This window comes from Reinekea sp. G2M2-21 (assembly GCF_015687175.1).
Taxonomy (GTDB): domain Bacteria; phylum Pseudomonadota; class Gammaproteobacteria; order Pseudomonadales; family Natronospirillaceae; genus Reinekea.
The window spans coordinates 346,029-403,699 of record NZ_JADPQG010000003.1; the positions used below are offsets into that span (position 1 = coordinate 346,029).

Annotated in this window: 35 protein-coding genes and 2 pseudogenes (1 of these 37 only partly in view); 13 read left to right on the forward strand and 24 right to left on the reverse strand. The window is 42.3% G+C overall.

Features of this window, described 5'->3' with window-relative positions; genetic code table 11:
• Both IYN85_RS13820 and IYN85_RS13825 read right to left on the reverse strand, forming a co-directional pair.
• Nucleotides 1–327, reverse strand: the 5' portion of a protein-coding gene (locus IYN85_RS13820; RefSeq protein WP_196159493.1) for a hypothetical protein. 48 nt of this gene lie to the left of the window's left edge; the window shows 327 of its 375 coding nt (coding positions 1–327); it begins with the start codon at nucleotides 325–327; the stop codon falls past the left edge of the window.
• Nucleotides 324–7,556, reverse strand: a complete 7,233-nt coding sequence (locus IYN85_RS13825) for a hypothetical protein (RefSeq protein ID WP_196159494.1) — start codon at nucleotides 7,554–7,556, stop codon at nucleotides 324–326. The genes IYN85_RS13820 and IYN85_RS13825 overlap by 4 nt, the downstream gene beginning before the upstream one ends.
• A 199-nt stretch (nucleotides 7,557–7,755) precedes the next feature.
• Here IYN85_RS13825 and IYN85_RS13830 point away from each other — a divergent pair, with 199 nt between their 5' ends.
• Nucleotides 7,756–8,352, forward strand: coding sequence for a hypothetical protein (locus IYN85_RS13830; protein WP_196159495.1), 597 nt, complete (start codon nucleotides 7,756–7,758; stop codon nucleotides 8,350–8,352).
• A gap of 43 nt (nucleotides 8,353–8,395) precedes the next feature.
• Here the strand turns inward: IYN85_RS13830 and IYN85_RS13835 are convergent, their stop codons facing one another.
• The 6 genes and pseudogenes from IYN85_RS13835 to IYN85_RS13860 form a co-directional block, all read right to left on the reverse strand.
• Nucleotides 8,396–9,565 carry a hypothetical protein gene (locus IYN85_RS13835; protein ID WP_196159496.1) on the reverse strand — a complete coding sequence of 390 codons (1,170 nt, stop codon included), beginning with the start codon at nucleotides 9,563–9,565 and terminating at the stop codon, nucleotides 8,396–8,398.
• Between the two features lie 652 nt (nucleotides 9,566–10,217).
• Nucleotides 10,218–11,368: pseudogene (locus tag IYN85_RS13840) on the reverse strand (IS3 family transposase).
• 274 nt (nucleotides 11,369–11,642) lie between these two features.
• Nucleotides 11,643–12,002, reverse strand: a complete 360-nt coding sequence (locus tag IYN85_RS13845) for a hypothetical protein (RefSeq protein ID WP_196159497.1) — start codon at nucleotides 12,000–12,002, stop codon at nucleotides 11,643–11,645.
• A 375-nt stretch (nucleotides 12,003–12,377) separates the two neighbouring features.
• A pseudogene (locus IYN85_RS13850) lies at nucleotides 12,378–13,453 on the reverse strand (IS3 family transposase).
• Between the two features lie 349 nt (nucleotides 13,454–13,802).
• Nucleotides 13,803–14,534: a hypothetical protein gene (locus IYN85_RS13855; protein ID WP_196159498.1), complete on the reverse strand. Its 732-nt coding sequence runs from the start codon at nucleotides 14,532–14,534 to the stop codon at nucleotides 13,803–13,805.
• A gap of 21 nt (nucleotides 14,535–14,555) precedes the next feature.
• Nucleotides 14,556–17,744, reverse strand: a complete 3,189-nt coding sequence (locus tag IYN85_RS13860) for a M23 family metallopeptidase (RefSeq protein WP_196159499.1) — start codon at nucleotides 17,742–17,744, stop codon at nucleotides 14,556–14,558.
• A 1,014-nt stretch (nucleotides 17,745–18,758) separates the two neighbouring features.
• Here IYN85_RS13860 and IYN85_RS13865 point away from each other — a divergent pair.
• On the forward strand, nucleotides 18,759–19,346 hold the full coding sequence (locus IYN85_RS13865; RefSeq protein ID WP_196159500.1) for a hypothetical protein: 588 nt from the start codon (nucleotides 18,759–18,761) through the stop codon (nucleotides 19,344–19,346).
• Nucleotides 19,347–19,545: 199 nt separating this feature from the next.
• Here IYN85_RS13865 and IYN85_RS13870 read toward each other — a convergent pair whose 3' ends face one another.
• From IYN85_RS13870 to glmU, 7 genes are all read right to left on the reverse strand, one after another.
• A complete protein-coding gene (locus IYN85_RS13870; RefSeq protein ID WP_196159501.1) occupies nucleotides 19,546–21,132 on the reverse strand; it encodes a Tn7-like element transposition protein TnsE in 1,587 nt (528 codons plus the stop codon).
• Between the two features lie 72 nt (nucleotides 21,133–21,204).
• Nucleotides 21,205–22,725: a TnsD family Tn7-like transposition protein gene (locus IYN85_RS13875; RefSeq protein WP_196159502.1), complete on the reverse strand. Its 1,521-nt coding sequence runs from the start codon at nucleotides 22,723–22,725 to the stop codon at nucleotides 21,205–21,207.
• Entirely contained in the window at nucleotides 22,725–24,392 is a 1,668-nt protein-coding gene (locus tag IYN85_RS13880; RefSeq protein ID WP_196159503.1) for an AAA family ATPase, read from the reverse strand. Before IYN85_RS13880 ends, IYN85_RS13875 begins: the two co-directional genes overlap by 1 nt.
• Nucleotides 24,392–26,464, reverse strand: a complete 2,073-nt coding sequence (locus IYN85_RS26410; RefSeq protein WP_196159504.1) for a Mu transposase C-terminal domain-containing protein — start codon at nucleotides 26,462–26,464, stop codon at nucleotides 24,392–24,394. The genes IYN85_RS13880 and IYN85_RS26410 overlap by 1 nt, the downstream gene beginning before the upstream one ends.
• Nucleotides 26,451–27,275 carry a TnsA endonuclease C-terminal domain-containing protein gene (locus tag IYN85_RS13890; RefSeq protein WP_196159505.1) on the reverse strand — a complete coding sequence of 275 codons (825 nt, stop codon included), beginning with the start codon at nucleotides 27,273–27,275 and terminating at the stop codon, nucleotides 26,451–26,453. The genes IYN85_RS26410 and IYN85_RS13890 overlap by 14 nt, the downstream gene beginning before the upstream one ends.
• Before the next feature lie 124 nt (nucleotides 27,276–27,399).
• The gene (gene glmS / locus IYN85_RS13895) at nucleotides 27,400–29,226 is read right to left on the reverse strand and encodes a glutamine--fructose-6-phosphate transaminase (isomerizing) (protein WP_196159506.1); all 1,827 of its coding nucleotides are present in this window, start codon (nucleotides 29,224–29,226) and stop codon (nucleotides 27,400–27,402) included.
• 137 nt (nucleotides 29,227–29,363) lie between these two features.
• Complete coding sequence (glmU, locus tag IYN85_RS13900) at nucleotides 29,364–30,725, reverse strand: bifunctional UDP-N-acetylglucosamine diphosphorylase/glucosamine-1-phosphate N-acetyltransferase GlmU (protein WP_196159507.1); 1,362 nt, start codon at nucleotides 30,723–30,725, stop codon at nucleotides 29,364–29,366.
• Between the two features lie 414 nt (nucleotides 30,726–31,139).
• Here glmU and IYN85_RS13905 point away from each other — a divergent pair, with 414 nt between their 5' ends.
• The 4 genes from IYN85_RS13905 (at nucleotide 31,140) to IYN85_RS13920 (ending at nucleotide 38,267) form a co-directional block, all read left to right on the forward strand.
• Nucleotides 31,140–31,580 (forward strand): fibronectin type III domain-containing protein, encoded by a 441-nt coding sequence (locus tag IYN85_RS13905; protein ID WP_196159508.1) that lies wholly within the window; start codon nucleotides 31,140–31,142, stop codon nucleotides 31,578–31,580.
• Between the two features lie 678 nt (nucleotides 31,581–32,258).
• Nucleotides 32,259–34,274 (forward strand): XrtA/PEP-CTERM system histidine kinase PrsK, encoded by a 2,016-nt coding sequence (gene prsK, locus IYN85_RS13910; RefSeq protein WP_196159509.1) that lies wholly within the window; start codon nucleotides 32,259–32,261, stop codon nucleotides 34,272–34,274.
• Nucleotides 34,275–34,288: 14 nt separating this feature from the next.
• Nucleotides 34,289–35,656, forward strand: a complete 1,368-nt coding sequence (gene prsR, locus IYN85_RS13915) for a PEP-CTERM-box response regulator transcription factor (protein ID WP_196159510.1) — start codon at nucleotides 34,289–34,291, stop codon at nucleotides 35,654–35,656.
• Between the two features lie 10 nt (nucleotides 35,657–35,666).
• Entirely contained in the window at nucleotides 35,667–38,267 is a 2,601-nt protein-coding gene (locus IYN85_RS13920; RefSeq protein ID WP_196159511.1) for a tetratricopeptide repeat protein, read from the forward strand.
• Nucleotides 38,268–38,516: 249 nt separating this feature from the next.
• Here IYN85_RS13920 and IYN85_RS13925 read toward each other — a convergent pair whose 3' ends face one another.
• Nucleotides 38,517–39,671, reverse strand: a complete 1,155-nt coding sequence (locus IYN85_RS13925) for a DegT/DnrJ/EryC1/StrS family aminotransferase (RefSeq protein ID WP_196159512.1) — start codon at nucleotides 39,669–39,671, stop codon at nucleotides 38,517–38,519.
• Nucleotides 39,650–40,798, reverse strand: a complete 1,149-nt coding sequence (locus tag IYN85_RS13930) for a glycosyltransferase family 2 protein (RefSeq protein ID WP_196159513.1) — start codon at nucleotides 40,796–40,798, stop codon at nucleotides 39,650–39,652. The genes IYN85_RS13925 and IYN85_RS13930 overlap by 22 nt, the downstream gene beginning before the upstream one ends.
• A 107-nt stretch (nucleotides 40,799–40,905) precedes the next feature.
• Here IYN85_RS13930 and IYN85_RS13935 point away from each other — a divergent pair, with 107 nt between their 5' ends.
• The 5 genes from IYN85_RS13935 to IYN85_RS13955 all read left to right on the forward strand — a co-directional run bounded on the left by IYN85_RS13935 (nucleotide 40,906) and on the right by IYN85_RS13955 (nucleotide 46,927).
• Nucleotides 40,906–41,982, forward strand: coding sequence for a glycosyltransferase (locus IYN85_RS13935; protein ID WP_196159514.1), 1,077 nt, complete (start codon nucleotides 40,906–40,908; stop codon nucleotides 41,980–41,982).
• A 17-nt stretch (nucleotides 41,983–41,999) separates the two neighbouring features.
• Complete coding sequence (locus IYN85_RS13940; RefSeq protein ID WP_196159515.1) at nucleotides 42,000–43,487, forward strand: oligosaccharide flippase family protein; 1,488 nt, start codon at nucleotides 42,000–42,002, stop codon at nucleotides 43,485–43,487.
• Nucleotides 43,484–44,650 (forward strand): glycosyltransferase family 4 protein, encoded by a 1,167-nt coding sequence (locus IYN85_RS13945; RefSeq protein ID WP_196159516.1) that lies wholly within the window; start codon nucleotides 43,484–43,486, stop codon nucleotides 44,648–44,650. The genes IYN85_RS13940 and IYN85_RS13945 overlap by 4 nt, the downstream gene beginning before the upstream one ends.
• Nucleotides 44,634–45,947 carry an O-antigen ligase gene (locus IYN85_RS13950; protein ID WP_196159517.1) on the forward strand — a complete coding sequence of 438 codons (1,314 nt, stop codon included), beginning with the start codon at nucleotides 44,634–44,636 and terminating at the stop codon, nucleotides 45,945–45,947. The genes IYN85_RS13945 and IYN85_RS13950 overlap by 17 nt, the downstream gene beginning before the upstream one ends.
• A 146-nt stretch (nucleotides 45,948–46,093) precedes the next feature.
• Nucleotides 46,094–46,927: a hypothetical protein gene (locus tag IYN85_RS13955; RefSeq protein ID WP_196159518.1), complete on the forward strand. Its 834-nt coding sequence runs from the start codon at nucleotides 46,094–46,096 to the stop codon at nucleotides 46,925–46,927.
• Nucleotides 46,928–46,984: 57 nt separating this feature from the next.
• Here IYN85_RS13955 and IYN85_RS13960 read toward each other — a convergent pair whose 3' ends face one another.
• Nucleotides 46,985–48,241 carry a glycosyltransferase family 4 protein gene (locus IYN85_RS13960; RefSeq protein WP_196159519.1) on the reverse strand — a complete coding sequence of 419 codons (1,257 nt, stop codon included), beginning with the start codon at nucleotides 48,239–48,241 and terminating at the stop codon, nucleotides 46,985–46,987.
• Nucleotides 48,242–48,591: 350 nt separating this feature from the next.
• Here IYN85_RS13960 and asnB point away from each other — a divergent pair, with 350 nt between their 5' ends.
• Nucleotides 48,592–50,517: an asparagine synthase (glutamine-hydrolyzing) gene (gene asnB / locus IYN85_RS13965; RefSeq protein WP_196159520.1), complete on the forward strand. Its 1,926-nt coding sequence runs from the start codon at nucleotides 48,592–48,594 to the stop codon at nucleotides 50,515–50,517.
• A 667-nt stretch (nucleotides 50,518–51,184) separates the two neighbouring features.
• Complete coding sequence (locus tag IYN85_RS13970) at nucleotides 51,185–51,454, forward strand: hypothetical protein (RefSeq protein WP_196159521.1); 270 nt, start codon at nucleotides 51,185–51,187, stop codon at nucleotides 51,452–51,454.
• Between the two features lie 292 nt (nucleotides 51,455–51,746).
• On the opposite strand, the gene IYN85_RS13975 is transcribed toward IYN85_RS13970, so the two are convergent.
• The 6 genes from IYN85_RS13975 to IYN85_RS14000 are packed head-to-tail and all read right to left on the reverse strand — an operon-like array spanning nucleotide 51,747 to nucleotide 57,467.
• A complete protein-coding gene (locus tag IYN85_RS13975) occupies nucleotides 51,747–52,301 on the reverse strand; it encodes a low molecular weight phosphatase family protein (RefSeq protein ID WP_196159522.1) in 555 nt (184 codons plus the stop codon).
• A gap of 6 nt (nucleotides 52,302–52,307) precedes the next feature.
• Nucleotides 52,308–53,375 carry an acyltransferase gene (locus tag IYN85_RS13980; RefSeq protein ID WP_196159523.1) on the reverse strand — a complete coding sequence of 356 codons (1,068 nt, stop codon included), beginning with the start codon at nucleotides 53,373–53,375 and terminating at the stop codon, nucleotides 52,308–52,310.
• Nucleotides 53,362–54,450 carry a glycosyltransferase family 4 protein gene (locus IYN85_RS13985; RefSeq protein ID WP_196159524.1) on the reverse strand — a complete coding sequence of 363 codons (1,089 nt, stop codon included), beginning with the start codon at nucleotides 54,448–54,450 and terminating at the stop codon, nucleotides 53,362–53,364. The genes IYN85_RS13980 and IYN85_RS13985 overlap by 14 nt, the downstream gene beginning before the upstream one ends.
• Nucleotides 54,451–54,461: 11 nt before the next feature.
• Entirely contained in the window at nucleotides 54,462–55,607 is a 1,146-nt protein-coding gene (locus IYN85_RS13990) for a glycosyltransferase family 4 protein (RefSeq protein WP_196159525.1), read from the reverse strand.
• A gap of 50 nt (nucleotides 55,608–55,657) precedes the next feature.
• Nucleotides 55,658–56,785, reverse strand: a complete 1,128-nt coding sequence (locus IYN85_RS13995) for an acyltransferase (RefSeq protein WP_196159526.1) — start codon at nucleotides 56,783–56,785, stop codon at nucleotides 55,658–55,660.
• Nucleotides 56,775–57,467 carry a GDSL-type esterase/lipase family protein gene (locus tag IYN85_RS14000; protein WP_196159527.1) on the reverse strand — a complete coding sequence of 231 codons (693 nt, stop codon included), beginning with the start codon at nucleotides 57,465–57,467 and terminating at the stop codon, nucleotides 56,775–56,777. Before IYN85_RS14000 ends, IYN85_RS13995 begins: the two co-directional genes overlap by 11 nt.
• Between the last annotated feature and the right edge of the window lie 204 nt (nucleotides 57,468–57,671).

Consider the following 57,671-nt stretch of genomic DNA (forward strand, 5'->3'; position numbering starts at 1 on the left):
GCTGAAGTGAAGAATATCAGTTATATCTATATATCCCTGATAATGTGAGTTTGGGTACTTTTCAAAGTCTTCGGGTTCAACCACACCAGAGAACACAGCTAACACTTCACCATATTCATTTTTAGATAGAGCATGATATCTCTCCAATAAACCATCTGTAACAGGTGAAGATTTCAGTTGATAAACTTCACCTGTCTTACAAACAATCAAGGTTTGTTCATATTCCATACCTTCGTAATGAATAAACAAGCCTTGATATTTTTCCTCAGCACATGAACTTATCGGGGCAACAAAAACACTTAACAATATAACTGGTAATGATTTCATTGTGGTGGAACTCCAACATGAATATGATCTTTATGGTTTTTTACCAAAGCAGGAGAAGGCGTAGTCCCCCAAGTATTTTTGTTAAGTTGTGGCCCCAATACTTGGTTAGTATTCTCGTGATTATATAGTGCTTCCTGTAAAGTTTTTACATCTGCACCATTAGACGCATCGTCTACTTTTTTCCCATTTACAACATTTATATCTACAGCACGACCATCTGTATGAGGGCTTTTCGATGTTCTATTTCCACCTGTAGTACTGTTAATATTAATATTAAAACCTGTTTCTACTACGGAATCTTCTACGGCATCTGCAATTCGTGGATCTACGGAAAGGTCCGTACTTGGGCCGCCTCGAACATCATTATTAAATGTAATTGTCGGTCCAAGTGGTCCTGCAGGTTGAGGGTTTATTCTTCGGTCTTGGTTCAACTGGTTTTCTAAAGCTCTTTTAGTAGCCTTACCAGCGGAGCCGTCGACTCCATTTTTATTTGGTCCCCATTCACCCAAATAATGCCCATCATTAACCAGATCGCTCTGAATTAGTGCCGTTTCCCATGACTCGGGTTTTGCACCAGAATCTAACTTGACTTTGTAGTCTTTATATCTATCCAACTTTTTAAATGGATCTTGATCTGCAGCGGCTACATATCCAGCCTCACTGGGAATACAAAGTCCAAACGGGTCCACCCAGGAAAGGACATTTCCACTTACGTATCCATACTTCATCTGTTGAACAGGATCTCTTAAAAGATCACTTTGGCTACGGCCTATGTAACGCATCAGTTCACTTTGGGCACCGGCAGGCAACATCAGGTTTGCATGATTATATTGATCAGCTTGGATAAACCTTGCTTTCGTTGCATCATACCAGCGGGCATCCATATGGCTGAGGCCGGTTAGTGCTTCCGCGTATTTGCCCGTATACAAATTCTGAACATGATTACGGTTAGGACCATGAGTGACGTAGCTTCGCGTTAACTGTTCATGACTGTAACGATGCTTAAAGCCATAGGCCTCTCCGGTAGGTGTGTAAGCATAGCGATAGCTTGTCAGTTCACCCTCTGCCATATCCGAGGCTGTCACTTTGATCGTGCTGTTTTGGTAGTCACTGTGGAAGTACAGTTGTGGTGCTAGGTCTTCACCCCATCCGCTAACATCAAACTCGCTATTTTGCCATTGTGGCAGGATCTGCTTGAGTAATTGCCCATACAGTCCTGCAACTTGATTAGGCAGGTAAGTCAGCTGGCGATACAGGCTTCCACTTTGGTCAAACTGACTCAGTTCCTGACGACCGTCGTAGAGGCTGCTGTAGGCGTAATCGGCACTGGTTCTCTGCTGAGCTTGGTTAACCTGGTCACTCCAGCCAGTCTGGGCACTCTTGATACGCCGGTCACGGCTGTCGTAATCGAAGCGCACTTGGGCACCGTACTTGGTGTCGATACCGGTCAATCGGCCATAAACATCGTGTTGGTAGGTTTGCACCTCGGTGCCTTCGGCACTAGTGGTGGTTTCCGTTTCCAGGTTGCCATTGTCATCGTATTGATGGGTGGTGCTCAACTGCATCTGGCTCAAATTCACACTTGGGTCGAGCAAATATTCAAAGAAGTGGAACTGGTCATGGTGGTGCCAATCCCAATCTTCTTGGGTGCCATTACCCTTATGAGGACCATTACCACTGTTTCCTCGTGAGTTGCCGTTACCAGTATGCTCTAAACGCCAACTAGTGCTGGTGACCAACTGATTGGCTTCGTTGTAGCTAAAGTCGTAATAAAGGTCTCGTACCGTTTTGTTATCCAAGTTGCCGTTGGCATCCCAGTTGTAATCGGTGATTTGCCCTTCAGGTTCGTATGCCAGGTCAAGGCGATTAGCGTCATCGTATGTGTAGAAGAAACTGAACTTTTCATTGTACTGTTTAGCAATGAGGTTTCCGGCGGCATTCCACTGGTACACCAACAAGTCTTCTGTGATATAGCCATTTTCTGGGAACTGTTCTGCGGCCTGATCACTCACACCATTCAACAACGCTTCAAATGAATAGACATCAAACCCTACAGGAATGTTGTTACTGCGTTGATAGTTACGCACGAAGGCATCATCAAAACCATAGATTTGACCATTTTCATAAACCTCGTCAGTGGTTTGCCTACGCTGCAATACCACCGCAATGGTTTCACCGCGTTCGTTATAGAGCGTTAAATCTCGCGTACCATTCGGGCTGGTTTTGGAAGTAATGCGGTTATTGGCGTCATAACCAAACTCATACTCCTCGTCGCCTTCTGTTAGCTTCCAGATACGACCCAGCTCATCACGCTCGTAGGTAACGCTTTGGTTCGAACTAACCATGCCGGTACGGCGACCATTATCATCATTGTTGTAATCGATGGTTTGACCCAGTGTTGAATTGGTAACCAAATCCAATGCGCCCGTATCCGTATATTGGTAGCTTTCCTCGTAATTTGCATTACTGATACTGGTTAAGCGGCCGACACCATCGTAACCCCAGGATTCTCTCGTCTCTGAGCTGTAGTTGGCTTGGCGCTGCGTCATCTGACCAAGAGCATTATAGGTGTAGTCAATGCGATCTTGGCTTGGTAACGTCACGTATGACAGTCGTCCTGCATCGTCAAACTCATAATCGGTGATTTTGCCAATCTCATTCGTAACAGTATCAAGATAACCGTTGTTGTCGTAAGAATAGTGCTGCGTATACTCAGGATCGTTCGCTGCATTACCTTTAGCGCTGGTCACTGTTTTCAAGCGACCACCACCGTAATAGCCATACCAAGTGGTACCGATTTCAGGCTGAGACATACTAGTGAGATTACCGGCAGCGTCATACCCCATAGAAATATTTCGAGACAGTTTGTCCTGCATCAGAATGAGTTGACCACGAGTGTTGTGGGCATAATACTCAACGTTGTTTAACTGATCCCACTGCGCGATACGTTCTCCTCGTTCGTTATACGCAAATCCAACTTCATTTCCTTCGGCATCCACCAGTTTGATCAATTCGCCAAAAGCATTGTAGTGCATAGTCGTGGATTGCTGATGAGCGTTGGTAACAACAACCTTACGACCACCGTCAAAGTATTCTGTCTTAGTTTCCGGATAATCGTTGTTTACCATCACCGCTTCTTTACGGCTGGTAACTCGGCCTAGAGCATCTGAGGTGACATCGAAAAACACATTCAGGGCATTATAGTGACCGTCAGCAAAGCCGTTTGAATTGTAAGTGTACTCAGTAACTTCCATTTCAGGGTTTGTAATGGTTTCGACTGCGCCGAGTTTAGTATAGGTGTACTTGGTCGGGTTTATATCATCATCTGAAACTAATGCATAACCGTTATTTTGAGACTCTAACAATCGACCTGCACTGGTATACAACCAAGTAACTTCCAGATCGGTTGCACCCGTTTTCCGCTCGAGTTCACCTCGACTGTTATACTCTAGTACTTCTGTACTATTCCCGTCCGGCAGGGTAATTAATGTCGGTTGACCACGGAAATTGTATTGGTATTGCAGAGAGCGCAAATCTGGCTGTATTACTTTTCCTGCACGACCAAGTGCATCTAATTCCAAGTACTCTGTTACTTCTTCCCCAGGATTCGTCGTTTTCTCTAAATAACCAAAATTGTCATACTCATACTGCGTTGTTAGATAGCATTCGCTATCCAAACGCGCTTTTGGCGATGCGAATATCTTTGCTGAACAGCTCTCGGTAGAGTCTGATTTCAATTCTGGATAAACAATGGTTTCAAGCAAACCTTGGTCATTGTAAAAATAGTCCCAGACTAAGGTTTTAGCGTCTTGTAATTGCGTCGCTGAGACGTCCTGTGCGGTATATATCAAACGCCCCAGAAAATCGTAGCCGTTACGTTCGATGCGAGTACGTCCAATCTGCATGATTGGCAATAGTGTATCTACTTGCTCACGTGTAACCAAAAGATGATCCGCTAGCTGCTCGTAGACCCAAGTCGTTTCTAAGCCATTGGCATCTTTTCGGTAAGTCACTCGACCCATGGAATCGTAACGCAAAGACGTCTCGTCGCCTTCGGCGTTTTTCTCATAAGTCAGCTCACCGACACCATTATAAGTTCGCGTAATTAGTTCACCATTTGGCAGTTCGGTTTCGAGCGCCTGGCCGAGATGGTTAACTAGGTTATTCGTCCAAGTTGAGCTGTCGGTATTGTTGATACTGCGTGATAACTCTGCACCCGTAACACTGTAGTTATAGGTCCAGATATCACCATCGGCATTTTCTTCTGCAGCGATCCAACCACGGGTTGTTGGCTTGATAGTCTGCGATGCCGTTGAGTTACTAACGACAACGTGGTTGATGTCTTCATCTACATCTGTCAACCGGCCTGCGGCGTCGTAATAGTAGGTAACGACACCACCATCTGGATTAGTTTCTGTTTCTAACAAACCAGAATCATAGTATGTATAAATCCATTCATCGAACGCGTTTGCATTGGAAAAAACACGTTTCTTATACAACCAGCCATTATCGTAGTATTCGAATACTTCTTTGATATTTGTTTCAAGATCCGAGTCTATTCCCGCGGAAGCCATGACGACTTTCTTGGTCAGGCGTTGACGGTAGTCGTACTCGTATTTCGTTCTACGACCGACTCCATCAATTTCATCAATTGATTGCTTTTCGGTTACAAACTCAAGTTTACGTTCCGGTGTATAGGCGTATAACCAAGAACGCTTAATTTCGCCGGCAGGGTGAGGAATAGTTTCAGTCTTCGATTTAACATCATTATTGGGGAAATAGGTAAACTCTGTGACTATACCAGTGTAATCCGTCTTCTTTTCTAATCGATTGTACTGGTCATACTCAAAAGTGATGGCAAAGTTATCAACCAAAACAGTACCGTTTTTCAGCTCAGTTTCCACAGTCGGCAACTCAATACGAACGGGCTTATCAAGGCTGCGACTACTCGCTGGGCAGCCTGCTGTAAGTTCAACACCTCCGTCGACATGCGCCTCGCAGTAGTAATATTTAGTAGTACGACCCGCAGCATCAGTGACTGAACGTTTGCGTCCGATGGCATCATTCAAGATGGAAGTAACTGCCACGGGTTCTTCCGAATAAGGAGTGTATTCAGAGATGCTATTTACATATCCATAGGCATCGTACGTGTATGTCGTTTTATAGTCACCGGCACCATCTTCTTGGATTTTATCTTTTACAAGGTTTGTACCCTCGTAATAGACATACTCAATGGTTGACCCGTTTATGTTCGAATCCGTTGGGAAATGTGTGTATGTCAGTAAGCCATTGACATACTCATGATCTACCTTCTCAGATTCACCGTTCGTTGTATCTTCCAACAGGTTGTTTTGCCAATTCCAAGAAATGGATACAGGACTAACTACTCCATTTACTTTCGATGATTGTTTGTTTGAAGAGTCATAACCATAGCTGGTTAAGTTTTCTTCTTCGTCCCATTGGTATTCAAGCAGACCATCATCTGTATATGAAAAACTCTCAGTTGCAGAGAATCCTTGTTCGAGATCGTCATAAGTCTTAGAAGTCAACAGGCGTTCGTCGTTATAGAAGTAAGTGGTAGAACTTACACCATCACGATTCGTTACAACTGTCGAGCCTTGTTCATATTTGTAAGACCAAGTGTGGCCGATTTCATCTGTCTGTGTATCGACTACGAATTTACCCAGAGCATCAGACTCAACATAGGTTACACTGCGCTGACCTGCACCTTGTTTACGGGATTCGACCAGCCACTTGCCACCTTTCTTGACATATTCGAACTCGGTAACAAGTCCATCGAAACCAATTACTTTATCTAATAGTACGTTATCTGAGTCCTTCGTCTCGTATTCGTACGTCAGCGTCCGCCCAATTTCGTCTGTTATTGTGTCAAGACGATGATCACTGCCATAACTAAAGATAAACTTTCGACCATTTTGATCGGAAACTGATTGAATCTGTAAGTGGTCTAAATTGTTGGATTCCGAATGAGACAATCGCTCAATCGTCACTATGTTTTGTTGTGGGTCCTCAATCCGCGTTAGCAAACCCCAGGAATCATAAATATACGACTTGCCTGCAGTAGTCGTAACCTCGTACCCATCAGTTGATATTGAAATAGAGTTAAGGTGATTGCGAGGTTCGTAGGTGCCAGAATCATTTAATTCAAATAAATAAACACCACCATTCGGTGAAAACCAACGCAGGCGGCTGTTGCCCACTTCTGAAGTATCAGGCTTGGCACCTACCATCGAGTATCGGTTTTTGCCTATTAAGCCTTGCACAGTGGTAATTTCGGAATTTAAACCGGGTAGGATGGCGTTGTAATTGGAAATCAATGTCGCCGCGGGTTCTGAATAGGTTTGCTTCCAACCGGTAGAGCCAGTGTCACCTACTATTCCCGCAATATAGCTGTTGATTAAACTGTTTTGGTAAGGTGAATAGCTATTCTTAAGTGAAGTAGATTCTGAATTTACCTTATTAATCACCGCTTGCTGAGCGGCAATTAAATTATTTGTTTGAGTTCGTATATTTAATAAAGGCTGAACTGGGTCGTGCCCTACAACAATACGACTGTCTAAAGGAAAGGTGTGATATTTACCAAGACTAAAATCGTATTCAAAGGAAGATTTATACTGCCTTAGCAGCGAAATTACATCTGATTCGCCCCCACCAACATCATGAGTCGACCAAATCTTACAGCCATCTACGAAGTCGACGGGGTACGAAGTGTTCCGACAAGGCTTTCCGTCTGGGTTATCCCCACCTTGGGTTGTCGCGTCTTTATCTTCATCTGCTTTTTCGAGGCCATTTGCAGCGGCATCATCTGAGGCGCCATCAATCTGGTCAGCAACACCTGCGGGAGTTTGATGATCACCTAATGTCGGAACCGTACCTTCAATATCGGTCTGGGCCAGGTCTGCATCGCTGTCAATTAACGGTTTTTGATTATCGAACTGACTCTGTTCTGTGTTGTCATCATCATCGTCATCGTCATCGTCATCGTCATCGTCATCGTCATCGTCATCGTCATCGTCATCGTCATCGTCATCGTCATCGTCATCGTCATCGTCATCGTCATCGTCGTCGCCAAAGTAGTCTCCATCATTCAGGTCGCATTCCCAGCAGCGCTCCTGAATAGTATTGACACCGGCGGTATCTTCAGATCGACAGCTGCTCAAAATCCAAATAGCAACAAACATGAGTAAAAACGTAAGATTTCGTGACATGACTTGACTCCTTAACAAATCGCTAAATGACCTTTTAGTCATAGAAAGGCATAACGAACGGCATTATCTAGAAGGAATTGTTCTAAATTTGAGCAAATTCTATGATTTTGTATAGTTTCCGTCAATGCTGTAATCTCTAAAACCACTGGTCAGATCAATTCATTAATTCAATCACTTAATATGCAAGAGGTAATTTACCGTGAAAAAACCTGCAGTCTTGCTTGCCGCTGGCTTGCTTTCTAGTTCTTTGTTTGCGTCAGATACTAGATCTACTGGGGAAGTGGACTTAATTATTACACCGATTGGTGACACTTCTGCCGGAGTTCGCTATACCTTCAGCCCCGACATACAACTGTCCTTGGTAGTCGATAGCTTTGACAAAGAAGACAATGACCGAAAGTCTTATAATGCGACAACTGATTCACAGGAACCCGTTAGGGTTGAGGGTGAGCTAACGATTGACGTGCAGGCAGCTATACAGTATTTCTTTTCTGCTGAGCTTTACGCCTTAGCAGAGCTTGGCTATTACCGTTATTCTACTTACGAAGATTTCGACGATGACAGCCTGACAGATGAAACCTATTTGTGGTCGGGGTTTGACGGCGCCATTGGCATGGGATTAGAGCATCCACTTACAGATAAACTCAGCCTCTTCTCTAACGCAAAAATTGAGATTGGCGAACGTAAAGGTGCGACAGAATACACGCTTTCTTCCACTACCACGCCCGGGAATGAAAATAATCGCTCATTTGCTTCGACATCATTCTCGCTAGGACTTTCTTATAATTTATTCTAGTCGAGCTTTAGGCGAGTAAATAGAGTTAGACAAGTATACTCGCCTATTTCTTCAATTCCCTGAACCCCAACAATGCACTAAGCACATGCTGCACATAGTCGATTCGAATTTCATCCACGCGGCGATTATGATCGGTTGCCATCGGGTGATCTACGTCAAATTGAGCGATCGCTCTTTTGACACCTCCTTTAAGCTCATCTGAACGTATAATTCCACTTCGTATAAATTCGATACCTAATTCGATAGCTGTATAAAGGTCTTTTTTGTCGATATCACTGTTTTTAATAAAAGGGGAAATTGCGATAAGCCCTTCAAGGGTTGTTGCTGAAGGCGTGATGGCGCCATTGTTGGAGAACCCTCCAACTAAGAATCTATTTATCTTATCCTCCGTAATTTGTTGCAACAACATAGTCTTTGTTACCTCAACTGCATGCAAATAAATATCCCTGTGTTTTTGCTCATTACTGAGTTTAAAACCAAAGTATTTCGCTGTAGCAATCAAAGCCCAGTGATCTTTTATGTACTCTCCTGATTCTGAACGAGATACAGCTAAATAATGCAGGGCAGATTCCAAATGCTCAAGCCAAATCTCATCTTTGGTTAACTCAAATAAATAACCAAATGCTAATGCAGCTTCACCTGGGTAATACAAGGACTCCCATTCATCACTTCTACCAACAGTTTCTGGATAGTATTTCGAATAAAATGACCCATCTTCTTTCTGCATAAATGCGAGAAAGTTCCCACAACGGATTAACTCATTTTCATAGTCATGCCAATTAGGTAGATTTGAGAGAGCAACAACCGCCAGAGCCGTTCCTCCAAGTTTTGCTTGAAGTTTGGTTTTTGGTGAATTGAAATTGGGAATTGACCAAACAGCTAATGAGTTATCTAACCCTTCGACTGGACTAGAGCTTTCTTCAACTAAAAAATCTATCGCAGCTCCAACCGAATGTTCATCGGAATATTCGGAAGTAGCCATTGAATAAATAGAACCGGCATGACGAAGTATGTTGTAGTCAATTGAATCTGATTCTTTCCTTGGGATTTTATACACAAATCTACCGCTCTCTTGAACTGAGGCATTCAGATATTGTGTCAATATTCTTATATCGCTGCCTAAGCTAGAACTTGAATATTCTCGAGTTAACAAAAAAGTTATACCGAAAACTAATACAACAACACCGACAAGAATCTGTCTTTTTTCTATCATGATTAATGCTATCCCACTATAGGCGGCTTCCGAACTCCAAGCTAACTCCTAATTGATTTGCACCCAAATTTGATCCACAGTGTCACTCCTAAGTACAAATCAACACTCCATCTCCACATAGCCAAACACACTTACTTCACCGTTTATCAGGACTTCCAATGAGCCGATATGGAGTTTCTGCAGGACCTGGGCGCCTGTCTAATTCTAGATTCCCACGGGAACAGTACACCAAACTGCCATTGCTCTCGACAATATCGCCACATTCGAGACACTGGTACCGGCAATGGATCAACAAAGTTACACTGATCGAGGCTTGTGGATTACAGGTTTCATAAAAGTAACTTTGCTCACTAGATGTACCCATTTTAGCTTATATACGGCATTTGAAGGAAGTTAACCACACTACTTGTGTACGCCGAGCTATGGTGGCAGCAAGTTCTCGCTACATCCATTCGCATATTCTGCACTACTGTTGGTTCGACGGCCTGATACTTTCAATTACTGCTTGATATGCGTTAGCCAACAGTGCTAGAAGGTCGACACCAGAACGCCTTTCAATTTCGTCAATCGAGGTCAAGTACTTATCTAAATCGGCCGTTTTAAGGTCTTCGTGATGAATCAGAAAAGACATGGCTGGCAAGCCCCTAGCTTCTTAGACACTCATTAGCTTCTCAAAATACTGTTTCTCGTACTCGACCGGAAACAGCCCATCATTGTTTCCATGTCGTCGAACTGGGTTGTAGAAAAGCTCAATATAGTTAAAGACTTCTGCTCGCCCTTCGTTTCGAGTCTTGTAAATTTTCTTTCGGATGCGCTCCGTTTTTAGATTCGAGAAAAAGCTTTCAGCGACTGCATTGTCATGGCAATTGCCTCGCCGACTCATACTTGCCTCCAGATTGTGGCTTTTCAGGAACGTGCGCCAATCACTGCATGTGTACTGAACGCCCTGATCAGAGTGTATGAGTACCTTCTCATTAGGTTGGCGACGCCAGATCGCCATCATAAGGGCGTCAATAACTAGATCCGCCCTAGGGTTCGCTTTCATGCTCCAGCCGATGACTTGCCGGTTGAATAAGTCGAGTACCACCGCTAAGTACAACCAGCCTTCATGGGTTCTGTTGTACGTGAAGTCCGTAACCCAAGCCTGATTTGGCTCAATGACTTCAAACTCTCGATCTAAGGTGTTAGGTGCCACCTGACTCAAGTCGCCACCCTTAAACCTTTTGTGCTTTTTATAGCCACGATGAGAGAGGATGCCGTGTTGGTGTATAATGCGATACACCCGATTCTTACCAACGTGCTCATTGTCGTCCTTGAGGTCTTTGGTGATGTTACGATAGCCGTACACAAATCCGCTTTCCGTCCAGAACTGTTTAATCTTAGTCAGCAAGCGATCGTCTTCTAATTTTCGATTAGACTTTGGTTTCTGTAGCCAGGCATAAAAACCACTGGGATGTATCTCTAACACTCGGCACATAGCGGCCACGGAAAAACGTTCGAGCCGTGACTTTATGAACGCGTATTTTTCTTTGACTCGACTGAAAAATACGCGGCGGCTTCCTTTAGTATGTCTCTTTCTTCAGTGACCCGCCTGAGCTCTGCTTTGAGCTTCCTGAGTTCATCTTGCTGGTCAGCAATGGTGTGATGCTGAGAGCTGGAGTAACCTTATTTCTTTATCCAGTCGTGAAGGCTTTTAGTGGTCACACCTAATCGATCAGCAACCTCGCTAATCTTGTAGTTACGTTCTGTGACTTGCTTGACGGCTTCAATCTTAAATTCTTCGGTGTAGCGTTTACCGCTCATAATAAGACTACCTATCGTTTTGCGTTATTGTAACGCTAACAGGTGTCTACAATACCAGGGGCTTGCCAAGGTTAAAACGGAGAAATCTCTCAAGGTCTTTTTAGCGTAAAATTTAGAGAAGGAAAATGGAATATTGCCGTACCGGACCCTACCGAATATTAAGTGTTTGTGCGATTTTAAGGAAAAATGTTACTCAATTGGAGTATATTAAAAGGTTCACGTTTATATTGAGGGCAAACTTAGGTGTATATAGAAATGTAAAATTGGGAGGGTATTAAGCAAAACCACCTAATGAAATTGTAGCAAGGTATAATTTTAGTGCCTGGATTTTTCCCGATTTTACGACTGCTTCTGCGGTCTGGTTACCAAAGGCTGGGATCGGTTCCGACCTGTACCAGGCATACGCTTCAAATTGATCTTTAGTCCATGGTCTAACTTGATTGATGATCGCAATCGCAGTGTGCAGACGTTGTTGATTTGTATTAGATCGTTGAATAACTGGGTCTTCTGCTGCGGAGCTCGGGATGTCTGACATGTCCAGTATCTCTGCGACTGTTTTATCAAAGTACCTTGCGACTAAATTAGGTTGGATAAATCCGTCTTGATCAGAAACTGATTCTAGGAATTCTAGCATTTTCCATACTCATTCTATCAGAAATTGTACGATTAATAGTTGCCTAGGTTAGCCACTAAATCAAGGGCGGTAAGTCTTTAAATGACCCGACGATAGCAAACGCCTTCTACAATTAAATAAGAAGCGTATTATGGTTAAGTTGGCTATGTCACATATATATAGAAAGTCTGGATTGGTATGATTTGACTTATGGATAGACGAGATATTTATATAACGGATTAACATATCAATGTGATATTCATGGGTATTTCTCATAACCATGCTGTAAATTCAACTCTAAAGGGGTTTTCCAGTTCTTCGAGGTCTGCGTCTATTGTTGAAAAGACGATTCTTGTGGTAATCCCCCCATTTTTAATCTTAGTTAAAAGTAGAAGATTAGGCAGCACGCTCCAATTTCATTTTTGGAGTTATGCCGCCGAGCGCCATATTAGGCCGCTCATTGTTGTACGTCCATAACCATCGTGTGGCATGGTCTTGAACCTGCGCAATGCTCTCGAACAGATATTGCCCCAGCCAGTCATAACGTACGGTTCGATTGTAGCGCTCGATATAGGCATTTTGCTGTGGTTTACCCAGCTGGATGAAGCTCAGGTGGATACCTCGCTTTTCTGCCCAAATAGCCAAGGTGCCACTGATGTATTCCGGACCATTATCGCAACGCAATACTCGTGGCTTACCTCACCATTCAATCACTTGGTCTAGTGCCCTTGTAACCCGTTCAGCTGGCAAAGACAAATCCACTTCAATGGTCAGCCCCTCGCGATTAAAATCATCCAGCACATTGAACAGGCGATAAGTACGGCCGTCTTCGAGCTGATCATGCATAAAGTCCATTGACCAGCACTGATTGATGGCCTCGGGCACCGCTAGGGCCTCTGGCTTCTCTCGAACGATCCGTTTCTGCAGGTTAAGCTCCAACTCCCTGTAGATCCGATACACGCGCTTGTGGTTCCAGCCATAGCCTTTCACATTGCGCAGGAACAGAAAGCACAGACCAAAGCCCCAGTTCTTCAGGTTATGGGTCAACCTAATGAGCCAGTCAGCGATCTCGGCGTTTTCAGTCGATAACTTGGCTTGATAACGGAAACAGGTTTCACTGATGCCCAGAGCCCTGCACGCCTCTCGAATCGTCAAGCCATGTTGCTGAATCGCTGCACGCGCCATCTCTCGGCGATGAGATGGCTTTATAACTTTCCCTCAAGCGCTTCCTTGCGGATCTCAGACATGAGGCGTTCTTCGGCATACATCTTTTTCAAGCGACGGTTTTCGTCTTCAAGTTCTTTGAAGCGAGCCATCAGCGATGCGTCCATACCGCCATACATGGCGCGCCACTTATAGAATGAGGCATTACTCATGCCGTGCTCCCGGCACAGCTCTGGTACTGGCGTGCCCGCTTCAGCTTGTTTCAGAATGGCCAGGATCTGGCTGTCGGTAAAACGTGATTTTTTCATTGCAGAATCTCCTGCGTATAGGTTACGAGAAAACTCTACTTTTGACCCCTGTTAAATTCCGGGGGGGATTACCGTCCCTTTCGGGACATTATCAAAGCCAAGTCAGATTATTGACTTGGTTAGGAAATGAATTGAATTACTAAAAGCAGGCTTCATTCCGACTTCGGTTGCCAAGGCTAAGCCACTATTAACCCTAGTAATTTTCAGGTTGGCCATGTGCTTTAGGCAGCCCTCAAGTGGATACCTCAAACTTTCTCTACTGCCCAATATACTGAGGTCCGAACTTAGCTTCTATCCAAGCCAATTGAACCACAGTATTAAATTCATAATATTAGAGTAAGTGTTCAGATCATCTGCAGAACACTCCAAGTTCAAAGAATCCGTGATCTTGTGACATTTCTTTTATGTCCGCAGAGCTTCGACTCGTCCATTTCTGAGTGACGGATATTTTCAAAGACTTTGGGGTGCCGTTACTACAAATTTTGGATCTATATAATTGCACCGTGTTGCTGCCGCATGACATCTGTAGTCGTTTAAAAATATCTTCGACAGTATTACGGTCAAGTGCATCCTTTGATGCTATCTCAGGAATTATGTTCTGATATGCGGCTCTAACCGAATCAAAACAGCTTTGTGGAGAAGTGGTTCCAAGTTTTTTAGCCTCTATTTCTTTCCAAGTATAGTTAATCAGATACTTAGCAGGACATTTTCTGGACGCGTCATATTGGTCGCCACACTTTCGGTAATGAACATACAATTCGTCACTTTCTTTAACGAAACTACGATTTATAAATTCTTTAGAGAGAATGTCATCTAGTTTAATTTCCAAGGTTGGCCTGTAGTCAGTTGAATAGCTACTGTAAGTCGTCGATGCCACATTGATGCAGTTCTCGATTTCGTCGAAAAATAACTCTGTATTCACCCCGTAATTATAGTTCCTAAAAACCCCAGTCATCGCATAGTGAACAATCGCTGTTTTGCATAATTCGAATTCGCTTATGTCATATGTATAGGTTTGAGCATTCACCATATCTGAAAACCCGAAAAAAGCTATTACAATACTTCCAATGCTACCTTTCATATCTATCTCTGCTTCAACGTCTCAATTCAGTTGCATTGAAACATCAGTTTTCATCCATTTATCGAACGAGTCCAATTTCATCAATGCATTGAGCAGCATTCGTTGCTCTTGTGTCTGATAGTAACTATGTTTCATAGAATACTTAGGAACGGGCAAGCAAATATAACTACCATTGTCATTCGTGATCTCTTTTACGAAGAACAGATAGCCCGAAGTGTTCATTTCTCTAATGTCACTTGAGAACACACACCTCCTTACTGGAGTTTTATCAGCTGAAACAAACCTCCAGCCTAAACACCCTTTTCCCTCGCCGCAATAATTCAGTGCGTTCACTACAATCTTGGCGCAATTGCTATAGTGAATGTGATTAGCCTCTTCAAACTCGCAAGTAGTTAATAGTTCGAACAAACCAGGTCGTATTTGTTTTGACATATACTCACCCACATTCAATAAGGCAGTGAAAGAGTAGGAACTTAAGTCGTCATTCAAAATGGCGTTCATGTTTTTGTCATCAGCAGGGAATCCACCCGTTAAAAGCGCCTCTTGTACCAATGCCAATTTCAATAAGTAAATTAGACGCTGGCTATCATTGTTTATCGTCCATGTAGTTCGTTCATTCATAAACTCTTCGTCATTGCTGTCCAAACTCGGAACTACATAATAAGCATTAAGCGCTATGTGGAGAGATATTGCCTCCAATAGACGTTCTATATCGATGTGTGTTCCGACTGCTTTCGAGACTGTTTTAAAATATTCAGAACTCTTTGCTCGACTTAACGGCCAGCAAGATTCAACGCGTTGGCTATTTACTGAAATAGAATCCTGATCTGATAGGCCACCTGGTATGCCCAATGACATGAGATGATTAACATGTTTGTCGTTCTGAAGGTTATTGGGGAAAAGCTCTTTGATTCTCACCTTCAGCCTATCTTGTACAGCGACAGACGTTGAACTTAAAACACTTACCCCGCAGCCTACATCAGCTAAGTAACTATTTATGCCATCCGATATACACGCTTCGAATTCTTGTTTTTGACCTCTAGTCCTCTTTAATGTTTCAATACGAAAAACTTCATTTCTGTATGCGCCACTGAGCAAGAATTCGATCATCCATTGCTCCCCCTCATATAACGGGGCGAGTTTAAGTATGCTACCAAACGCGTTTGAGCAATTAGAGTCATCTCTGTCTAGATTAACAATTTGACTGAGTTTTATATCCGCTAATAAATCGATCTGCTTTTGATCATTTTGGTTCAGCGCGGAAAAAACATCATCAACTTTCAGTGCCAACTGATCTATCTTTGTCTCTATCCTTTTCTGATTTTCCAAAACAAGATCAGTTTTTTCATGGAGTTCTAAAACAGACTCTGCAACTGCTAGAAGCTTTGAGTCTATATCTCTCAACTGATTTGAAATCGTATTTAAGGTTTCAAGTACAACTGGGTCTGTTGGAGGAGTACTTGGCATTATAACGCCTGTTACAGTTAAAGCGCCGCCACCTGAAAACATACTGTAGAGTTGCATGCCGGTGTTGATTGCGGATGATACTTTATTCGCATTATTTGAGATCTTTTGTAGTGTTTTCCGCGTGTCTTCACCCAAAGTTTTTCCTAACTCATCGTTAGCCAGTTGAATTGCTGAGGAAACATTTGTGCTAAACGACGCCACACCCTGAAGTGTTGCACGTGTGCCTTTTGCAAGAGCTATAGCATTGTATGAGTCGGAAAAACCCGCGGAAACTCTTTCTATATTCTTCTGTATCTGAGTATACTGAGTCATTACCTCATTAACTTTTTGGCCCGCCTCAGTATTTATTGCAACTTTAAGTGTATATTCCGTAATCCGTGATGAAGCATAATCCATATAGAGTAGTTCACATGCTTCATCGATTTGAATGCAATTTAACCCATCCAACTCATTGCGTATCGAGTTAATAAACCCTATAGGCAAATCGAGTTCGTGGGTCAACTGCTGAGTTAGCATGGCAAATGATTCGGTTTTAAGCTCGATATCATCGAAACTGTCAATATTTATAAACTCGGATGATTCTGGAGCGATAGAGTTAATTTGTTCATATGACTGAACAGTCATATCTAGACCAGTTATGAGCAGTGATGCAATTTTCGTCCGTTCTAATGAAGAACTTCCAGACGCTAACGATCGGTAGATTGGTAGGTCTTTAGGGCTCTTTACATATACACCGAAATGGTCATTTAACACGCCTTCGAATGACGGCTCCAAACTGGGGATTATTGGTTTACAGTGAATAAAGTCCTTTGTTGATGCTTCTCTTTCGACGTAAACACCGTCACCAAGAATCAAGCGAGGTTCTAAGAACTTTTGAGTACTGTCTAGTGTTTGATTGGGGCGCCTAACACCCAATGCTTCTCTGAAGATATTTGTCGGCTGCACCTTTAATGGAGCATAAGAATCGATAATCGCGAAATGCAGATGAACACTACGTTCACCTCGTACTCTAGCAATGTTTCCGGTAGGTGCGAGACATTCAATTTGGCCAGAAGGATTGACCCGCATTGCTTGATCTCGAATATCCTCAGGGAGATTCGAATTTGCACCTTTTAACAATAGATAACCAATTGTTTCCGACTGTGACACCGTACTTCGACAATTGGAAGTGTTATCGCAATCGGCTTTTAACTTATTTCCGTCTTTGTCGACAGGCGGAGTCGCTAAATGTGAGTATAGCGAAAGACAACCACCGTGGTCTAAAACCAGTGTATAACCGGTAAATTTATTTAGAAATAAGCCGTCTTGCGGGGGATCATCGTTAAGCTCGCTATAGACTACGCGACCGTCTGCGATGGCACTTACCGGAATACTATTTTCTCGTGCTGGCGATGACTGATTTATGAGTGCTGCTAATTTGTCGCCGGATGCTGATATATCTACTCCCCAGTGAGCCTTATATACACCGTACCTTTGAGCTAAATATTGTCCGGATAGTTTGTCTATAAAGAACTGTGAGTTGTTTAGTGGTAGTGAGGCAATTGGGAATTGGATCATTGCACATCGACTCCCTAACTCAAACTTACGTGTAAACACGGATTCTATATACTCAGCGTCGGTTTCTGTATAGTCAGCGTGAGATTGTAGTGAGTGAAAAACCAGAATGGTTGCAAACAGTATCTGCGCAAGAAAGGAAAGTTTCATATACTGAGCTCGATCCGCACACGCTTTGAGTGATAACATGCTAACTCCCTGGTCCATTGACATTGAGAGACGTCGATAAATCAACCTTGGACTTCACGATTTAAACTGTAGATTTCTTAGTCAAAGCGGTCAATTAATCGAGCGAAGTATTTGCGTCAAGCCAACCTTTATTTATTATTCAGTAAATAAGTCATTCCCAAATATCGAACTCCTATTTATATGAATGTTCTAGGGAGTGTGTTCCGCCCCCTTACCGATACATTTACGCTTTTGATTGACTTAAATATTGCTAGTAAAAGCATCGATTATTGGCGCTCTCAACTAATCAGACAAATAGGGTAAGTAATTTAGGAATTGCTATCCTAACCTTTGCCAAATTAACGTCTGCTTGTATTACTTTTAAAAATAAACCTCATTGGCAAATAATGACTGCTTTGTGTAAGTTCCCGACATTAGGAAATAGACCTTTCTATCCAGTAGATGAGAGTAATTCTTATTAAGAGCAGTGAAATAACAGTATTTTGTTTACAACAATATTGCTTTGTTAACATCTTAATTGTGTTGTTAACTACTTTTTTGTTCTCCAACATTTTCAAACCGATGTGGCTGTCCTGTATCGCATCCTTAATTAAGGGTAATAGCTGCAAACTGAACATTAAACTATCTAATCTTTAAACAGCCCATATCCGAGCTCCTTCTCAGCTAAAAGTCGTGATTTACCTCTGAGACCACCAATACCTCTGCATGTCATCCTAGCTCATTAAATCATTACCAAAACGAGTAGGACCCTTGAAATTATTAACTTCAGATGCATCAATCTCAATTTCCTTCGCTCACTTCAGAGTGAAGCTAATCTTGCTCAAAGCTAATCAAATCTATATCTCCAACCCTTTCATCAAGTGAACTTTACAATAGTTTAAAGTGATCCAATTCTGATAGCCGAATTTGTCGGCGCAAAATCAATGAGGCGACCGTTTGTAAAAAAAGCAATGAGCACATACAAATTGTGCTTATTAGACCATGTCCATGTACATAAACTGAAGAGTTAAGGATATGATAAAAATAGCGCACTTCAATTCGTTGCTAGTTTCAGCAACTCAAACCTCAATAAAAAATGAATATGAAGCTACCTATGAGACTAACGGCATTGCATTTGATATCGTTATGGATCGAGATTTTTCTAGTAAGAAACCATCAAATCGAGGGAAAGCTAATGCATACATCTACGGCATAGAAAAAGTTTATTACTGGACCGAACAGGAGATAGATTCTGTACCTAACAAGATTTTGTCTGACACAAAAAAAGTTGAGTCTGAAATCAGCGAAGACCTCCCTGAATTATTGAATCTCCCAAAAGGATGGAATATTTCAGTTAAAGATCGCCTGGAATGTAAACTTGAATACTATGACCCATCTGGTACCCAGCATATCGGCAGTTTTGACCTAGGTGCAATGCTGACTCTGGGCGACTCCATACTATACTTAATGCATAGAGAACATAGACTAAATACGCAAATCGGGGAGATAGAGACTTTTTATGGGGACTATAAGGAATTCCTTATTACATCCGTCGAACAAATATCTTCAGTCCTTGTTTCATTCCCAACTAACACGACAATATTCCACCCTTTAATTATGTGAGGGAATTTAAAAATGCTTGTCGCTTTCGTAGTTAACAATTTGGATCTCTACTTCAACCAATGTGGATAGCCGATACATTATGGTAAACTATTGGAGTTTACCACCTAAGTCACCAAAAGGTCGATCCAAACCAAAAGCTAGTTGTTGGACCTAGGTTAGCAACTAGCTGGCTCCCCACAAATACCTATTCAAATTAAACTCATATTAAAAGTGGCAAATTAGATATAAATCTGGCTGCCCATGACTCTATCTCGGCACTACTAAACTCCTGGCTCCGACCTTTCACGGGATGATTTAAACGAAAATATTGCACCTCCCCTCTATATTTATCCAGGAGCTGTGATGGCCAGTGAAGGGAGTTGGTCATGAGTCCTTTAACAACCGAATTCAACGAAGTGAATAGAACTTCATCATTGTGAGAATACAAAACTAAAGTCGAAACGTGATCCGCCTTGTCTGAGATATCGACTTCTAACACTACAACATACTTGGTAGCAACTTTCAGTTGACACACCAGTAGTGATCTAGGATTCAAACCGTCAGTCAACAGATGGTTTTTCGAACCAGCTATCATAGGCAATGCATAGATATTCTTTGAAATAGACTGAAATCGATATCTGCTGACTAACACATTGATCATTTTCTCGATATCTAAGAAAGCAGGATGCCCACTATTATCTTGAGCATTTGGTCCAATTCCAACTCCCTGACCTTCCCCCCCAAATGCAGAATCGCCTACGGTCGTACCTACGGAATCAACATCACTGACCTCTTTAACATCAGTCAGTCGGTCAACTACTGTTACGACAAACTCTCTGCTGATAAGCGGTGCTTCTTTAAAAACAATATTAGTGGGCTTATAGTCAATTTTGGCGTATTCTCGATCGACACTCGCATCTTCCATGGCACCAAAATCTACATCTACCAAATCATTACTTACTGCAGTACTCGGTTTCAATCTATCGCTTGGAATACTGCTGACTCTCTCTAATGGATAGTGGAATTCAATTGGACGGTCGGCCGAATGAGATACACCTACAATGCTTATAATCTCATTGACCAAATATTGAGACGATGTCGACATTTTACTTGCTCGAACCAACATTTTTGCACCAAAAAGCCCTGGGGGTTGAAAGTCAAATACAGATTCCTCTTCGCAAGAGCTTGTGTATTCTGAATTAATGATTAATTTCATTGCAATAGAATCAAATGACCGCCGAGCCTTTTCGTTCAATAACATCCAACTCAGGACCTCTAGGCTGCTATCGCTATTAAAATGCGCCTGAGGGTAATCAGCTCCACTTAGAATGCTTATTTTTATTTTGGACTTAGTCTCTTCAATGTAGAACTCCTCATTCAAAGAATTATGTCTCACAGACAATCTTGCAAAATAAGAGTCTTTTAAAAATAAAGCTCTCGCCAGTTCAAATGCGGGAACGAAGTAAAGCGTACCAATACTATTCAGTTCATAATATGAGCATCTAGAGTTGAGTTCTGAAGGGGGCTGCGCCCTCTCAATGTCATCGTAGATGTCGATCCAACGGACAATATCCAATTGACTTTCTTCAGTTTTGTCACTACCACTTGGATTGAGCACCTTACCCTTCACGAGAAGTGGAGCCACGGAAATTCCTACATGTGTGGTCATCCCATCCTCAAAGCCCACCTCAATAGACCATTTCACATTACCATCAGAGCGCCTCTTAAAGCATCCAACATAATCGACGACAGAGTCCATTATCTGCGCACTACTGCCAGCTTTCTTTCTGTGTTCCTTCTTAGTCAAAGTTATAGCTCCCTTTTTCTATTTCCTTACCTTTCGTAGAGTCTCGATTCACGCAGGCACATTTTCATTAACTTACTTACTGGAGTCGTAACTCATGATGTCATCTAAGATCCGCTCCGCTAATGGTGTAATTGTATGTTCACTCAATCCCGCTCGACGGAGCAATTGCCATCGCTTAACATTTTCACAATTCTTTTTCATTTCAATATATACACGTGTCAATCTGCGAGATTGATACTCCGCAACACTTTCTGTATATGTACTGATGATTACCTTGCATCGCGGAAGCCGAAATAGGTTCTTTCTGACAGTGGCGTACTGTCCGAGCCTATGTAGCAACAATGTTGGGGTAATACGAGGTGTATCCAGTCTTTCACGAAGTTCCTCACCTAACTTCTTAAGCTCGCGCGCTAACTGCCGATCCCGATCCAGCCAATTAACTCGCTTGCTGACAACCGGAGACTTGTTTCTAAACCCGTCATTAATACGCATGAGCCAGGCGTAATGTCTTCTGTATAATCGTGCGTAGAGGGCAGGGTATTTTTGTCGAGCAGCTTTGGGGGCAAACCTCGCCACTAACTGTTGCCACTGTATCTGATCTTGATTTAATAATGCACCACTCGTCGAAGCACTTGTAACTTGTACAATCACTTCGATTCCGTGCTGCGGCGCTGCGAGGTTAATTGCTTGCTGAACAGCCTCCTGAATACCTAGCTTTCCGTCAGTGAGGGCGCCAATTGCAATAATGTGTGCAGCATAGCTGAAACAGTGCCTGTGCTTACGAAAGAGACTGCACGTCCATGATGTATCGGAAACTGTTGGATAAAAATTGCCTTGGGTAAGCCAGCTAGTCTTCCAATATTGGATGACGGCTTGCCTGATTCCGGAGTGATTTATTCGAGAACCAGTCATGAACCCTGTATCATTTGCCAATTGCTTGTAAAACTCAGTCCACTTTTCTTGACCAATTCCTTCTACATCAAACTTAAACAGCTCTTCAGCTTGTTCTGAAAACAAAAAATCTGAATTTTCAACCCTTTCTTCACTTAGAACCGTAGCTTCCGATACAGGGTAATACCTATGCCGATGCTCTCCTTCAAGAGTTATGTTTGTCTTAATCAATGGACCATGCTTCGGACAACACCTGACTAATGGGGTTTGCCAGATGCGCTTCCAAAACCCTTCGCCATAGTCTGCATACTGGAGCTTCAAGCACTTTGAGCAAAAGTACAGATGACGTTTGGTTTTCAACCTAGACGCAGCGGCACCACTTGCCAAGTGAGCCGCACCATTAGAACGCGTCGACATACAGCGTTTTAGTGCCTCGTTGCGTTCGGCTGAACTGAAAGGCGCGTAGAGAGGCCACAAGGTGTGTCGGCTGATAAGCCTCTGGACGTTGAAATCAGGAATAAGGAAATATTGGTTTGCAATTGATTGTAAATGGCTCGGTAAATCTATCGTTGCAATCACTTTACGATTGCCAAATACATGGTCTAACAATCGTTTTGGGGACGTTTCTCCTTCGTGCACACCTGATCTGGCAACAATGCTATACACCAGCTCCTCTGGATATGGGACCGGAAATCCGAGCATTAATAACCGCTTGCCCAGCCATCTAGGTCAAACATTTCACCCATTTGTTCCAGTCTTTCTACGAGAGAAAGGTTTTCCTCTTCACAATATGCATATTGGTATCTCAAATCGTCTACGCCCAATTGAATCCAATCTCTCCTCGGAACTTTCGTGATTTTTTTGACTATTGCTGGTTTTTGGGGAGTAGCGCCACCAACTCTATTCCACTCGATCAAAAGTTGAATGAGTTCAGAAAAACCCAAACCAGGGTATTCTGCGACTACATTTTTTACGAGACTTTCTAGTTTTTCTTCCTTCCACCCCGGTTCGATCTGCAGCATCATATTAAAGAGACGTAGAGCAGTAGGGTTTCCTTCGAATCGTTTCTCATCCTGACTCTGTAGATTCTCGATAATATGGCTACTTAATTGGATAACGCGCTTCTCAATATCCGAAATGCAAAGATCCGAGTATTTAGTGATTCGATCTGCATCGCCAGACCTTAAGGCTTCAAGCATCGGATGTACTGGCTTTAATTCTTGCTTGTACACAGACTGCAAAATGCTTTTGGTTATTCGTTCTTTTTTGTTGGCAATCGCACGTAATTGAGCCAATACGAATAGCTTAATTACAATATCGAGTACTCCTTGTGATAGATCATACCAACATTCCCTTATCTCATCAGTCAGAGGATCATCACCATGCCTCAACCACTGGTATTTCCATAAGTCGTCGGTGAAACGTAACCAATTTGGATTGACGAATTCAATAATATCTTTTTTGACATATTGGGGAATTGTCTCCCAGTATATGGAACCAAGTCCGACGCTTCGCCGTCCTGATTGCAATTCCAACTCAAAAATGGGGCGAGCTTTTGGTGTACCCACAAGAACGATCGGAATCCCTACTTTATTTACAAGTTCAACAAAGAACTCTAGCATTTGCTCTTTACCACCAGAACGCACTTGGCTTAAACGTTGTATCTCATCGATGACTAAGATTCCAATGGCTCGGTTATTCGCAGTCTGCTGCATAAGTGCAAGCATCTTAGGAACAGAAAGACGTTGCTTTGCATAGTGTTGCTCGTAGCTTGTACCCAATACGCTGTCAACAGCTCGAAAGAAATTCAAACATAAGCTCTCTAGATCGCCATTACTTGGACACTCTATTTTCAAATGAACTATTTGAAAGATATTGTGTTGCTCATGAAATATCACTTGTGGGTAGATGTCTAATACGCGCTCTAACGATTTGCTCTTACCTGCTCCAGAAACACCAATTAGCGACATACTTCTCGCAGTAGTTTTTTCAACTGAGAAGTTAGCCGAAGCTTCTCCACCCGCCATTAGTCGTTCATAACCTTCCTGCAACTTTCTATTTAAGGATCCATCACTTAGATTCCTTCCGACATAGCCCATTCGCAACATGAGGTCAATTTTTTCTTGAAGTTGAATATGCTGACCGAGAGGCTGAAAATAGTCGTCTAGTAGTGAGACTATGTTATGTATACGGATCGAGGATTTTTCTAACCGTTCAGAAACGTGATATTTAACCCACCCTTTAATTTTCTTTCCTACTCTTTCGGTCGAAAGGATTGGAGGCAGGGCTTGGATAAACGGATTGCCTTCATATCGACTCACACCCGTATTCTTATATTTGGCATTTACGTAGTTGATCGGATTGGCCATTAATCCTCCCCTGGATCAAACAGTTCATCAATATAATCTGGATAATCATCACTATCATCTGGCGGATACAGATTAACAATTTTGGAGGGGTCCTCATTTTTTACAACTCTAGGACGTCGTTGGTCTCTCTCTTTCAATAGTTGATCCGCCCGAGCTCGCCCGACACCCCTCATGCGTTCGGTGTTTGTAGTTGTCGCTGTTGGAGTCTGCTTAATAGCAGACGTGATAATTTCTTCAACTCGGTTCTCATGCTTTCGACGCACTTCATCCGCAACTAACTGATCTTTCGCTGCCTGAACTTTTTTTAGTTCTTGTTTGCGCCAAACTTCCCAAAATGTACATCCACGATATTCTCTAGACAAATCTGAAAGACGACAAACCCAATATTTGCTACTGCCCTTAGTGTGAAATAAGTAGACTTCATCAGCGAAATTCGGGTCATATGCTATATCAACACTTCCTGGTCTCGGGGTATTTCCAGTGCGATGAAGCCATCCTAGCTCCAACATCTCTTTCGATGAATAATAAAGACCAAAAACACATACACCCTGGATTGAAGTACTTGCACTTACCCTCGGCAGCAATGCAATACGGACTGCTTCAGGATTCGCTTTACGCAATCGTCCAGTTCGATTCTGTAATCCCCAATTCCATAAATGCACTGGGACTAATGGCAAATCTGCCGGCATATCCCCAGCTCGATCATATTTGTTCATGGGATCAACGAAGTTGCGCATCACTATAGACGATACGATGATTTCTTTGAATTCGGATATAGTCAGAGCACCATCCAACCAATAGTTCTTTCCACCGCGCTTAAGAACAGTAAGGCCAGTTACTTCACCAGGCGCAAATCCTTTGAACTCAGCTTGAACGGTTCTGAATCGCCGCTCCACAATACCCTTCGCGTCGCCACGATATGGGGCTGTATTCTCAATACGGACTTTATGTACCGATTCAAGTCCCTCGATCTGGTACCCCTTGAGCTCACCTCGATCCGCGAGAACTGCCTCGGGCAATCCAGGAGCGGGCCATGTAAAACTGTCAGTATCAATTTCCAAGTTTTTGAAAACATAATCTTTTTCGGTTAAAGCTAAATACAACGCTTGAATTGCCGCTACATAGGAAGGATTTTCAAAACCAATATACCAACCTACAATAAACCGAGAAAAAACATCAATGACTACATAAATTGTTGGTCTGCCCACTGGTTGATTGCGATCAAGATCTGAAACCAAAATAATATCCGCAATTGTCGCATCTATTTCGTATCGTGAGCCTGGTCCCATTGCCTGAGTTGTCGCTGTACTTGTAAGTGGGCGAATATCCTTGTTATAAACATTCTCTGAGAAGCTAGCTTTAACTTTTTCAACATGGTTATATTCACGTTCAAAGAAATAACTCATTTGGCGTTTAGTTGGTTTTTCTGACGCTGGCACATTGGGAAATACCTGTTCGTATATCCCTTTAAATTTACGGTGAGCATAAGCGATTGAGAAATTTTTCTTTAAAATATATCTGTCGATGACTATCCGAAATAGTTTCTCGGTTTGATCATCTATTTTTGCACCAACACCTTCCATATACACCCGAGGCCGGCCAAGTTTCTTGCCTTTAGCCCTTCTGGTTTTCCCCTTAGCGCCCGAGTTTTTATAATCTGGTAGTAACGCATTTGGCGTTTGACCACGCTGCCAAAAGCGGCGAATCAAAGTATATACGTATGGACGAGACACCTCATTAGTCGACAACACTTCCGCAATGAGCCGACTACGTACTTTTTTAATATGAAAATTGGCATTTTCAACGATCGGAGCGATTATTCGATAATTTCTATTTCTAATTATTGCTTCTTTCGACTGTTTTTCTGGTAGCAAATATTGGACATATTCGAAAGGATCTTGCGCGCGAGTAATTTTCTCTTGCAGTATTAAATCGTGCAGCTGAGTTAGGGTTATAAAGTCTGGGAATGCTTTTTGATCATCAATGGATATCCAGATAACATTGCGCTCAATTATCTTTAAGACGCGGTAGAAATCGCCATTGAAAATTAGCACTTCGTTAACTTGAAACACGCCACCCTCCTCTTAGCGACTCAAAGTCCTCAGCAACTAAGTCCGAACAGCGTAATTCTGTGAATGGCTTAAATATGTCAAAGTGAAAATAACGTCGCGCTAACAGCAGCTTCAATTGAGCCAAGCTTTCACCGAGATCCAGCTGATAGGATGCATCTATTGACTTGCAAATATCAATAACTCGAATAGAGCCACTTCGTGATATCTGATCCTGGAAAAGATTAAAAGACATATGAAGCTCATCATAATCAACGTCATCTTCCATATAGTTATATAGAACATTAATATTCTCAAAAACTGTCCGCGGTATTTGCGCTTCAGTAACCAGATAAAAAGGAATTCTCTTTTCGCGCCAATATTCCCGCTCCACTTGCAGCTTCTCGACAGTTCTAGAATCGTTGAATAGTCCCTTAGGCTTGACCTGGATAACGAATTTTGAGTTGTTCTTTTCGTTAGAATCAACCACGAAGTCGCTACTCATATACTGATCGATACCGCGTTCATTAGGATGAGCAATTCCTAAACGTCGACAAATTTCTCGAGTAGTATCGCGATCAAGGGGAAACTGCTCACGAATATCGGAGGTTGAACGCCGCCATTGAAGTAGAAAGTATGTTGCGAGTTCCAAATCGGAAAGAAGGTGGTGAATACGTTGCGTTAAATGACCAAATACCCTATGAGAGCGGCCTTTTGAAGGAACATCGCGAATAGTAAGCCACGGCTTATATTCTGCCCCGGCACCTCGACCTCTACCTTCCTTGATCCAGCTTTGGTTCTTAGCTTCCGAATTCCAGTATTGCTTCCTGCTCATACTAAATTGCCACCTGAACTGACTTACAATGTAAAGTAGCTCAGATGGCAAAAGTTAATAACTTTATTGTTTTGTTAACAACTTTATTGTTCACCTACATTTCTGGTAGCGCAACGATACGGAATTACTCCACCGTGACTGACTTAGCTAGGTTTCGAGGCTGATCCACATCGGTTCCTTTGATGATGGCTACATAATAACTCAGCAGCTGCAAAGGAATGGTGTATAACACGGGCGCCATATAGTCGCTGATGTGATCCATTTCCAACACCTTGACACCCTCACCACTTTTGAACCCGGCGTTCTTATCAGCGAACACATAAAGCTGGCCGCCACGGGCTCGGACTTCTTCCATATTGGACTTCAACTTCTCAAGCAGTTCGTTATTAGGCGCTACCACAATGACTGGCATGTCATCGTCAATCAGTGCCAAGGGACCATGTTTCAACTCACCTGCAGCATATGCTTCAGCGTGAATGTAAGAGATCTCTTTCAGTTTGAGCGCACCTTCCATCGCGATAGGGTATTGGCTACCACGGCCTAAAAACAAGGTGTGATGTTTATCCGCAAAATCTTCCGCCAGCTCTTTAATTGCCGGCTCCATCTGCAGTGCCTTTTCGATCTGGACTGGCAGTTCTGTTAAGGATTTGGTGATTTCCTTTATAAGTGCAATATCAACTCCGCGATGCTTAGCGATGCTCAATACCAACAGCATCAAACCGGCCAGCTGCACAGTAAATGCCTTCGTGGAAGCAACACCAATTTCTACACCCGCGCGCATCATATAAGCAAGATCTGATTCACGAACCAACGAGGACCCAGGAACATTACAGATGGTCAGAGAACTCATATAACCTGATTCTTTAGCTAACCGCAATGCTGCCAATGTGTCTGCGGTTTCGCCAGATTGCGAAAGCGTCACTAGTAGTGAATTTGGCAATACGACTGATTTTCGATAGCGGAATTCAGATGCAATTTCAACCTGACAAGGGATGCCGGCAATTTCTTCAAACCAATAGCGCGCGGTCATGGCGGAATTATACGAAGTACCACAAGCGATTAATTGAATGGCTTCAACCTTGCTCAGAATCTCATTGGAATTGACACCAAAGGCTTCCGTTACGATCTCGTCACCAATAACTCGACCGTCCAACGTGGCGGCGAGTGCTTTCGGCTGTTCGTGAATCTCTTTCATCATGAAATGACGAAATTCGCCTTTATCGCCAGCATCGTGTTTCACATCACTTTCCGAGGCGTCACGCTCAACAGGCTGATCATTCAAATCAAAAATCTGTACGGATTTGCGCGTGATTTCCGCCACATCCCCTTCTTCAAGGAATGCAAAACGACGGGTTACCGGCAGCAACGCCAATTGGTCAGATGCGACAAAGTTTTCACCGATACCTAAACCTATAACCAAAGGTGAACCAGAACGAGCAACCACCAATCGCTCAGGATCGCGTTGATCGATCACGGCAGCACCATAAGCGCCGACCATTTTTTTACGAGCGTGCTGCACCGCTTCAAGCAAGGAATTTGCTGTTTTCAGTTCTTCGGCTACTAAGTGCGCAATCACTTCGGTATCAGTGTCAGATGTGAACACATAGCCTAGCTCTTTGAGTTGCGAGCGCAGGTTTTCATAGTTTTCAATGATGCCGTTATGAACGACAGCAATATTGGAAGATACGTGAGGGTGTGCATTGGTTTCATTTGGCTCACCATGCGTTGCCCAACGGGTATGCGCGATGCCCGTTCCGCCGGATAACGGCGCATCAACCAACGCTTGGCTTAATTCAGACACCTTACCTACCCGGCGTACACGACCTAATTCATTGTTGTGAATAATAGCCACACCGGCCGAGTCATAGCCCCGGTACTCTAATCGACGGAGGCCTTCAACCAATATATCTGAGACATCCCGTTGTGCCACAGCGCCTACAATTCCACACATAATATTTTCCTTTCATTCCATTGTTACGTTTCCGACAAAACTTAATGGTTCCGACCAATAAGCCATGCTGGACGTACGGTGTTTAGTTAACGGCACCGCTCAAAGGTCGGCGCCCGTTTCAGAAATTCTTTGACAGATCAGCCTTTCTTTTCAGGCTTTTGCCAATGCGATAAAGACACCTGCCGTGCTCTGCCAACGGTCAGTTGGTCAGCCGGTGCCTTTTTGGTAATAACCGAGCCCGCCCCGATGAAAGCGCCATCCTCAATGTTTACCGGTGCAACCAAGGTTGAGTTGGAGCCAACGAAAGCGTTGTTACCAATGAGCGTTTTAAATTTGTTAACCCCATCGTAGTTGCAGGTTATGGTACCGGCCCCAATATTGGCACCATGACCAATATCAGTATCGCCAATATAGCTCAAATGATTAACCTTGCTACCTTCCCCGATAACTGCTTTTTTTGTTTCAACAAAATTGCCAACTTTGCTGCCGTCACGCATTTCAGTTCCTGGCCGAACTCGGGCGAACGGACCTATCGTAACCAGAGAACCAATGACCGCTTGATCCACTACAGAATTCGGTTCAATAACGGTTCCTGCACCTATAGTTGAGTTGCGAATAACACAATTAGACCCAACAACGACATTGTCGCCCAACGTCACCTCACCTTCGAAGACACAATTGACATCAATCCAGCAGTCTTGACCGGTTTTGAGCGATCCACGCACATCGACCCGAGATGGGTCTTGTAAGGTCACTCCAGCAACCATAAGGCATTCGGCAACCTGGTCCTGATACCAACGCTCCAACTGCGCCAATTGAACTCGGTTGTTGACGCCGAGCGTTTCTTCTTCGTCAACAGGGTGCACCGTTTGCACGGCAACACCTTCAGCAACAGCCATTGCAATCAAATCAGTCAGGTAGTATTCGCCCTGAGAGTTATTGTTGGACAACTTGGGAAGCCACTCGTGCAGCATCCAGGCCGGGACAGCAATTATACCGCTGTTGATTTCATCAATTTTCAGTTCTTCTTTGCTGGCATCTTTATGCTCAACGATACTTTGAACGTTTCCACCGGAATCACGCACAATTCGACCATAGCCGGAAGGGTCTTTCACATTAACAGTGAGCAAACCCATGCTGTTCTTACTAACTTTTGAGACGAGAACTTCCAATGTTTCTTTTTTGGTGAGAGGTACATCGCCATAAAGAATCAAAACGGCGCCTTCTTTAGGCAGTTCCGGCAAAGCCTGAGCCACTGCATGCCCGGTACCTAGCTGCTCCTTTTGCTCACAAAATTTGATCGATTGGTCGGCAAAATACTGGCGCACCTGCTCTGCACCATGCCCAACAACCATTGAGATGTCCGAAGTAAATTGACGCGCGGTGTTCACCACATGAGCTGCCAGTGGTCGCCCTGCCAGACGATGCAATACTTTCGGCAACGCCGACTTCATACGCGAACCTTGGCCTGCTGCCAATACAACTACGCTGACTTCCATATCATTTCCTCTTGTCTTCATGTCGTTTCAATAATGTCGGCCATTCTAGGCACGCAAACATTATTAGCAAGTAAAGTTACGTCAATTTTTTTTTGACAATAAACGAAATCCAATTCTAAGCAACCCCAAAATCACCAAATGCGTTACGACTTCACCAACTGAACATCGTCCGCTATCGACAAAACAGTCGACAGGCAATGTCAATTATTTGAATGCACTCAGCAAACTGAGTATCTGAGCACATACCAAGTTGAATACGTCAACCATGCGACAAAAAACACCCATCTAAACGCCAGATATACGACTTTTGACACAAAAATGTCACCAACAGCACAAGCGGAACTACGTCACACGTATAAATTCAGCGGGTCCGTACCATTTGCACATCTTTTGACCAACTTAAAGGCCAAACACATGAAAGCAATCCAACTTTTAACCTTAATCGCGTTGTCCACTATATTAGTAGGCTGCCAGATTGAAGTTACGCCCTTGGACAATGCTGGATTGACAAGCCAGGCAACAAACATAACTGAAACAGACAGCAAAGATACCGGCGGTGAAATGGAGAATGGTGAAAGCAATATCACCGCCAGCTCTGTAACGCTGTATTGGAGCGCGCCCGTAGAGCGTGCCAATGGAGCAAACATAGCGACCAGCGAAATCGGTGCCTATGAAATTCGCTACAAGAAATCGTCAGAGACCAGCTACACAAACGTTGTTATTAGCAACACTAGTGTTGCTCAGCATGTTATTGACGGCTTAGACGATGCGACTTTATATGAATTTGAAGTTGCCGCCATTGATACAGACGGGCTGTATAGTAATTTTGTTCTGGCCTCACCCCATTCACTCTAAAGCGAGCGCCACTTTACTTTCTCTAACTTGCCGAACGCGGACAACTCAAAAAAACAACCACATCTAATGCCAGATATGGATGAAATATGTTATCAACGTCACATTTCTTCCTATTAGAACTCAGTTCAGAGTGAATTTGGGCTACACTGACTTTCCTGAGAATAGTTGTCATCATGTTGTTGTTACTCATTATGCAAAGATCCATAATAATTGCCTGGCTCTCTATATTCATACTCTCCAGCTGCGACCTGCAATTGTTTCAGTCTGATTTATTTGGCTCGGTTACTATATATTGGGAAAAGCCTCTTTTAAGAGCGAACGGTGAACCACTAAATTACTCTGACATTGGCGGCTATGAGGTTAGATACAAAAGCAAGGACGATGCTAACTATCAGTATATAAGAGTAACAGACAGCAGCGTGACACAGTTTTCTATTCAGAATGTCAATTTAGCAAAGACAACGTTTGAAGTTGCGGCGTTTGATACCGAAGGGATCTACAGCAATTTCGTTAGAGCCTCTTCTCCTTAAAAGCCCCAGAACGACAAATTACACTGTAAAAAAAATCGTCACCATCTCCATATTTTGTTAAAATCCTTGATCCGAGAAGAGTATACTCTTAAACCGCGATCACATGGATTTGAATGACTGAAATACTGGTCATAGTGAGTACTTAGAGATGGACTATATATCAGTAGCCCTAACTGCCAATTTTACAGCAGTTGCCGCCACGACGTTGTTGTTGGCTATCATAGCTTTTCAGGCATTTGCAGAAACTTGGAAAAGATATCTCGCAATTGGTATTCTTGGCCAACTAATATGGTCTAGCTCACTTCTAACGAGCTATATTACCGACATTAACCCTCTTGTATTAATACATTCTGAACTGTTAAGGGCAACATTATGGTTATTTGCCTTAAACGGTATTCTGTCTATTAGACTTACAATTTCACAGTGGCCATTCAAGACAAAACTAATTGCCCTGTCTTCAGTAGGAATCTGTGTTTCTGGATATGCTCTCGCACTTAATCAGAAAACACCAGTCGATGCACTCCAATACACTCTATTAGTATTAACTATGCTGTGCTTAGTAACCACAGAGCAGGTCATCAGAAACCTTAACTCACATAGAATGATAAAGTTATTAGGTCTTAGTTTAACTTTTTTATTTTCGTATGATCTTTTTATGCGAGGTGCGTCCATTGTACTGGATACCACTGCTGCGCCAATCCTTCAAGGAAGATCTGCCCTCGCTTTCGTTTTCGCATCTTTGCTATCTCTGGGAAACTTGATTTTCAACGAATCTAAGAACCACCAAAATATTTTCTCGGTATCCCGGCCCGCAGCATTTTATTCCTCAACTATTCTGGCCTCTACCATATTTATACTGAGTGTCATATTTGCCAATATTTTCTGGAGCAATAAAAGCTACTTAAGCACATATCTTTTCTCACTCACCTTAATCTTTGCACTATTACTGACGGTTTCGCTAATAATTTCGAATACTTTTCGGCAAAACTTTGAAGTTTTTTTGAGCAAACACTTTTTCTCACTGAAGTATGACTACAGACTTGAATGGCTAAATGCGATTCGCTTTTTATCTGAATTGAATTCAGAGAAACCAAACTATTACGAGCAAGTTCTCGACATTTTAAAAAGTGCACTCAGAAGCCATGCAGGGAGCTTATGGATAAATAGCGATTCGCTAATAAAGAAAGTATCTGGTGAACTTGTAATAGAAAATCAACCAAATTTCATCGAAGTCGATGAACCCTTCGTTAAAGCAATGCTTAAAGAGTCTTGGATATTTGTACCTAACAGCCTAGATAAAAGTCTAAACAAAAACAACGTCCTACTCCCCGATTGGATTAAAAATAGCACAGAAATATGGGTGGTCGCCCCTTTGATCATTCAAATGAAAATTGTAGGTATTGTACTTCTTTCCAAGCCCAGATTTGATACCACTGTTACTTTCGAAGACAGGGACTTAATGACGAACATAAGCACCCAAGTGGCGAGCCACTTACTTCTGCACCAACAAGAGAAAGTTATCAGTGATTCGAGACAGATGGAAACTTACAATCGTCTATCTGCATTCATCATGCATGACATCAACAATGTTATTGCCCAGCTCGCGTTAATAGGTAAGAACGCCGAGAAGCATAAAGACAACCCCGCGTTTGTAACAGACATGATAAAAACCGTACACAACGCGACGACTAGAATGCAAGGTCTGATTCAGAAGTTCAACCCATCCTCGAAAGAAAAGCGCACTTCATTTTCTGCTAGCGATATCGCAGCAGAACTTGTGCAAGAAGTTTCTATATATTCACCAACGCCGCAAGTAACCATCAATGATGATTTTATCATTCATGCTGATCGAAAAAGGTTACTACTCGCCCTCAAAAACCTCGTCAGAAATGCACAAGAGGTTTCACCTGACAATGGTAGCGTTCGTATAATCATCAGACTTGAAAACAATGCAAAGATCATTGTTATAGAAGACGAAGGTAACGGAATGACGCAGCAATTCATCAACGAACAACTATTCCGCCCCTTTGTTACCACCAAACAAGAGAATGGCGTGGGTATTGGGGCCTACTTAACAAAGTCCTATCTGGAAGATATTGGGGCATCATTAAGAGTATCCAGTACGTTGAAGAAAGGCAGTCAATTTGAAATAGCATTTAGCTAACGGAGAAAAGCCACATGGATGCATTAGAACGAACCATACTAATTGTCGAAGACGATGAAGGTTTACAAAGCCAGTTAAAATGGCACTTTGATGACTTCGAGACAACGATAGTTACTGCATCAAACGTTCAAGAAGCAACAACTGCCGTACGTCATTATCGCCCTGCTATCGTAATTCAAGACCTTGGTCTGCCTCCAGACCCAGAAGGAGTAGAAGAAGGGTTTAAATGTATCAAGGAAATCCTAAAAATTTCACCGTCGGCAAAAATAATTGTACTTACAGGTAAGAATGAACATAGGAATGCCTTGCGATCGATACAACACGGTGCATTTGACTTCTATTTCAAACCGGTTGAAACAGAAACCCTAGATCATGTTGTAGAAAGGGCATTTAAAATTGCGCAACTTGAATTCGAAAACAACGCCTTGAGTGAAAACTTAGAAGTTATACCAGGCATTGTTACAGCCAACGTAAAAATGAAAAATATTTGTAGGGTCGTCGAAAAAGTCGCACAAACTAGGGTGACAGCGACATTGATCGGTGAAAGCGGGACAGGTAAAGAAGTATTAGCACGTGCGATCCATAAATTTGGTTCAAAGAGTGACGAACCGTTTGTCGCAATCAACTGTGCTGCAGTTCCTGAAAACTTAATCGAATCCGAGTTATTTGGTTACGAAAAAGGATCATTTACTGGTGCGGTTGCAAGTAATATTGGAAAGATAGAGCAAGCTAATGGCGGCACTTTATTTCTAGATGAAATTGGTGATATGCCCTTACCTCTCCAAGCCAAATTATTGCGATTTTTACAGGAACGGGTATTTGAACGAATAGGGGGAAGAAAAGAGATCCACGTAGACCTAAGGGTTGTTTGCGCTACAAACAAAGACTTAGAGATAATGGTGAAAGAGGGTACATTCAGGGAGGACCTGTTTTACAGGATTACTGAGATTGTAATCGATATACCTGCTCTCAGAGATCGAGGAAACGATTCCATTCTGATTGCAAACCATCTTCTTAACAAACTCTCCACGAGTATCGTAGGAAGAGCTATGATTCTGTCCGAAGAGGCTTCTATCGCCATTGAAAAATATCATTGGCCAGGAAATATACGCGAAGTAGAAAATAGAATCAAACGAGCAATTATCCTATCTGAGAACAATGTGATTCATGCATCGGATCTGAATATAAAGGATTCACCAAATACACCTTCATCTATCAACCTGAAAGAAGCACGAAAGAACGCAGAAGTAGAAGCGATACATTCAGCACTAGAAATCAGCAAGCAAAACATATCTGCCGCGGCGAAGTTACTTGGCATTACCCGACCAACACTCTACGACATGATGCGAAAATATAATTTACCGTCAGAAACTGATAAGTGAGTCACAACAAATGAATACAAATCTTTTAAAGCTGCTCCCGTTTTATTTCGTTGCATTAATCTCACTTGGCTGCTCAGATAATTCTAAAAAAGAAGATGCCAGTGCTTTTTTAGAACGCAGTATTGCCTATGAAAGACAAGGTCAGTTTCGCGCCGCACTCATTGAATCTCGAAATGCCATACAATCAGACCCAAGCGATATTAAATACACACTGCGTTATGCAGACCTTCTGATGATCGTTGGAAATCCTGCCGAGGCCGAAAAACTATTAACCTCACAGGATAAAGACCACAATGAAGCCATCGCCTTGCCTCTAGCTAACGCTCTGCTAATGCAAGGGAAATTTGTATCAGCAAGTAAATACCTGAATATATGGCCTGATTCAAAAAAGACTGACCCAGAATACATAAGACTAGCGTCTCTTCAAACATATATGAGTGGAGATAAAGAAAGTGCGATCAACTTGTTGAGCGAAGCTGTTAGCGCACATGAGAACTCTCGGGCTCTTAAGATTGAATTAGCCAAGCTTCTTATTGAAACTAAAAACTGGAGCAAGGCAACGAAAATTGTTCAACATTTAACTAGCGCTGAAGTCAAAGATCCTGAAACACTGTACTTGGCTGCCAAAGTACACTACGGCCAAAGTCAACTCGATACCGCCGAAGCAGAGCTAACTGAAGCACTTTTTCTTAGTCAAGATACAGATATTCTGCTAAATTCTAAGCTCCAGATACTTGAACTTCTCTCCAGCGTCCTTACCGAATTGGGACGTTTTGAGGAAGCTATCGTCTACAACCAAATAATCCGTAAAGCCAATCCCGATGCATTTCTTGCAAAACAGCAGTTTAAAGATGCTATAGATGCAGCAAGTGAGGGTGATCTATTATCTGCTAAATCCACTTTTGAAGATATCCTCGCACAATTTCCAAACAATCGCCAAGCAGCCCTTATGCTGGGCCTTATCCATCTCGAAGAGGGCAACATTAGCCAGGGTGAATCTTTGCTTACCGAGAATTTAGACCCAGAAACAGCGCCACAAAACATTGTTCAAGCAACTGCACTTGCCCAAGTTGAGCAAGGGAAGCCTGAAGCCGCACTGTCTGTTCTAGAAAAAGCGTTAATGGTGAGACCTGATGATATCGAATTATTGTCTCTTTATGGCACTATCTCACTGGGTAACGATGAGACAGATCAGGGAGTCAGAGCTGTAAGCAAAGCTCTACAGCTCGACCCCTCAAGAACTAGATTAAGGCTTCTACTTGGTCAGTATTACACTAATGTAGGTGCAAACGATCTTGCCTTAGGACACCTACGATCCGCATTTAACGAAAATCCGGAAGACTGGCCAACAACAACTTACTATTTAACAACGCTAATTCAATTGAATGAAGAAGCAGAGGCCCTAAAGGTAAGGGAGCAAATCTCAAATCGTTTTCAAGCTATCCCAGCCGCACGCTGGGCGCTAGCAGTGGCCGACTATCAGCTTGGAAGAATTGAATCAGCACTCTCTTTGCTTTCAGAGCTACATACCGAAGCCCCAGAAAATCTAAACACTATCAAAGCCATTGCAAGAATATATGAGAAGAAGGCAAACAGCGATCTCGCCGCCGATATGTGGCTAAAAGCATTGGCTCTAGAGCCATTAAGTCAGCAACCGATTGCTGAAATAATAAGATTAAAACGTGACTCTTTAAGTTCAGCGCAATTAATCGAGTGGTTAAATGAACAAGCTCGTATCACGCCAGAAGCAGCACTACCGCTTCATGCCGCTTCCGTCGAATTGCTTGTAAAACTTAAGCGTTTGGAGGAGGCGACACAGCTAGCTTCAGCTTATACTGGCCAAAGTAATCGCATTTCTAAATTAATTGAAGCCAATGTACTAAGTGGAAGCGCCTTAAGTTTGGCAGAGCAAAATTCTTTTAAAGAAGCACTTGAACAAGCGAAAAAAGCCTATAGTCTCGTACCTGATTCAGTTCCGCTAGCAATTTTGACAGCCCGCCTCCATTCGAGAAATGGCAATAGCGACGAAGCAATACGAATACTGGACAGTAAATTAATCTCTCAGAGCCGCGACATTAGGTTGATTAAAGCCAAAGCGGAAATTTTAACAGCAGACGAACGTGGTCGAGTTGCATATAGCTTTTTAAGTGACTACTGGCTTGATAGGCCATCCCCTGCAATAGCGCAACTCTACTATAATTTGGAAAAGAAGTACGCACCTGAGCGTTTACGCCAATCGATATTAGACCTATTGAAATTACACCCGGACAATACTCTTAGTTTGATCACACTTGCGGGCATCGAACTGGAAGAAAGCAACATTGATGCTTCAGTTGAGCTCTACAAAAAGGCATTAGTGAATGATCAAAAAAACGTTACTGTTCTTAATAATTTAGCTTGGCTTCTAAGAGAAAGTGAACAAGAGAGCGCCCTCCAGTATGCGAAAACAGCTGCAGACATCGCTCCTGATTCCGCTTCCGTACTCGATACCTATGGTTGGGTGCTTCACCTAAGTGGCAATACTGAGGAAGCAATTAAGATATTAGACAAAGCCATTCAGTTAGACCCAGGCAATACAGAAATTATTCAACACAGACGCTCGATCAACTAAACTTTGTTCTGCCAAATAAATAACGCAGCACTACACAACTCATGAGAGAAGTACTGCTGCGATATTCATCAATATAGAATGGCTGAATTACAGTAACTGTATTTTTATTAGAGCAAAAAGCAGAATCGTGATATGCAATACAATTACCTCTATTTACTTATGGACCCTTACCGGAGAACGTAACATTAGACAAGAATGGCTTTGCCAAAGAAGTGCACCTCGAACGAATAACAACCTCAACACAAAGCATCAGGTTGTTTCTCTTTCAAAGTTACGCGTCACGATTTCAACTAATCGCAATGCATCAGTAGGGGATATACGGGAGTGAGTAGGTAATGTTAATAACCGAGCAGAAAATGACTCTGCGTTATTATACTCTCCTGTGTCGATTTCCAGTTGTGCTATGCCGTCTATATATGGAAGTGATCTTCCATACATAATACTAGCTCCTAAACCATAATACGTAGCTTCCCGATAGGCATTATCCCTTTGATCTTTATTTTTAAATAAAAAGGGGTAGCGCAACAACCGACCACGTCGACACTTTGAAACAGAGAGTTCGTTTATTTCTGTTAGCCTTTCAATATAGATTTCTTCAGACGCGCTTTTTCTTTGCCTATATTGTTCGACATTAGCGACTACACGCCGCTTACGATTGCTGGAGAGGCCTGAGATCTGACGCAGCTCGTGAAATTTTGTTTGACCTAAATTCAGAAAAGGCAAAAGTTCAACCCAACGATATATCAGGGGCATTGTGAGAAAATCTATTAAGAGAACTTTCGCTATCCATAATGAATCATCCGATGCATTACAGACAGCATTGCTAGAACTACTAATAGCGCCGTTTTTCACACAAACCAAACCTCCACCTAGCAAACTTAACGCTTTTCCACGTCCAAAAGAAAACGTTGCATAGTCACCAGACAAAGTCTCCTGCTCCTCAGTCTCCGGAAACCATTGCGCATTATCTTCTATCACTTTGATATCGGAACTACCAATAATTGAGCGAATTTCCGAAAAACGCTCTTTAATACCAAGGAAATTCACCGCGATAACCGCTCGTGTATTTTCAGTCAGTGCCGCAGAAAACCCTTCTAAATCATAAGATGGATCATTCTTGGAGATGTCAACAACGACAGGCTTATAGCCAGCATGCAATGCAGCGGCAACCAAATCGGGACAGCAATAAGCTGGAACAATAACCTCTGGCAGTTCTTCTTCGGGTTTATGATGAGCAAACGATATATGTTGAAGAGCAATACTCAAGGCCGATGTGCCAGAATCTAAGAATTCCTTCCCATACCCTTTGAAAAGGCTTTCTGGTGAAGATTTAGACCTTAAAAGAGAAATTCGATTGCCTGTCGGAGCATAGCTTTTTACTTTCATCGTGCTGAAGGTTTCCATGTCGTCATTTTCTGACCACGAATGAATTTCAGGCTTGAATCCATCAGTGCAATATTGACTTGCACGAAGAAGTAAATGAGCTTTATCACTGAAAATTGACGCGCGTTAGTATTTAAGTGGCCCAATATTGCAGCAGTATAAAATGAAACTTGGCCTACAAACGCTAGCTGATATATCAATCCATCAGATAATACCAATGTTGTTACTATCAGTAAGGCCAAAAGGAACCAAGGCACCCCCCATCGCATGACTTTATGACTAAAAACCTGCATTGAAAAGAGTCCGTATTTTCGCACATCCAGAACATCGATGTGACGTGAGAGACCATTCATGCCTCTGAGTACGGTTCGAACCTTCCTTGCGTATTCTTTTGAGGGATCTTTAAGGTCTTCATAATAGCCAAGTACATCAGGAGCCGAAATAGAACGTAACTGAAGAAACGAGCAATTAAGTGCCGTATTGAAATCCGACGGGGAATAAATATCCCAAAGTTCGCAAACCTCCTTGCGCGCTGCGAAAAACGACCCACTTAGTCCTACCAGCCCCCCTAGACGACTTTCTTGGCTGCGTAACCACATCTCATATTTAACATACGCACCTTCCCCAGCAACAGTTCCGTCTTTGCTAATAAACCGATCTTCACTGGAAACTGCACCAACCGTCTTATCAGCAAAATATCGTTCAAGATTAGATAACGCATCAACATCCATGACCGTTGCCACATCAGAAAACACTAATACATCACCGTTCGCTACCTTGATTGCAGACTGTTGTGCATTCTCCTTTCCAAGACGCTCAGTAGCCCTGACTAACTTAATCCCCTGAGCAGCATAAGATGCGACAATCTCATCGGTACCATCATCACTAGAATCAGACGCAATAATTATTTCTAATCGAGACGAGTCGAACTGAAGGGACATCAAATTTTTGATTTTATCCTCTATTCGGTCTTTTTCGTTAAAAACAGTCACTATAAGTGACAATGTCAACTCTGAACTATCACTGGCTGAAACCGGTTTTATAGGGGGGCGGTTCAATATACGATTCAAAACGATAAGGACCACCGGATAAAGAAAGTAACTGTATAGAGATGCAACCAACAGCACCCAGAATAGCCACGTTAACATTGTTCAACTCCTTTTGGTGCCCGCAGCTGCGAGCAGAATAGACTATTAATCCACGTTAGTTTTAAGGCATAATAACGGCATTATACTGAAACACGGATGTTGTTTACATGGCTAATTCTCCCCGCAGAGAAAGACTTAAGGTCATGCATGTCATTTCTGGTGACCTATGGGCCGGAGCAGAAGTACAGGCCTATTACACACTAAAGAATTTGCTCACCCATAGCGACGTTACCGCGGTATTACTGAACCACGGAGAGCTTGCTGACAGGCTAATGAATTGCGGCGTGACGGTTATTATATTAGATGAGCAAAAGCTTTCATCATTGACCATATTCCTTCGCTTGGCGAAGCTGATTCGGAACGATCGCCCCAACGTCATTCATACTCACAGACTAAAAGAAAACATCTTGGCATCTCTGGCAAATGCCTTTACAACTCGAACTAAGTGCGTTCGTACGGTTCATGGAGATTCAGAACACAAAGAGAACCTGAAGAGTAAAATTATCAACCTGATCGACAATTGGGTCGGAAACAACTTACAGAGCAAGATTATCGTTGTTTCTAGTCAATTAAAGGAAGTGTTACTTCACAAATTCAGATCAGACCGACTTTTCGTTCTGCGAAATGCTATTGACCTGAAAGAACTAAGGCAAAAAGCTCAAGAAGGCGCTGGACTAACATTAAATCCCCAAAAGACCCATGTGGGACTGGTAGGTCGGCTTGTCAGCGTTAAGCGAGCAGATATATTCATCAATATCGCCAAATTGATCCAAAACAAAGAGCCTGATCAATACCAGTTCCATATCATTGGTGATGGCCCACTGAGAGAAGCTTTGAATGAACAGGTCAAGTGTCTTAATCTGGAGAATATGGTCATCTTCCATGGCTTTAGAACCGACTCACCCAGCTGCATTGCCGCGCTTGATGCCGTTATTATGTGCAGCGATCACGAAGGGTTGCCTATGGTTGCATTGGAAGCCCTTTGTCTGGAAAAGCTACTAATTTCACATCAAGTGGGAGGTTTGGTTGAGCTCAACCACCCAAATCATATACTTATTCCAAATAACAAACCTGAAAGCTATGTTGATGCATTACTCAGTACGAAAACGACAATAACCGAGCAAACTCGAGAGTTTGACATTAACACCTATATTGAAAACCTACTGAATCGCGTCTATCAGTAAGACTCAGGAAAAACCTTATGCCTACTGCCGTTAAATCCAGCTCGATTTATGCAGCTTCGGAACTTATCCGGTCTGCAGCTAGCCTTGTGATGCTACCAATATACACCAGATTTCTCGCTCCTTCTGACTACGGGATTATTGAGCTCTTAACCATGGTCCTTGACTTATTTGCTGTCATTGCGGGATTGAGACTGGGGCCTGCCATAATTAGACTAATCCATTCCGAGCTAGACAAATCGGAAGTCGTTACCGCTTCAGTGACAATTGCAATTCTAGTAAGCATTACAGGTGTCATACTAATCACATCAACATCCAACCTGTTGTCAATGGCACTATTTGATAGTACAGAAAACGCATATTTGCTTAAAGTTTTCTCAATCAGTCTGTTTGCAATGCTCATTAGTGAGGTATTCATGGCCGTGGTACGTGGCGAGGAACGTCCGCGTACCTATCTGGTATTTTCTGTTTTCAAACTGTCATTGCAAATAGCACTCAACGTTTACTTCATCGTTTTCCTCGAGTTAAAAGCTACCGGTTTTGTTTACTCAAGTGTAATAACTGGTTTGTTCCTAGTAGCAGTGCAACTCATCTATTTTGCAAAAAACTATCGCATAAGAACCTCGAAAGCAGCAATCAAAGCCATTCTACTGTTTAGCACACCACTAGCACTTGGTGCCGGAGCAGAATTCATTACTACATACATGGACAGATTCCTGCTCACTAAATTCCATGATTTAACTGACGTTGGGATTTATTCGCTGGCTTACAAATTTGGCTTTATACTAGTCATGATTTCCTGGTATCCAGTATCCATGGCATGGGAACCCATTGCATACCGAGCAGTGAATAATCTACCTCACAAAAAATATTTTCATGATAACTACTATTTAATCTTTACCTTTGTTCTTCTCGGGACTTTAGGAGTCGGACTATTCTCTTCTTATGTCATTCATATTATGGCTGCAATCGAATATCACGATGCAAAAAGTATGGCTTACTTGATTTGCATTGCCTATCTAGCACAAAGCATTGGTGACTACGTGAAGCTCGGCTTCATGCATGCAAAAAAAACTATTCATATGCTGTATGCGAACATATTCACTGCAACTCTTGCCGTACTGCTATACCTACTTCTGATTCCAAAGTTTGGCGCATATGGGGCTGCGGTAGGCACGATAGTATCCTTGTCCTCGAGAACTATCTGGCTATATTTTTCCGGCAAAAAATATCATGACCTAAACATTAATTTCACTGGTTTCATGTGGCAGTGCATGCTAATGCTGGCTGTCTTTTTTGTCGCTCAGAATTACCTAACACAATCAAATGCTTTCAACTTTGTGACCAGCATCATCATTTATATAGCCGCTTCCTGCGGTTTGATATTTATCGGATACAAGCAGCTATCTACAAACGGTCAGAAAGATCTCATTAAATATGTTGATTTAGCAATGGCTTTTCCTTTGTTGCGAAGGCTTCGCTCATCCATAACCAGGAATGCAAAATGAAAGCACTTATCGTAGATAAAGCGATATCATTTGGTGGGTCTCTCGAGGTAGCAAATCGTCTAGCCAGAATTCTTGCATTGAAAGGCATTAAGGTCGAGTTAATGACCGACTGTCGAGGGAAAGACCGAACACAAATTGCAAATGACTTTTCAAGGATCAGCTACTTTAATTTCCCTATTACATTTTTGCGAGAGAGCGCCATCCAACTAAGGGTTTCGAAACTCACCAAAGGGAAATTCAAAGTCATTCTCTATCTTGTGGGCATACTAATCATATTAATTAACTCTTTAGCATTCGCCAAATTGCTATGGAGAATTGCAGTTTCAGGCGCTGACATAGTTCATACAAATAACTCCGTTTCTGCCGCGCTGCTAGGCAGAATAATGAGGAAGAAAGTAATCTGGCATGCTCATGGTCCGGTTGAGCAATCGTTTACCTTTAGATTTGCAATGATGAACTGCCATCGCGTCATATCCATTTCCAGATTTGTAACCAGCAACCTCATTCAGCATGGAATTGACCAAAGAAAGATTGTCCAAATCTCAAATCCTCTTGCGGGACATTCCGAAACCAGAATAAAAGGCGAGGTTAAGGACATCGATATTTTTAGCATAGGACGGCTGGTCTCTTGGAAAGGACAATTAGAACTTCTTGCGGCAATTAGACATCTGAAAGAACGAAACAAGAACTACAAAGTCATTATAGCCGGAGACTCAGACACGCCGGATTCAAGCTATAAAAAATCGCTTCAGGTCTTTGTGCAAGATAACAATATAGGAGAGAACGTGTCATTTGTTGGCCACATTACCGATGCTCCTGCCTATTACCGAAGGAGCAAAGTCTTTGTGCATTCCTCCATTAAGCCAGAGCCATTTGGACTTGTCATTACGGAAGCTGCGCAATACGGTTGCGCCGTCATTTGCTCAGCATTCGGAGCGGGTCCAGAACTAGTAACAGACAAAGTAACCGGGCTTGTTGTAGACCCAACTAAGACTTCTTCGCTTGCAGACGCAATAGAACTATTGGTCGAAAACACCAAATTAAGAGATGCTATGTCAACCTCTCTATCAGATGACATCAATGCAAGGTTTTCTGACGAAACTATTGGTGCGCAGGTTGCCAGTTTATATCAAAGGCTTTTGAAAAATGAAACAACAGTCTAATAATATAGATGAGTCGACTGTACTTACTAATGCGGCCATATTTGATAGCAGTGGCAAACTAGGCATTAAAGACGGCGTCAACCAGTTCTTTAAAACCGAGGCATCATTTATCTTCTTATTACTTTACATATTTATTGAATATGTAAGTCCACAACATGTATATCCGCAAATAAACTTTCTGCCTTGGGCGCAACTTTTCTTCTTAGGTGCATTTGGATTTTTTGTCCTCGAAAAAAAGAAATTTCAGTTACATGGCCCCTTCCCTTTCGTTGTTATTAGTTTCTGCATCTGGTGTTTTCTGTCTTCTATTTTTTCAGCGTTTCCTTCGCGATCATTTGAATATTACAAAATCATTATCAATTGGACATTGTTATACATATTATTCGCCTCAATTGTTACTACCAAAGAGAAGTTCCTCCTCTTTTTTTGCGCCTACCTACTTTTTAACTTTAAAATGTCTCAACATGCTTCCATTTCGTGGGCCCAAAGGGGCTTCTCGTTCGAAAGATGGGGAATTGCCGGCACGCCGGGGTGGTTTGGGAATGCAGCAGACCTAGGTTTAGAAATGATTATCTTCTTACCACTAGGCTTTGCCTTTTTTTTGGCATTCAGGCAGAAACTACCTAAGTTTTTGAAAATTATTACGTTCCTATTTCCCGTCACGGCTCTGATGGCTCTAATTGCCACAGGTCAACGGGGACCTCTTCTTGGGCTCGGCGTGGCCATGTTTTACCTTTGGTACAAATCAAAATCAAAAGTCAAATCAGGGTTAGCAATTGCTCTCGCTGCAATTGTATTTATAAATGTTATGCCAGCCGCCTTTCTTGCTCGCTTCGACAATATAGGGAGCGACGAAACCTCGAACTCTAGACTCAAATATTGGAAAAGAGGAGTTGAAATGTTCGCTGACAACCCAGTTCTTGGTATAGGCTATGAAAACTGGATACCTTATTACCAGAGAGAATATCCGGGTGAGTCACTGAGAGGCCCAATCCAGGAGGTCGCGCACAGTACTCCCGTCACAGTTTTGGCGGAACTAGGCAGTGTTGGCTTCTTTCTTTATTACTTAATGGCCTACCTGATAATCAGTACAGCAAATAAAATAAGAAAGAAAGCTCCGGGCACCGCCAACGCAACCATTGCCTTAGCGTTGAGCTTCGGGACTATTGGATACATGATATCCAGCGCTTTTATCACCGTGGCCTATTACCCATTCCTCTGGGTGCAAGTGTGCATGGTTTCAGCGTTAGCAAACATCAGCGGCGTATATGAAAAACCAAAACGCAAACGCGTTTGATATTATTGACAGCCATGTCAAAAATCCGACCATTTGTTAACACTTGTACAAACTTTGACTCTGTCACAAGACAAAGAAGCCATTCTTTACTTATGCTTCATCCGACGTAAACTGTAAGCATTCCTCAACCGTGTGTGACGCAGAAAATGAAAAAACAACTCGCTATAGCCTTTATTCAAAGCATGCTCTGCATGCCTGTTTACGCATGGACCATTAATGCCGATTTTGACGATGGCAATCTAGGAGCACGTGCAGATCAAGGTAACGATGGATTCCATGGAGATGGAAGTGAAACCTTGTACTCCAATGCTCAGAAATTAAAGGGAAATAGCGCGAGCATCAGCATCGAACAGGGGGAGGAAGGATTTGGCTCTTGGGGAGGCGCATTCAATTTCCCAGAGGCCCTTGGCAAGGGAGATACTCTGTGGTTACAAGTCCACGCATATTACCCGAAAGGATATGATAATTATTCATATTCAGCTGGAGGTAGACTGAAGTTTTTAAGAATTCATACGGTTGATTCCAGCGGGTCGCACTGCTGCTATAACGACATATATTGGGAAGGCTCTGATAGCAGTACGCCCCTAGCATTTATTTTTGAAGGACAAGATGAGTGGAAGCAAATAGGAGGCATGGATGACCACATTAACTTTGATGTTTGGGAAAGCTATCAGATTGTAACAACCTTTGACACTATACCCGTTGATCAAGGGGGGTTAGCTGAAGTTCGGTTTTATAAGAATGACCAATTGATCGGAAAGGTAACAGACTCCAAGACACTAAATGCAGATAACCATACTGCAGATTTCACATTCCTATTTACATATTGGAATGGAGGTTCGCCGAAAACACAGACGATGTGGGTAGATGAAATCACTCTTACTAATGAAACGCCGCCCACTCTTGATAGCGAAGGCAAACCCTATCTAGAATCGCTAATTTCAAAACAACCTGTATTGGAAGAACCTACAAGGCAATAGCCAAATAAAGAGCTCAGCCAGCCGCACGCTGGCTTAAGCTCACAAATCTCGCTGCACTTATGTTGTTTCGGAAATGCTAGCTTTCAGTGCTGATGAAAACTTGGTTGCTACACTACTAAAACTAAACTCTTCCAATGCGTGATCGTAAGCGTTTTGCGCCATTTCCGAAGATTCCGATATTGAACTTTCCATGCGCAGTATTTTTTCCACAAAGTCCTCGGCCTCAATAGCAAATTTAACATGCTTATCCTCTTCCACATTTAAGCCTTCACAAGCAATAGGATGTGCGATCATTGGAATTTTGTATGCAAATGCTTCGATAACTTTCAACTTCGTTCCGCCGCCATCACTTATTGGGCAGATGTAAAGCGATGCATTCTGCATATATGGAACGAGATCATCAACATAGCCGTGTACATCAACGTTTGCATACTCAGAAGCCAACTGTATTAGCTCTTGCGGAGGGTTGGCACCTATCACATCCAGCCGGACACCCGGAAGCTCAGTAGCCACTTTCGGAAAAACAGACCTGATCAAAAACTCGACAGCCTGTACATTCGGGTACCAATCCATCGTTCCTACAAATAGTAAGTGGCCTGGCTTCGGCTTTCTTTTAAAGTCAGCGACCAAATCAAAATCGAACCCATTTGGAACGGTGACAATAGACTTCGAATCTATCAAATGACCCAAGCGCTTGTTGTCCTCATCGGAACAAACAACATGGCTTGAAAAAATTGCTCCGGATGCTTTCTCGAGTTGCTCTAACTTCCTAGACTCTAACTTGTATATAAATCTATAGATAAGTGACTCTGACATTTCCTGCCGTCGATTCATCATATGGGATTCTATATTGTGATGGCCTAAGATTTGCGGTGCATTTGTAGCTGTAGATTTCGGAAAATACTGGTACAAGCCTATACTATCCCAATAAATCGCATCAAAACCATGAGATTCTAGCAAGACATCGATCTTTTCCTTGAATTTCTTCTTAAATAGCCACCTCACTGAATAGGGGTAACTCCCTATAAGACTGCGCAGCGTCTTAGTCACTTTACTCAGTGTAGAATTCGACACCGGCTGGCTCTCAAAATAGACATCAGTACAGTACTTAGACATTTCAGTGTGTGCGGCACGTAATCCTTCTTCATAACTCTCAAAATAGGGTTCAATCAAACTAGACTGACTTAGCGCATACAAACTAATATCAAACTCAGAACTTATTTCCTTTATCAGGTTATAGCTACGAATGAGCAATCCTGCTTTTGGTGGGTATGGCACCATGTGTGATACCCATAATAGTTTTGGCTTTTTCATTTCAATCTTCCCTAATTATTTTAATCTAGACATGGTAATCAAACGATATAACTTTAGATGTCAAAATCGATGAGATGTAGTAAATAGCAAGCTCATTTTACTCCAAAATAGAGCGACAATCATTGCAAATAGTTAAGGCAACTCTGATTAATTCAAACATCTCTGTATTTTCAGATCAGAGGTTGAACGAGGCGTGCGCTAGAGGGAATGACCGGTTATTTTTAAAACACACAAGAACGCTCTGTCTCACCAACACTTTCTATAGATGATTGACAGTTGGCCTATTATCTTAAGGTACTATCGACTAATATATATCTCCAAGCAGAATTCAACAAAGGACTGTAATTGATATGTGCGGCATTTCTGGCCTTTATAACCAGCATTTAAATGCTGCGGAACTGAACGATCGGTGTCGTAGCTCCCTTGCAAAACTCGAGCACCGAGGACCCGATGATTTGGGTGTTTTTGCAAGTCAGTCAAACGATTTATTTTTAGGACATCGCAGGCTTTCCATTCAGGACCTAAGTCCTTTAGGTCACCAGCCGATGACAAGTAAAGATGGACACTACACCATAGTATTCAATGGTGAGATATATAATTTCCTCGAATTGAAAAAGCAGCTTGAATCAATGCATGTTGTTTTTCAGGGTCATTCAGACACTGAGGTCCTTGTCGAGTCGATAGCAAAGCTGGGTTTGGAAACTACCGTTAAAAACTTGATTGGCATGTTTGCATTCGCGGTATATTGTCACCATTCAAGAACTGTGACGTTAGTAAGGGACCCAATTGGTGAAAAACCACTCTACTATCATGTGGACAGCCAAGCATTGGCCTTTTGTTCTGAGCTGGGGGCTTTGAAAGAACTGATCAGAAATGAACTAGAAATAAACCTCAATGCGCTTGGCAGCTACTTCAAATATGGCTATATCAGCGCGCCAGAAACGATCTATAACAATGTATATAAAGTTGAGCCAGGGACGTTTATAACATTTGACATAAAAGGAGGAATGAATTCGCATAAGGAAGTTTTTTGGAGCCTACCTTCTAAACTTAATGATGCCGAAAGTCTATCTTATTCCGAAGCCCAAATTAAACTTCAAAATCTGCTGAATCAGTCGATAGAACAAGAACTGGTTTCTGATGTTCCAGTAGGCTCCTTCTTGTCTGGCGGCATAGATTCGACACTTGTAACGGCACTTGCCCAAAAACAACAAGCGACTCCTATCGATACATTTACTGTTGGCTTTAATGAAAAAGACTTCAATGAGGCGGAGCACGCCAAGGCACTAGCAAAGTCAATAGGGACAAATCACCACGAATTATACATCTCAAGTACTGACATCCGTGATCGTATCCAAGATTCCAGTCAGAAGTTCGACGAGCCTTATTCCAACCCATCTTCTATCGCTCTAGACCTTCTGTGTTGTGATGCAAGAAAATTTGTAACAGTTTGCCTCTCTGGTGATGGCGGCGACGAGCTTTTTGGTGGATACAACCGATATCATCAAGCGGCACGAATTACTTCTATTCGCCAAAGCTATCCAAAATGGTGCACTCAAATGGCTTCCAATGCTGTGAGCGCACTTCCCCTCCAATCAATTGAAAAGGCATACAATGCAATACACAAGCTTAAAGGAAGCAAAGGTGCCGCCAATCTAAGCTTCAAATTCCAAAAAATAGCTGATTTGCTAGCCTTGAAAGAAGATGCCGATGTCTATGATTACTTGGTCAGCTATTGGGGAGAGCCAAGTGAAATCATACGCAGTAAAAGTATCATTACACATCCGCAAAAACAGGCGTTTTCGCATTCCAAATTTGTGCGTACGGCAATGGACTGGGACCAACAGTGGTACTTGCCTGGAGAGATTCTATACAAATCAGATCGCATCAGCATGTCGAACTCACTCGAAGTTAGAGTCCCACTCCTAGATCGACGGATTATAGAGTTCTCACACACACTCCCCGCAAGCTATTTTGGTAATGCCAGCAATCCTAAACGCATATTGAAGGACACACTGTACAAGGTCGTTGCTAAAGAGCTTGTCGATCGGCCGAAAATGGGGTTCAGTGTCCCTATTGGGCAATGGATACGTTCCGACCTCAAAGATTGGGCTTATAGCTTACTGAGTAGTGACAACCTGAATTCACTGCCATTCATAAATCAAACTGCCGTTCAAAAGGCATTAGATGACCACTGCAGTTTCAAAAGAGATAGCTCAAACAAACTTTGGTCAATACTGATGTTTATCCAATGGTATCAAAAAAATAGTACATAAAATCGCCGCATACACGCAGCGGAATAACGATATAGTACTGGGTACTCATAAGACCGATATAGTAAAACGCAGTTTCGCATAGTAAGTGCAATTGGTCATTGCAGAGCCAGCTCATAGAGTTGCGGTTCTGCCGACCAAGAGATAAAGCACTTTGAGATTCCACCAGCTGGCAAAAAAAAGCGATACCGGATCTACTGACCATTAGGCTTAACCAAAAGCAAAGCTCAGAAAATTTAGAAATGAGTCGATCGACGATATCAAGAGTAGTAAAACGGCACAGAGTAATTCGAGGATATCCTAAAACTAGCGCAATCGCTTTGTGATCACAGGCGTATACATGCTTACAAGTACTTCAAGCTGACTGAAGAGGTTCCTGAATGGATAGCAAATTTGATCCGGCTGGAGCTTAGTCCGCATCAGGTTGTCGACTCCTTAAACAAACATAAGAGCATAGATCCGCAACATGAAACAGCTTACCAGTGGATATATACTGATAAAGCCGATGTTAGCACCTGGACACACAAATGAGAATCGCTTCAAAACCGTATCGCAAGAGTTATAAGCTCTTCTATCGTCCAGGCAAGCATCGCAATCGCGTAGACATTAATGTGCATCGCTGTGTTGTTAATCGTTGATCTTGAATCGATGACTCGAAGGTGATACGCGCATGGTCAAAGGGCACACACGTGCGTTACTGACCTTAGTTGAGCGAAATACACGCTACACCATCAACATTCACCTGACTGACAAACAGGTGGACTTACTGGCCGATGCCGCAATAACAGCTATGAGGGGATTAAAGGAACTGTTTAAAAGAATCACTTTGGACAATGGTTTAGAGTTCACAGAACAGAATCGTTTTGCTCAAGCGCTTGAGGTCAATGTCGATTTTTGCTCATCCTTATTCATCATGGGAGCGAAGAAAAAACGAAAATAGTAACAGACTGGCCCGACAATATTTTCCAAAAGGAACTGACCTTAGCGAGGTCAGTGATCAAAATACATAAAAGGTCATAGGAAAGCTGAATGCCCGTCCCAGAAAGACGAGAGATCGTCGACTACCAATTGAGTTATTTATGGGGCTGCGCAAAGACTTGTTAGCAGCGACAACCAAATAAAATTGTTATTATCACTTGAAAGCGCGAAACATAGAACTCACAAGGAATTTAGTCATACACTACTTTCGAAACCATAAATACATTTAGTTAGTCCTTACAAAGTGTCAATACCTATGAAATCTCATCCGAGTAAAGCCGATCTACACTTTGCATAATCAATTCAAGAGAACGCCTCATATACTTCGCATTCGTTGCATATGGATCAGTTAGATATGGCCTCTTGTCAATCAAGAAGTTACCGAGAAGGACAACAGACACATCACCAAGTACACTTCGAATCTGAGCAACTTGCTTTGGTTCCATACAGACAAATAGATCGCCTGATTCAGGTACAAAATCGATATGCGATGTCGAGACATGCTGATCAGTTTCAATGCCCAACCCCTTCGCTATACCTCCAATATTTGGCTCTATTGGCAATCCGGTTTTTGTACAAAGACCAAAGGAAGCAACATTGTGAAAGCCCTTCGATAGCAGGTACTGATGTGCAAATGCACTGCGACAAATATTCCCCTTACATACAAAGACGACCCTGTTTGGTTTTCTTTTAATATCCCGGTCTCCAGGTAAAAAAGAAGGAAGGAAGCGCTTGAGAAGGATATAGTATGCCGTTATCAAAAAATATTTCTGACCACCATACTCACTTCGTAAATAGTCAATCGACATAGTAGCTCACTTTAAAGATACCTTTTTCAATTTCAGAGCTCTGCGCTCAACGAAGTTCCATGACAAAAGTGAAACAACTAATGTCCCGATTAGCGTTATAAGCAAGGTAGCAATCTTCATCTCTGGAATCAAATACAAACACTGATTCAATAGGGGCATATGCCAGATATAAATACCGTATGATATATCATTGCCCTTAAGCAACTTACGTGTGAGTGATGCACCACTATATGCAAATCTAAAAATCACAAGAACAAGGGGGAAGAACAAGATTGGTGATAAATAGTTACCAATTTCAAAATTCTTTGAGGTCAAAAAGTAGCACAAAGCCACGTATGCACCGACAAGTGGAAGTAAATGCACTTTAAAAAATACAGCGCTAAGCCTATCGAAATTCCTCTGGACGAAAAGACCGACGAAAAACATATATATCCACGGTATAAAGCTAACTCTGAATAACTTCCAAGGTATGCTATCTCCATATTCCATAATTGTGGCATTCAACAGACGATTAAATCCTAAAAATAAGAAAATCAATACCACAAGCCAAACATTGACGTGACGTGTTTTTTCAAGGAAGAACTTATACAGGATTGGCACGGCTATATAGAATTGCAGTTCCACGCAAATTGTCCAAAGACTACCATTTAAAACCCCGTCGCCAAAGGTGCGCATAAAGTCAGGGTTATAAAACTGCAAAATTGTAGACTTTGCGATAAAAAGCAAACTCAGATCGAAAAAACCTGCACCGACCTTACTATAAAAACCTGTTAATCCAACCATGAAAATATTCAGAAAAACACAAATCACGAGCGCAGGATAGATCCTTAGTATCCGATTCTGCCAGTAATGAATTGGGCTCTTCGCATTTTCATAAGAGCGACTTATAAGGAAGCCACTCACAAAGAAGAATATAGGGACACCAGGAAAAAAATTTAAAATTTGAATAAAAACATTTTGACTGGTCTCCGGAAATGTAACATCCAAGGTATGACTAATCATCACTTGAGCCGCCGCAATAAGACGCAGCAAATCAAGACTATTATCTTTAAATACTATTCTAGTGGATGACATTCAAATAAACCTCTTCATACCGCTGATACATCGCTTTATTACTGAACGTTGCTACGGCTAAATTTCTACCTCGATTCACTCGCGTGCTTAACTCGCTTTGCTCGATACTTAGAACATCCAAAATCAAAGAGCCGATTGAAGCAGCAGTGTGTTCTTCACTAATAAATAGAGTGTCACTCCCTACCACAGCCTCAACACCTGATGGTGTTGTTACAATAGGGAGTCCAGAGGCAAGCGCCTGCGTAAGTGCAAGTGGATGTCCTTCGGAACTCGATGACATTAAAAACAATTCATATTGCTGCAAAAAATCCGGCACATCTCTAACAAACCCAATGAACCTCACAATGCCAGAAAGACCAAGAGAGTCCAGACTTAGCTTCAAATCTGCTGCCAACTTATTGCTGTCATCACCTGCAATATCCAACTTGACATCAATAGACTGATCTACCAGATACTTTATCACCTCAAGAGCTAACATATAGTTTTTAGCGACGCGTACATTTCCCAGGCAACATATCTTTAGTGGATTAGAAAAACCACTTTGAACGGAACGATTTAGATCAAATCCGTCAAGTGAAATGCCATTTGGAATTACTTTTACTTTCGATTTAAGCATTCCACTTTCTATAGATTTAATTGCATCAGCTAAGGGCACTGTTACTGCAACAACCTGACTACTACCCAATTGAATAGCTTTCAACTTCAGCCACTTAAACCGTTCATTTGGGCTGATATCAACATGTCCATGAAAAGTAGAAACAACCGGAACACCAGTCACTTTACCTGCAATACTCGTATAAACATTTGAACCAAGTAAGTGCGATTGGATCACATCAATCTTTTCAGATCTTATAAGCCGAACTAAAGCAACAAGATAACCTAAATTAAATGAACCTTTACAAGGAATAACACGAACATCAAGTTCGTTTGCACTTAGTTGATCAGCCACCCAGCCAGAGCCTCGAACAGTGGTAACAACGTTATGACCAGCTTCCCTACTTAGCTTCGCAAGTTCCACGAATACGGTTTCAGCTCCTCCTGGACCTGTAGTATCAATCACATGCAGTATATTCATTTTCTTTCTGATCACACTTCTACGCTCATCGACAGCAAATCAGCCACTTTTTTAATCCCCTGATCGTAGTTTTCAACACTAAACACTCTTTCTGACCATTCACGCGCTTGCTTGCCCATTTCAACTCTGACCTCATAGTCCTTTGCAAGAGCAACCATATGGGAAATAAGGGCGCTTTTGTCATTAATATCAAATTTAAGGCCTGTTCTTTCATGCTCGATGACTTCGCTTAAACCTGTACAATCAGTCGCAATTGAGGGGATTTCAAAACTACTAGCTTCGATAACTGAGATCCCCAACCCCTCTTCCTCGGAAGCTAAGATATTTATGTCAATTGCACTCTCTAAATAAGGAACAATAGAATCAACAAAGCCCGTTAGAGTCACAGAACCGGTTAAGAGTAGCCTCTCCGCGGTCAGGCGCAAAGCCTCCAGTTCCGGACCTTTCCCGATAAATATTAAGTGCGCGTTCGGAATTTCTTTTTTAACCTCAGCAAATGCTTCTAATAGCCAGATCGGTCGCTTAATTGGCACTAAGGCAGCTACCTGGGAGAATACGATAGAGTCTTTGGGGATATTGTGTTTCGAAAATAACTCAGTTCGATTTGAAAACTTCTTAGATGACTTATACCGATTAAAGTCCACAGTGTTATAAACAACATCTGACTCTTTGCCACATTTATCAGCGACTATTCTAGACGTATATTTACTTGGGCAAAAAACATAGTCCACTAAAGGGAGCAACCATAGGTAAAGATATCGCTTTGGAGCCGGATGGTGAAAATGGCACCCGACTTTCAAATGCGACAACCGAGCCGCCGGGACAGCTAATTGACAAGGCATGCCGCTATTGCACAACAAAAACTGGGGTGACCATTGCTTAATGATACGACTTAATTTTCTCAATGCTGATAGATAGCGAATAATCGGAAAAGAACGGTTACCCTTATCAAACATGATCTCAGGATACGAAAAGTCTAAAATCACTAACCGTTGGTCATCGCCATAACACGGAAGCGACTTATCCATAACAGGATTGTTACGAAGCAAAACAACTTTATAACCGTAATCGATAAGTGATTGTATCGTTCTGAACAAACACACTTCAGACCCTCTGACTATATCACCGCCATAATGCATTAACAGAACAGTTTTCATTTTCCTTTCCAATTCAAGAATTTCTACCCATTAAATGAAAATGCGACGATTCAGCTATAAACTTTTTTAATCGCAAAGTTATAGTACTTCTGCAACAAATAGCGAAGCTTCTTTTCACCGAACCAATACACAACATAGGACAACAGTAAGGCTATTGATAACGTTAAAGTAAAAGCCAAAAATGCTGTCATTTGCTCTCCAGTCCGGTTTAACAATTGACGTCCAATTTCATGGTGCACAAGATACAGCGGATAAGTAATCCCCCCAAGGAAGGTAACCCATTTACTTGTTTTGACCTGCAAGTACCGTAAGGAAATCATAAACAAAGTGACAAAAAAAGCTGCGATAAGAGCAATTGAGATCAAAATTTCTTGATGACTGGCGAACCCAAAGTTATATAGTCTGAGCTGCTCCTCAATATGAATCGTGCAGAGCCAAAATGAAGCCAGATACATCATGACACTCCAAAAATCAGGCTTTCTGCAATTCCAGCTAAAAGCAATCATTCCAGCTATGAAATAGCCGGCGTAGTTCTTTGGAAAAATTAGGGATAGCAGGTGAGGTAAATATCCCAAGGTATCAAGGAATGAGGCCATAAGCCATATGGACAACCAGAATCGCCACGCTGAAAGCTGCCTAAATACCAGCAAGACAAAAACTAAAAAATAAAAGTGCAGCTCCACAACCAAGGTCCAATAGACAGGGTCTACATAAGAAACACCTAAATAGGGCTGGATCATTGTCAGATTTGCAAGGTAGTCTGAAAACGAAATTTGCCAGGGATTTTGGAACAAAAAAACACACAGCAGATAAGTTACAGTAACGGCCAACCAATACGCAGGGTAGAGCCTCAGAGCCCTAGTGGCTACAAACCCAAGCGCAGTTTTCGACAGCGCTGTCATAAAGATGATGTATCCACTGATCATAAAAAACAAATTGACGCCCATAAAACCAAATTTGGTTATTGGTAACGTCCATGGAAAAGTCGCATATTGAACAATTTCATCCACAACAACTTGATTACCCGGCACGTCAGATAGCAACCGATAGTGGAAAAATAAAACCATCATTGCAGCAATAAATCGCAGCAAATCCACAACCGACTGTCGGGTCGGCGTCACGATCAAAGTGTCGGAAAACCAATATTGAGACCCTAAAGGTGACACACTATTTTGCACTCAGACCACCCCGAATCGCATTGTCAATACTCTCGAGCCACAGAGCATATCCGGAACCACTGAGATGAATACCATCTCCCTGATGATCGATTTCCAGCAAATCAAACTCACCGTTACGGATTGTGAACGGCTCAGGAACAACTGATACATTAGGTAGTTCTCGGACTTCATCAGTGAGCATTTGATTATACTTAATGGAAATTTTATTTATGTAAGACCAGCCTTCGGCTTCTGACAGAGGCAACAATTGAGATACATAAACACTGGTAGACTGCGGAAATCGCTCAATAAGCTGAAGCAAGGAAGCAAGTGTTTCTTTAGCACTATACTCCATGACTAAATCATTGATGCCGACTGCAATTACAACTGTGTTCGCATCAAAAATCTTTTCGTAGTCTTTGATTCGATCCAAAACTGCATAAGTCGAATCACCCTGAATACCCAAATTGACATTATTTTTATCCCAATCGTGGACAGGCATAAATTCGATATGACTATCACCAAGCAAAACCAGTGTATCCGCCGTTATAGACTCTGCCTCCCTCACTAATTGCAAGTGGCGGCTCTCAGCGTAAGGAATTTTGTCTTTGTATCGAATAGGCCTGTCTTGCGCCGGAACCATAGCGAAAATAGCAGCAAACAGAATCGAAAGAAGGACGGCAAAAGCGACAAGAATTTTCATCACTTAAAACCAAAACACGAATCTAGGCATAAAATTCCTTTTTTTACGCTAACCCCATAAATTGGGATGGGTGTGAAACAGTGAGATTTGTCAAACTTTGACCATTCCATTGATCGGGGATTGCTCACGCTAAAAATTTTACCCTTAACTGAGCCAGAAATCCACGCAAAATTAGATTGACGCATTTGAACATATCAAGCCCTA

Bases quoted from the DNA above. Each gene is read 5' to 3' on its own strand.
- IYN85_RS13835 (WP_196159496.1), bottom strand. From the start codon at position 9,565: ATGATAGAAAAAAGACAGATTCTTGTCGGTGTTGTTGTATTAGTTTTC.
- IYN85_RS13865 (WP_196159500.1), top strand. From the start codon at position 18,759: ATGATAAAAATAGCGCACTTCAATTCGTTGCTAGTTTCAGCAACTCAA.
- IYN85_RS13950 (WP_196159517.1), top strand. From the start codon at position 44,634: ATGAAACAACAGTCTAATAATATAGATGAGTCGACTGTACTTACTAAT.
- prsR (WP_196159510.1), top strand. From the start codon at position 34,289: ATGGATGCATTAGAACGAACCATACTAATTGTCGAAGACGATGAAGGT.
- IYN85_RS13920 (WP_196159511.1), top strand. From the start codon at position 35,667: ATGAATACAAATCTTTTAAAGCTGCTCCCGTTTTATTTCGTTGCATTA.
- IYN85_RS13860 (WP_196159499.1), bottom strand. From the start codon at position 17,744: ATGTTATCACTCAAAGCGTGTGCGGATCGAGCTCAGTATATGAAACTT.
- IYN85_RS13940 (WP_196159515.1), top strand. From the start codon at position 42,000: ATGCCTACTGCCGTTAAATCCAGCTCGATTTATGCAGCTTCGGAACTT.
- IYN85_RS14000 (WP_196159527.1), bottom strand. From the start codon at position 57,467: ATGAAAATTCTTGTCGCTTTTGCCGTCCTTCTTTCGATTCTGTTTGCT.
- IYN85_RS13890 (WP_196159505.1), bottom strand. From the start codon at position 27,275: ATGAGCAGGAAGCAATACTGGAATTCGGAAGCTAAGAACCAAAGCTGG.
- IYN85_RS13845 (WP_196159497.1), bottom strand. From the start codon at position 12,002: ATGCTAGAATTCCTAGAATCAGTTTCTGATCAAGACGGATTTATCCAA.
- IYN85_RS13855 (WP_196159498.1), bottom strand. From the start codon at position 14,534: ATGAAAGGTAGCATTGGAAGTATTGTAATAGCTTTTTTCGGGTTTTCA.
- IYN85_RS13990 (WP_196159525.1), bottom strand. From the start codon at position 55,607: ATGAAAACTGTTCTGTTAATGCATTATGGCGGTGATATAGTCAGAGGG.
- IYN85_RS13935 (WP_196159514.1), top strand. From the start codon at position 40,906: ATGGCTAATTCTCCCCGCAGAGAAAGACTTAAGGTCATGCATGTCATT.
- IYN85_RS13980 (WP_196159523.1), bottom strand. From the start codon at position 53,375: ATGTCATCCACTAGAATAGTATTTAAAGATAATAGTCTTGATTTGCTG.
- glmU (WP_196159507.1), bottom strand. From the start codon at position 30,725: ATGGAAGTCAGCGTAGTTGTATTGGCAGCAGGCCAAGGTTCGCGTATG.
- IYN85_RS13960 (WP_196159519.1), bottom strand. From the start codon at position 48,241: ATGAAAAAGCCAAAACTATTATGGGTATCACACATGGTGCCATACCCA.
- IYN85_RS13905 (WP_196159508.1), top strand. From the start codon at position 31,140: ATGAAAGCAATCCAACTTTTAACCTTAATCGCGTTGTCCACTATATTA.
- IYN85_RS13970 (WP_196159521.1), top strand. From the start codon at position 51,185: ATGGTCAAAGGGCACACACGTGCGTTACTGACCTTAGTTGAGCGAAAT.
- IYN85_RS13875 (WP_196159502.1), bottom strand. From the start codon at position 22,725: ATGCTCGGATTTCCGGTCCCATATCCAGAGGAGCTGGTGTATAGCATT.
- IYN85_RS13985 (WP_196159524.1), bottom strand. From the start codon at position 54,450: ATGAATATACTGCATGTGATTGATACTACAGGTCCAGGAGGAGCTGAA.
- IYN85_RS13955 (WP_196159518.1), top strand. From the start codon at position 46,094: ATGAAAAAACAACTCGCTATAGCCTTTATTCAAAGCATGCTCTGCATG.
- asnB (WP_196159520.1), top strand. From the start codon at position 48,592: ATGTGCGGCATTTCTGGCCTTTATAACCAGCATTTAAATGCTGCGGAA.
- IYN85_RS13975 (WP_196159522.1), bottom strand. From the start codon at position 52,301: ATGTCGATTGACTATTTACGAAGTGAGTATGGTGGTCAGAAATATTTT.
- IYN85_RS13945 (WP_196159516.1), top strand. From the start codon at position 43,484: ATGAAAGCACTTATCGTAGATAAAGCGATATCATTTGGTGGGTCTCTC.
- IYN85_RS13930 (WP_196159513.1), bottom strand. From the start codon at position 40,798: ATGTTAACGTGGCTATTCTGGGTGCTGTTGGTTGCATCTCTATACAGT.
- glmS (WP_196159506.1), bottom strand. From the start codon at position 29,226: ATGTGTGGAATTGTAGGCGCTGTGGCACAACGGGATGTCTCAGATATA.
- prsK (WP_196159509.1), top strand. From the start codon at position 32,259: ATGGACTATATATCAGTAGCCCTAACTGCCAATTTTACAGCAGTTGCC.
- IYN85_RS13925 (WP_196159512.1), bottom strand. From the start codon at position 39,671: ATGGAAACCTTCAGCACGATGAAAGTAAAAAGCTATGCTCCGACAGGC.
- IYN85_RS13880 (WP_196159503.1), bottom strand. From the start codon at position 24,392: ATGGCCAATCCGATCAACTACGTAAATGCCAAATATAAGAATACGGGT.
- IYN85_RS13825 (WP_196159494.1), bottom strand. From the start codon at position 7,556: ATGTCACGAAATCTTACGTTTTTACTCATGTTTGTTGCTATTTGGATT.